The organism is Flavobacterium ovatum, from assembly GCF_040703125.1.
In the GTDB taxonomy this organism is placed as follows: domain Bacteria; phylum Bacteroidota; class Bacteroidia; order Flavobacteriales; family Flavobacteriaceae; genus Flavobacterium; species Flavobacterium ovatum.
Map to the genome: position 1 here is coordinate 346,029 of NZ_CP160035.1, position 57,671 is coordinate 403,699.

General features: G+C 35.2%; 50 protein-coding genes and 1 riboswitch (2 of these 51 cut by a window edge). Of the genes, 6 read left to right on the top strand and 44 right to left on the bottom strand.

Going from position 1 to position 57,671, the window contains the following annotated elements; translation table 11 throughout:
* The 4 genes in view from ABZP37_RS01540 to ABZP37_RS01555 are tightly spaced (at most 43 nt apart) and all read right to left on the bottom strand, a layout consistent with a single transcriptional unit that may run on beyond the window.
* A protein-coding gene (locus tag ABZP37_RS01540; protein ID WP_366185033.1) for an energy transducer TonB crosses the window boundary here: on the bottom strand, nucleotides 1-76 show its beginning. 731 nt of this gene lie to the left of the window's left edge; 76 of the gene's 807 nt are visible here — the first part of the coding sequence; it begins with the start codon at nucleotides 74-76; its stop codon lies beyond the left edge, outside the window.
* A 34-nt stretch (nucleotides 77-110) separates the two neighbouring features.
* The gene (locus ABZP37_RS01545) at nucleotides 111-671 is read right to left on the bottom strand and encodes a biopolymer transporter ExbD (RefSeq protein WP_366185035.1); all 561 of its coding nucleotides are present in this window, start codon (nucleotides 669-671) and stop codon (nucleotides 111-113) included.
* Between the two features lie 18 nt (nucleotides 672-689).
* Nucleotides 690-1,316 carry a biopolymer transporter ExbD gene (locus ABZP37_RS01550; RefSeq protein WP_366185036.1) on the bottom strand — a complete coding sequence of 209 codons (627 nt, stop codon included), beginning with the start codon at nucleotides 1,314-1,316 and terminating at the stop codon, nucleotides 690-692.
* A gap of 43 nt (nucleotides 1,317-1,359) precedes the next feature.
* Entirely contained in the window at nucleotides 1,360-2,187 is an 828-nt protein-coding gene (locus ABZP37_RS01555; RefSeq protein ID WP_366185038.1) for a MotA/TolQ/ExbB proton channel family protein, read from the bottom strand.
* Nucleotides 2,188-2,559: 372 nt separating this feature from the next.
* On the opposite strand from ABZP37_RS01555, the gene ABZP37_RS01560 reads away from it, so the two are divergent.
* Complete coding sequence (locus ABZP37_RS01560; RefSeq protein WP_366185039.1) at nucleotides 2,560-4,092, top strand: helicase HerA-like domain-containing protein; 1,533 nt, start codon at nucleotides 2,560-2,562, stop codon at nucleotides 4,090-4,092.
* A gap of 78 nt (nucleotides 4,093-4,170) precedes the next feature.
* Here ABZP37_RS01560 and ABZP37_RS01565 read toward each other — a convergent pair whose 3' ends face one another.
* The 13 genes from ABZP37_RS01565 to ABZP37_RS01625 form a co-directional block, all read right to left on the bottom strand.
* Nucleotides 4,171-5,508, bottom strand: coding sequence for an NAD(P)/FAD-dependent oxidoreductase (locus ABZP37_RS01565; RefSeq protein WP_366187455.1), 1,338 nt, complete (start codon nucleotides 5,506-5,508; stop codon nucleotides 4,171-4,173).
* Between the two features lie 141 nt (nucleotides 5,509-5,649).
* Nucleotides 5,650-6,066 (bottom strand): glycine zipper family protein, encoded by a 417-nt coding sequence (locus ABZP37_RS01570; RefSeq protein ID WP_366185041.1) that lies wholly within the window; start codon nucleotides 6,064-6,066, stop codon nucleotides 5,650-5,652.
* 105 nt (nucleotides 6,067-6,171) lie between these two features.
* Complete coding sequence (gene kynU, locus ABZP37_RS01575; RefSeq protein WP_366185043.1) at nucleotides 6,172-7,446, bottom strand: kynureninase; 1,275 nt, start codon at nucleotides 7,444-7,446, stop codon at nucleotides 6,172-6,174.
* Between the two features lie 321 nt (nucleotides 7,447-7,767).
* A complete protein-coding gene (queA, locus tag ABZP37_RS01580) occupies nucleotides 7,768-8,817 on the bottom strand; it encodes a tRNA preQ1(34) S-adenosylmethionine ribosyltransferase-isomerase QueA (RefSeq protein ID WP_366185045.1) in 1,050 nt (349 codons plus the stop codon).
* A 180-nt stretch (nucleotides 8,818-8,997) separates the two neighbouring features.
* The gene (gene aroA / locus ABZP37_RS01585) at nucleotides 8,998-10,221 is read right to left on the bottom strand and encodes a 3-phosphoshikimate 1-carboxyvinyltransferase (RefSeq protein WP_366185047.1); all 1,224 of its coding nucleotides are present in this window, start codon (nucleotides 10,219-10,221) and stop codon (nucleotides 8,998-9,000) included.
* A 118-nt stretch (nucleotides 10,222-10,339) separates the two neighbouring features.
* Entirely contained in the window at nucleotides 10,340-10,666 is a 327-nt protein-coding gene (locus ABZP37_RS01590) for a nucleotide pyrophosphohydrolase (protein ID WP_366185049.1), read from the bottom strand.
* A gap of 1 nt (nucleotide 10,667) precedes the next feature.
* The gene (dtd, locus tag ABZP37_RS01595; protein WP_366185051.1) at nucleotides 10,668-11,120 is read right to left on the bottom strand and encodes a D-aminoacyl-tRNA deacylase; all 453 of its coding nucleotides are present in this window, start codon (nucleotides 11,118-11,120) and stop codon (nucleotides 10,668-10,670) included.
* A complete protein-coding gene (rsgA, locus tag ABZP37_RS01600) occupies nucleotides 11,120-12,097 on the bottom strand; it encodes a ribosome small subunit-dependent GTPase A (protein WP_366185052.1) in 978 nt (325 codons plus the stop codon). Before rsgA ends, dtd begins: the two co-directional genes overlap by 1 nt.
* A gap of 172 nt (nucleotides 12,098-12,269) precedes the next feature.
* Nucleotides 12,270-13,349, bottom strand: a complete 1,080-nt coding sequence (locus ABZP37_RS01605) for a bifunctional 3-deoxy-7-phosphoheptulonate synthase/chorismate mutase type II (RefSeq protein WP_366185054.1) — start codon at nucleotides 13,347-13,349, stop codon at nucleotides 12,270-12,272.
* A gap of 89 nt (nucleotides 13,350-13,438) precedes the next feature.
* On the bottom strand, nucleotides 13,439-14,290 hold the full coding sequence (locus ABZP37_RS01610; protein WP_366185056.1) for a prephenate dehydrogenase: 852 nt from the start codon (nucleotides 14,288-14,290) through the stop codon (nucleotides 13,439-13,441).
* A 192-nt stretch (nucleotides 14,291-14,482) separates the two neighbouring features.
* Nucleotides 14,483-15,628 (bottom strand): aminotransferase class I/II-fold pyridoxal phosphate-dependent enzyme, encoded by a 1,146-nt coding sequence (locus ABZP37_RS01615; protein ID WP_366185058.1) that lies wholly within the window; start codon nucleotides 15,626-15,628, stop codon nucleotides 14,483-14,485.
* Nucleotides 15,629-15,685: 57 nt separating this feature from the next.
* Nucleotides 15,686-16,516, bottom strand: a complete 831-nt coding sequence (locus tag ABZP37_RS01620) for a prephenate dehydratase (RefSeq protein WP_366185060.1) — start codon at nucleotides 16,514-16,516, stop codon at nucleotides 15,686-15,688.
* Nucleotides 16,517-16,847: 331 nt separating this feature from the next.
* On the bottom strand, nucleotides 16,848-19,256 hold the full coding sequence (locus ABZP37_RS01625) for a glycoside hydrolase family 2 TIM barrel-domain containing protein (RefSeq protein WP_366185062.1): 2,409 nt from the start codon (nucleotides 19,254-19,256) through the stop codon (nucleotides 16,848-16,850).
* A gap of 360 nt (nucleotides 19,257-19,616) precedes the next feature.
* Between ABZP37_RS01625 and gldA the strand changes: the two genes are divergently transcribed.
* Nucleotides 19,617-20,513 (top strand): gliding motility-associated ABC transporter ATP-binding subunit GldA, encoded by an 897-nt coding sequence (gldA, locus tag ABZP37_RS01630; RefSeq protein WP_366185064.1) that lies wholly within the window; start codon nucleotides 19,617-19,619, stop codon nucleotides 20,511-20,513.
* An 84-nt stretch (nucleotides 20,514-20,597) separates the two neighbouring features.
* On the opposite strand, the gene ABZP37_RS01635 is transcribed toward gldA, so the two are convergent.
* The 13 genes from ABZP37_RS01635 to ABZP37_RS01695 form a co-directional block, all read right to left on the bottom strand.
* Complete coding sequence (locus tag ABZP37_RS01635) at nucleotides 20,598-21,227, bottom strand: hypothetical protein (protein WP_366185066.1); 630 nt, start codon at nucleotides 21,225-21,227, stop codon at nucleotides 20,598-20,600.
* Between the two features lie 164 nt (nucleotides 21,228-21,391).
* Nucleotides 21,392-22,345 (bottom strand): methylenetetrahydrofolate reductase [NAD(P)H], encoded by a 954-nt coding sequence (metF, locus tag ABZP37_RS01640; RefSeq protein WP_366185067.1) that lies wholly within the window; start codon nucleotides 22,343-22,345, stop codon nucleotides 21,392-21,394.
* 79 nt (nucleotides 22,346-22,424) lie between these two features.
* On the bottom strand, nucleotides 22,425-25,106 hold the full coding sequence (metH, locus tag ABZP37_RS01645) for a methionine synthase (RefSeq protein ID WP_366185069.1): 2,682 nt from the start codon (nucleotides 25,104-25,106) through the stop codon (nucleotides 22,425-22,427).
* 389 nt (nucleotides 25,107-25,495) lie between these two features.
* Nucleotides 25,496-25,837 carry a KilA-N domain-containing protein gene (locus ABZP37_RS01650; protein ID WP_366185071.1) on the bottom strand — a complete coding sequence of 114 codons (342 nt, stop codon included), beginning with the start codon at nucleotides 25,835-25,837 and terminating at the stop codon, nucleotides 25,496-25,498.
* A gap of 258 nt (nucleotides 25,838-26,095) precedes the next feature.
* Nucleotides 26,096-26,545, bottom strand: coding sequence for a hypothetical protein (locus ABZP37_RS01655; protein WP_366185073.1), 450 nt, complete (start codon nucleotides 26,543-26,545; stop codon nucleotides 26,096-26,098).
* A gap of 45 nt (nucleotides 26,546-26,590) precedes the next feature.
* A complete protein-coding gene (locus ABZP37_RS01660) occupies nucleotides 26,591-27,592 on the bottom strand; it encodes a homocysteine S-methyltransferase family protein (protein ID WP_366185074.1) in 1,002 nt (333 codons plus the stop codon).
* 456 nt (nucleotides 27,593-28,048) lie between these two features.
* Nucleotides 28,049-29,101, bottom strand: a complete 1,053-nt coding sequence (locus ABZP37_RS01665) for an NAD(P)/FAD-dependent oxidoreductase (protein WP_366185076.1) — start codon at nucleotides 29,099-29,101, stop codon at nucleotides 28,049-28,051.
* Between the two features lie 233 nt (nucleotides 29,102-29,334).
* A complete protein-coding gene (locus tag ABZP37_RS01670; RefSeq protein ID WP_366185078.1) occupies nucleotides 29,335-29,949 on the bottom strand; it encodes a bifunctional precorrin-2 dehydrogenase/sirohydrochlorin ferrochelatase in 615 nt (204 codons plus the stop codon).
* Nucleotides 29,950-29,972: 23 nt separating this feature from the next.
* A complete protein-coding gene (locus ABZP37_RS01675; protein ID WP_366185079.1) occupies nucleotides 29,973-32,063 on the bottom strand; it encodes a HEPN domain-containing protein in 2,091 nt (696 codons plus the stop codon).
* A 105-nt stretch (nucleotides 32,064-32,168) separates the two neighbouring features.
* On the bottom strand, nucleotides 32,169-33,413 hold the full coding sequence (locus ABZP37_RS01680; protein WP_366185081.1) for a GTP-binding protein: 1,245 nt from the start codon (nucleotides 33,411-33,413) through the stop codon (nucleotides 32,169-32,171).
* 76 nt (nucleotides 33,414-33,489) lie between these two features.
* Nucleotides 33,490-34,278 (bottom strand): DUF2490 domain-containing protein, encoded by a 789-nt coding sequence (locus ABZP37_RS01685; RefSeq protein WP_366185083.1) that lies wholly within the window; start codon nucleotides 34,276-34,278, stop codon nucleotides 33,490-33,492.
* A complete protein-coding gene (gene cysD / locus ABZP37_RS01690; RefSeq protein WP_366185084.1) occupies nucleotides 34,223-35,122 on the bottom strand; it encodes a sulfate adenylyltransferase subunit CysD in 900 nt (299 codons plus the stop codon). Before cysD ends, ABZP37_RS01685 begins: the two co-directional genes overlap by 56 nt.
* Before the next feature lie 116 nt (nucleotides 35,123-35,238).
* A complete protein-coding gene (locus ABZP37_RS01695; RefSeq protein WP_366185085.1) occupies nucleotides 35,239-35,940 on the bottom strand; it encodes a phosphoadenylyl-sulfate reductase in 702 nt (233 codons plus the stop codon).
* Between the two features lie 285 nt (nucleotides 35,941-36,225).
* Here ABZP37_RS01695 and ABZP37_RS01700 point away from each other — a divergent pair, with 285 nt between their 5' ends.
* The gene (locus ABZP37_RS01700; protein WP_366185087.1) at nucleotides 36,226-37,008 is read left to right on the top strand and encodes a sulfite exporter TauE/SafE family protein; all 783 of its coding nucleotides are present in this window, start codon (nucleotides 36,226-36,228) and stop codon (nucleotides 37,006-37,008) included.
* 3 nt (nucleotides 37,009-37,011) lie between these two features.
* Here the strand turns inward: ABZP37_RS01700 and ABZP37_RS01705 are convergent, their stop codons facing one another.
* The 9 genes from ABZP37_RS01705 to ABZP37_RS01745 all read right to left on the bottom strand — a co-directional run bounded on the left by ABZP37_RS01705 (nucleotide 37,012) and on the right by ABZP37_RS01745 (nucleotide 49,052).
* On the bottom strand, nucleotides 37,012-37,422 hold the full coding sequence (locus ABZP37_RS01705; RefSeq protein ID WP_366185088.1) for an Rrf2 family transcriptional regulator: 411 nt from the start codon (nucleotides 37,420-37,422) through the stop codon (nucleotides 37,012-37,014).
* 104 nt (nucleotides 37,423-37,526) lie between these two features.
* Nucleotides 37,527-38,345, bottom strand: a complete 819-nt coding sequence (locus tag ABZP37_RS01710; RefSeq protein ID WP_366185090.1) for a BRO family protein — start codon at nucleotides 38,343-38,345, stop codon at nucleotides 37,527-37,529.
* A gap of 180 nt (nucleotides 38,346-38,525) precedes the next feature.
* Entirely contained in the window at nucleotides 38,526-39,698 is a 1,173-nt protein-coding gene (locus ABZP37_RS01715; RefSeq protein ID WP_366185091.1) for an aminotransferase class I/II-fold pyridoxal phosphate-dependent enzyme, read from the bottom strand.
* A 127-nt stretch (nucleotides 39,699-39,825) separates the two neighbouring features.
* Nucleotides 39,826-40,257, bottom strand: coding sequence for an OsmC family protein (locus tag ABZP37_RS01720; protein WP_366185093.1), 432 nt, complete (start codon nucleotides 40,255-40,257; stop codon nucleotides 39,826-39,828).
* Nucleotides 40,258-40,393: 136 nt separating this feature from the next.
* On the bottom strand, nucleotides 40,394-43,780 hold the full coding sequence (gene thrA, locus ABZP37_RS01725; protein ID WP_366185095.1) for a bifunctional aspartate kinase/homoserine dehydrogenase I: 3,387 nt from the start codon (nucleotides 43,778-43,780) through the stop codon (nucleotides 40,394-40,396).
* 76 nt (nucleotides 43,781-43,856) lie between these two features.
* Nucleotides 43,857-43,979, bottom strand: a riboswitch (SAM riboswitch).
* 174 nt (nucleotides 43,980-44,153) lie between these two features.
* On the bottom strand, nucleotides 44,154-44,354 hold the full coding sequence (locus ABZP37_RS01730; RefSeq protein WP_366185097.1) for a hypothetical protein: 201 nt from the start codon (nucleotides 44,352-44,354) through the stop codon (nucleotides 44,154-44,156).
* A gap of 659 nt (nucleotides 44,355-45,013) precedes the next feature.
* Complete coding sequence (locus tag ABZP37_RS01735; protein WP_366185099.1) at nucleotides 45,014-46,288, bottom strand: O-acetylhomoserine aminocarboxypropyltransferase/cysteine synthase family protein; 1,275 nt, start codon at nucleotides 46,286-46,288, stop codon at nucleotides 45,014-45,016.
* 1,003 nt (nucleotides 46,289-47,291) lie between these two features.
* On the bottom strand, nucleotides 47,292-48,392 hold the full coding sequence (locus ABZP37_RS01740) for an alkene reductase (protein WP_366185101.1): 1,101 nt from the start codon (nucleotides 48,390-48,392) through the stop codon (nucleotides 47,292-47,294).
* 57 nt (nucleotides 48,393-48,449) lie between these two features.
* Nucleotides 48,450-49,052 (bottom strand): Crp/Fnr family transcriptional regulator, encoded by a 603-nt coding sequence (locus tag ABZP37_RS01745; RefSeq protein ID WP_366185103.1) that lies wholly within the window; start codon nucleotides 49,050-49,052, stop codon nucleotides 48,450-48,452.
* Nucleotides 49,053-49,917: 865 nt separating this feature from the next.
* On the opposite strand from ABZP37_RS01745, the gene metK reads away from it, so the two are divergent.
* Nucleotides 49,918-51,168, top strand: a complete 1,251-nt coding sequence (metK, locus tag ABZP37_RS01750) for a methionine adenosyltransferase (RefSeq protein ID WP_366185105.1) — start codon at nucleotides 49,918-49,920, stop codon at nucleotides 51,166-51,168.
* Nucleotides 51,169-51,299: 131 nt separating this feature from the next.
* On the opposite strand, the gene ABZP37_RS01755 is transcribed toward metK, so the two are convergent.
* The 4 genes from ABZP37_RS01755 to ABZP37_RS01770 all read right to left on the bottom strand — a co-directional run bounded on the left by ABZP37_RS01755 (nucleotide 51,300) and on the right by ABZP37_RS01770 (nucleotide 55,513).
* Nucleotides 51,300-51,458 carry a hypothetical protein gene (locus ABZP37_RS01755; protein ID WP_366185107.1) on the bottom strand — a complete coding sequence of 53 codons (159 nt, stop codon included), beginning with the start codon at nucleotides 51,456-51,458 and terminating at the stop codon, nucleotides 51,300-51,302.
* Entirely contained in the window at nucleotides 51,436-51,573 is a 138-nt protein-coding gene (locus ABZP37_RS01760) for a hypothetical protein (protein WP_366185109.1), read from the bottom strand. Before ABZP37_RS01760 ends, ABZP37_RS01755 begins: the two co-directional genes overlap by 23 nt.
* A 306-nt stretch (nucleotides 51,574-51,879) precedes the next feature.
* Nucleotides 51,880-54,567 carry a carboxypeptidase regulatory-like domain-containing protein gene (locus tag ABZP37_RS01765; protein ID WP_366185111.1) on the bottom strand — a complete coding sequence of 896 codons (2,688 nt, stop codon included), beginning with the start codon at nucleotides 54,565-54,567 and terminating at the stop codon, nucleotides 51,880-51,882.
* A gap of 31 nt (nucleotides 54,568-54,598) precedes the next feature.
* Nucleotides 54,599-55,513, bottom strand: coding sequence for a GLPGLI family protein (locus tag ABZP37_RS01770; RefSeq protein ID WP_366185113.1), 915 nt, complete (start codon nucleotides 55,511-55,513; stop codon nucleotides 54,599-54,601).
* A gap of 238 nt (nucleotides 55,514-55,751) precedes the next feature.
* Here ABZP37_RS01770 and ABZP37_RS01775 point away from each other — a divergent pair, with 238 nt between their 5' ends.
* Both ABZP37_RS01775 and ABZP37_RS01780 read left to right on the top strand, forming a co-directional pair.
* Nucleotides 55,752-56,540 carry a hypothetical protein gene (locus ABZP37_RS01775; protein WP_366185115.1) on the top strand — a complete coding sequence of 263 codons (789 nt, stop codon included), beginning with the start codon at nucleotides 55,752-55,754 and terminating at the stop codon, nucleotides 56,538-56,540.
* On the top strand, nucleotides 56,540-57,154 hold the full coding sequence (locus ABZP37_RS01780; RefSeq protein WP_366185116.1) for a deoxynucleoside kinase: 615 nt from the start codon (nucleotides 56,540-56,542) through the stop codon (nucleotides 57,152-57,154). The genes ABZP37_RS01775 and ABZP37_RS01780 overlap by 1 nt, the downstream gene beginning before the upstream one ends.
* A gap of 73 nt (nucleotides 57,155-57,227) precedes the next feature.
* On the opposite strand, the gene ABZP37_RS01785 is transcribed toward ABZP37_RS01780, so the two are convergent.
* Nucleotides 57,228-57,671, bottom strand: the 3' portion of a protein-coding gene (locus tag ABZP37_RS01785; protein ID WP_366185118.1) for a polysaccharide lyase family 7 protein. 318 nt of this gene lie beyond the right edge of the window; the window shows 444 of its 762 coding nt (coding positions 319-762); the start codon falls outside the window, past its right edge — the gene reads right to left on this strand; its stop codon occupies nucleotides 57,228-57,230.

Genomic DNA, 57,671 nt, shown 5'->3' on the forward strand with positions numbered 1-57,671 from the left:
CATAAGCCCCGTAACTTTTATTTCGTCCTTCGAAAACAATTTCCAACCAATTGTTTTTTAATATATCTAATTTCATTTTTCTTAATTATTAGGTTATTAAGAGAACAAGATTACTCTTGTTTTCCTTCTAACAATTTTGTTTCCTCAGGCGAAAAATCATTAACGATTGTATAGGTAGGAACGCTAGAAATAGCCATTTCATCTAAAATATCAATTACATTTTTGTAATTAGATTTTTTACTAGGTTTAATAATTACAATCATCCCTTGATCAGGCTTTCCCTTTGCAGTTGAATACGCTAGGACTTCTTTCTTTCTTTTTAGTAATTCTTTACGAATTCCATCTTTTCCATAAGCTATATCCGTAGGTCCTGCAATAGGATTATTCAATAATCCCATATAAAAAACCAATTTATCATCAGCTCCCATCATTACGGTCATAGTACGATTTTCATCAACTTTCATATCGACATTATCGTCTTTTGGATCTTTATCTGGCAACCCCAAACTCATCGATTGAGGTTTTGACAACGTGGTAGTCAACATAAAGAATGTGATTAGCAAGAAAGCCAAATCTACCATAGCAGTTAAATCTACTTTTGAGTTTTGTTTTTTACTTCTTACCTTACCACCTTTACCGCCTCCACCGTCGCCGGTATTTAATTCAGCCATTTTAGTGTGTTTTTTTAATTAAAAATCTTTACCTCTTAAACCAGTAACTAAACTAAAGCTATTGATTTTTTGATCTTGTAGCATATCCATTACTTTTCTGATAATTGGATACTGCTCTTTAGCATCACCTTTAATTGCGATTTGTAATTCTTGTTTACTACCAATAGCATTATTAAATTCATTATTCGCTATACGAGCATTATAAACCCATTCTTTCAATTGATTATTCAAAGAATCCATAGGAATACCAGGTTGACCTGCTTTACCTCTCTCAGATGATGTCATGTTAATAATTTGTTTCAAGTTTAGTATTGGAACTCCAAAACCATCCATTAAAGCAAATTTAGCTTTTTCATCTTCAGAAAACTCCACTTCATACTTTTCTCCCATTAGCTCTAAAGTTCTCACGCGAACTTCTCTACCTTTCAAATCAAAAAATACTTTTTTATTCCCACCAATTGTCAAAGTAGCCAAGTCAGTGTCAGGTAATTTTGTTTGAACAGTCGAAGCTGGAGTATCAACAGGCAAAGCCTCAGGAACTTTAGCAGTGGCAGTCAAAATAAAGAATGTAAGCAAAAGGAATGCAACATCACACATGGCAGTCATGTCGATTGATGTTGATTTTTTTGACATTTTTTTAGCCATAATTTCTTTTAGTTTGTTTAATGTATTACTACATCAAAAATTATTATTGTTTTAAGCTTCCTCTAAAGTGTCTGTAGGTATTTACAATTGTAGTACCTGCCTCATCAATAGAGTAAGTTAAATCATCAATTTTAGAAGTAAAGAAATTATAAGAGATAATTGCTAAAACAGAAGTAGAGATACCTGTTGCAGTATTAATAAGTGCTTCAGAAATACCATTTGCAAGAGCGGCTTGGTCAGGAGTACCAGCAGAAGCCAAAGCTCCAAACGCTTTAATCATCCCTGTTACTGTTCCTAATAAACCAGCTAATGTTCCTAAAGATACTAATGAAGAGATGATAGTCATATTTTTCTCCAACATTGGCATTTCAAGAGAGGTAGCCTCTTCGATTTCTTTGTGAATGGTTTCAGCAGCTTCTTCACTGTTGAATCCTTCTTTTTTCACATCTTGATATTTAACTAACGCAGATTTAATAGCATTTGCTACTGAACCTTGTTGTTTGTCACAGCTAGCGATAGCATCATCAATATTTCCAGATTTGATACTTACTTGAACAGCATCCATAAATTTATCTAAATTTCCTTTTCCAGCAGCTTTAGAGATAACAAAATATCTTTCAAAAGAGAAAACAATTGTCATTAACAATAGCCCCATCAAAACTGGTACAATTGGACCTCCTTTATAAACCATTGCCAAGTAATTACCTGGAATTGGATGACCAGTATTAACTCCACCTTCAAAATTCGCTCCATTACCCATAATAAAGTTCCAAATTAACCATCCAACAAACACACATGCTACAATGATAATTCCTGAAACCATTCCTCCACCTTTTGAAGAGCTTTCCTTTTTAACTTTAACGTTTGCCATTTTTTTTAAATTTTAATGTTTTAAATAATTTATTTTAGTTGTAATTAACTTGTCGTGAAGCAAATTTATATGTTTCGTTCTAATAAAAAAATTTTTTTTTCTTTAAATCTATTTTTTCAACCCTAAAAAAAAAAGTATTTATTTTTTTTTTCCTTATTTTTGCCATTATTCTCATATTCATGATAAAAAAACAAGACATACCACGCATATTTATTGATTTTTTAGAATATTCCATAAAAAATACTTGCCTTATTTTTTAACCCTAAATTTTTATTATTATCAATAAAAAAGAGGAAAAATTGCAGTAAACACTAAAATTAACTATTTTTAGGAACCATAAAGCCAAGGTTAAAACAACATTAAATTAAAGTTATGAATAAAAAAGAGAGTTTCTCAAATCACATTAATGAAGGATATTTTTGCAAAGGAGACAGCATTATCATAGGAGGAGCGATCCTCGACAATGAGCCTATAGCAGACACACACGTTAAAATTCCTTTAAAAACTTTAAATCGACATGGCTTAATTGCAGGGGCAACGGGGACTGGTAAAACAAAAACAATCCAAGTACTCTCCGAACAATTATCTGAAGCAGGAATTCCAGTCCTAATGATGGACATCAAAGGCGATTTTAGTGGTATAGCAAAAGAAGGTGAGGAGAAAAGCTTCATTACTGAGAGACATGCTAAAATTAACCTACCTTATACCATCTCAAAATTTCCAGTTGAGTTACTCACTCTTTCTGAACAAAACGGCGTTAGACTTCGTGCTACTATCTCCGAATTTGGGCCCGTATTATTTTCTAGAATATTAGACTTAAACGATACCCAATCAGGAGTAATCTCAATAATTTTTAAATATTGTGATGACAATAAAATGCCTCTACTTGATTTAAAGGATATTAAAAAAGTCATCAACTACATCACCGAAGAAGGAAAAGATGAAATCAGCAAATTGTATGGCAAAATTTCCACCTCAACTACCGGAACCATATTAAGAAAAATCATCGAACTCGAACAGCAAGGTGCCGATCGCTTTTTTGGAGAAATGTCTTTTGACATAGATGATTTAATGAGAATTGATGAGAATGGAAAAGGTTACATTAATATCATCCGATTAACAGACATTCAAGATAAACCCAAATTATTCTCAACATTCATGTTAAGCTTAATGGCTGAGATATATCAACAAATGCCAGAGCAAGGCGACACAGGACGTCCTGAATTGATCATCTTTATTGATGAAGCGCATCTTATTTTTAAAGAAGCAAGCAAAGCATTATTAGAGCAAATAGAAACAATTGTAAAACTAATTCGCTCAAAAGGAATTGGCGTTTACTTTATCACTCAAAATCCGATGGATGTTCCAAGTGGTATACTCGCGCAACTCGGATTAAAAATACAACATGCTTTGCGAGCTTTTACAGCAAACGACAGGAAATCAATCAAACAAACCGCAGACAACTACCCTAGCTCTGAATATTACAATACAAGCGAAGTTTTGACAAGCCTTGGAATCGGAGAAGCCCTTGTTACGGCTCTTAATGAAAAAGGAATTCCAACCCCACTAGTCGCAACCATGCTACGAGCACCTATGAGTAGAATGGATGTTTTGACAGAAACTGAGATCCAAGAAATTAACAATAAATCTAAATTGGTGAAAAAATACAGCGAACTTATTGATAGAGAAAGTGCTTATGAAATGCTGAATAAAAAAATCACAGCCATCGAAAAAGAAGAGAGTATAATTACTCAAAGAAAGGCCGAAGTTGACAGTCAGAAAAAGGAAACCTCTAGAAAATCTAGTACAACTGAGGCAGTTGGAAAATCCGTTTTAAAAGTATTAACAAGCGCCACTTTTATCAGGGGGTTTTTCGGTATCCTTTCTAAAGTTTTAAAAAAATAAATTTATTTAAAAACAAAGAAAACCCAATCTTTCATAAATAATGAGATTGGGTTTTATACTACTTTTAATTGATACCGTTTATTCCAACAAATCTAATATCTTAGATTCTATTAATTCACTATCCCAGCAATTCTCGATATCTTTTATACTTAAGATTTGTTTCATTATTTCGTCTTGTTTATCTCCAATTGCTAATGCCTCTGAATAAGGCCTATCGCTAAAAGTAACCCTACTATACAGTGGAACCCATTTATCAGGATATTTATCTGAGAATTTTTTTTCGATTTTTTTTTGTAAAAGAAATTTTTCATCTGCTGTTTTTGTCCCCATCTCTATAAAATTACGATAGGACAGTTCAGCTATTGCATCAGCATCTGGCTTTCTAACATTTTGATATTCTGAAAATATTTTCCCCCAGTTATCCCCATATTCCTCCATAATTTCAAACAAAACAGAAATATCTTCAAAACCAGCATTCATACCTTGTCCATAAAAAGGCACAATTGCATGACAAGCATCACCTATCAAGGCTACTTTATCTTCATAAGTCCAAGGGAAACATTTCATTGTCACCAATGTACTAGTTGGGTTTTTAAAAAAATCCTCTGCTAGCTTAGGTATTACATCTATAGAATCTGGAAAATTAGCTGTAAAAAATACCTCAACATCTTCTTTACTTTTTAAAAGATCAAAAGAATTCTCACCTTCAAAAGGCATAAACAATGTGCAGGTAAAACTACCATCCAAATTAGGTAAAGCGATTAACATATAATCTCCTCGAGGCCAAATATGAAATGATTTACTATCTAATTTATGAGAGCCATCAACGTTTGCAGGTATATTTAACTCTTTATATCCTAAATTTAAAAACTCCTGTGAATAATTAAACATACTCTGACGTTGCATGCGATGACGAATTCTTGAAAAAGCACCATCAGCTCCAAAAACCATATCGTATTGCAACTCGTCCCAAAGTCCTCTTTCTGTTTCTCCAACATGCAAAGTGGCTTCTTTCAAAGTTACATCCCAAATTTTTTGTTCAAAGAAAAACTCAGCACCTGCCTCTTCAGCAAGGTCAATCATCTTTCTATTTAAAATCCCTCTTGAAATAGAGTAAATAGCTTCTCCCTCTTGTCCGTAATTTTGAAAATTAAGTTTTCCTACCAGGTGAATTGCCCTTTTATCCATTGGCAAGGCTATTTCTCTAACAGCATCCCCAATACCTACTGCATCCAATGCTTTCCAACCGCGATTAGACATCGCAAGATTAATGGATCGTCCCGAGAACTCTATTTGCCTAATATCAGGGCTCCTATCATAGATATGCACAGAATGACCTGCTTTTCTTAAATATATAGCCAATAGTGAACCGACTAATCCTGAACCTACAATGGCTATTTTTTTAGGAGTTTGCATTAATTTTTTGTAAAAGTTATCCAAAATTACTAATTTAATTTTTAAACCTAAAAGAAAGCGTAAGATATTGACAATTACAAATTGCAACACTTACGCCTTTATATATAAAATATTAAAAAAACAGATTAGAAATATAATCTTTTATTTTTTACTTCCGTCGATTATAGCTCCAGTACCAGCTCCTATACCAGCTCCTGCTAATCCACCAATAATAGCACCTTCCCCTTTTTTCTTACTAATAATCGCACCCGTAGCAGCTCCAACACCCGCACCAATCACTGCTCCTTTAGCTGTAGAACTCCAACCTTTTTTTTGAGTGGTAGTTTGTGTAGGCGAGGAAGTTGTTGTTGAATGAGTAACAATAACTTCTCTTTCAGGCTTTTGATTTGCCATTTCAATTTTCATAGAATCAATTACTCTTTGTTTTTCCATAACTACTTTCATGGAATCCACCGTTTGTTGGGACACCTCTTCAGCGCTAGTCTCTCCCATACTATTCGTTTGTTGCTTACAAGATAAAAACACTAACGACATTGCAAATACATATATGATCTTCATGATTACTTATTTTAAAGTTAATGTACAAAGTAACGATATTAGTCTATCTTAATTGTTATATAATATTACGAATAAATTATATAATTTACATTGAAGAATAAAAAACTATTTCAACATTCCCTTCTTTAATATCTGACCAAAATTAAAAACATCTTCATAAGAAGTATAAAACGGAACGGGCGCAAGACGGATTACATTCGGTTCACGCCAGTCTATAATCACTCCTTGTTTCATAAGGTATCCAAACAAATTTTTTCCTTCGCCGTGCACCAAAACAGAAAGTTGACAACCTCTTTCCGATGAATTTGATGGAGTAATAATTTCAAAACTACTTGTAACCTCATTGTCTATTTCTGTGAGTATAAATTCCAAGTATGCAGTTAACCTCTTTCTTTTTTCAATAAGAACTTGCATCCCTACTTCATCAAACATCTCTACTGATGCTAAATAAGGTGCTAATGAAAGTACTGGAAGATTACTTATTTGCCAACCATCAACTCCTTCAACAGGATCAAATTCAGATTCCATTTTAAAACGTTTTTCTTTATTGTGTCCCCACCACCCAGCAAAACGTGGCAAATCTTTATTGGAATGATGTTTTTCATGTACAAAACAACCTGCGGCATTTCCAGGTCCTGAATTCATATATTTATAACTACACCAAGCGGCAAAATCTACCTCCCAATCATGAAGTTCTAATTTAACGTTCCCAGCAGCATGTGCCAAATCCCAGCCTACTTTAGCACCTACTTGGTGTCCAGCAGCAGTGATAGATCTGATATCAAAAACTTGACCTGTGTAATAGTTAACCCCTCCGATAAGTACTAAGGCTACTTCCTCTCCTACTTCATTAATTTTAGCAATTACATCTTCGGTTCGAATGTTATGTTCACCATCACGTCGTTTTATCTCAACTATAGCATCTTCTGGATTATACCCATGAAAACGAACTTGACTTTGAAACATGTATTGATCTGACGGGAAGGCTTTTTCCTCACAAATGATTTTAAAACGCGTTTTAGTGGGACGGTAAAAAGAAACCATTAATAAATGAAGGTTGACCGTTAGTGTATTCATCACTGTAACTTCGGATGGTAAACTGCCTACAATTTTACTTAAAGGTTCAGCAAAACGTTCTTGATAATCCCACCATGGTTTTTGTGCAAAAAAATGACCTTCGACACCTAATTCAGCCCAATCATTCATGATTTCATCAACATACGACTTTGTACGCTTGGGCTGTAATCCTAAAGAATTCCCCGTAAAATAAATTACATTTTTGCCATTAACTTTCGGAAAAATAAATTCGCCTTTATATTTTTGAAGAACATCCTGATCGTCTAACTGTCTTGCAAAGTCTTTTGTGTTTTCAAAAATCATGAGGGTTCCTTTTTTACCTAAATATAAGGAAAAACAACCGCAGCTCATGACTAATCCTAATATAATTCCATTTAAAATAATTTTTAACATTCTTTCCTTTATCACGTTATGGACTCCGTTCTGCGTTAGGGATGAAAATGGAAAGCTTTATGGTGTCATAACTTAGTAATACCGCAAGGAGGAAGCGACCAACGGAAGCTCCCGGACTGCGAGTATTTCTTGTTAAACACCATAAACTTGAAATGTACAGCCCGTATAACGCCCATAAAAAAATCTCGCCATTGCTGACGAGATTTAGTGAATTAACCTTTATGTTTTAGACTAGATGATTAACATCGCATCTCCATAAGAGTAAAATTTATATCCTTCTTTGATTGCTTCATCATACGCTAAACGCATTAAATCGTGTCCGCAGAATGCTGAAACCATCATTAATAATGTTGATTTTGGAGTATGGAAATTTGTAATCATACAAGTTGCCAAACTAAATTCGTGTGGAGGAAAAACAAACTTGTTCGTCCAACCTTCAAAGGGATTTAATGTCGCTTGAGAGGAAACTGAACTTTCAATAGCGCGCATTGAAGTAGTCCCTACTGCGCAAATACGTTTCTTTTTAACTTTAGCATTATTTACAATATCACAAGCTTCTTGAGTAATTTTTAATTCCTCAGAATCCATTTTGTGTTTTGATAAATCTTCTACCTCAACTGGATTAAAAGTACCTAAACCAACGTGTAATGTCACTTCGGCAAAATTCACCCCTTTGATTTCTAATTTCTTTAATAAATGCTTAGAAAAGTGTAAACCTGCAGTTGGAGCCGCAACGGAACCTTCCTCTTTTGCATAAATCGTTTGGTAACGTTCCGCATCTTCTGGAGTTACGTCTCTGCTAATGTATTTAGGAATTGGAGTCTCTCCAAGTTCTGTCAATTTATTTCTGAATTCTTCGTAAGAACCATCGTAAAGGAAACGTAAGGTTCTACCACGAGAAGTGGTGTTGTCAATAACTTCAGCAACTAATGAATCATCATCACCAAAATATAATTTATTACCAATACGGATTTTACGTGCTGGATCAACCAAAACATCCCAAAGGCGTTGTTCTGCATTTAATTCACGAAGTAAGAATACTTCAATTCTTGCACCTGTTTTTTCTTTATTCCCGTATAAACGAGCAGGAAAAACTTTGGTATTATTTAGGATCATTACATCACCATCATCAAAATAATCGATAACATCTTTGAACATCTTGTGTTCTATGGTTTGCTTTTTACGATCAATAACCATTAAACGAGCTTCGTCTCTATTTTCTGACGGGAATTCAGCTAGAAGTTCTTTAGGTAAATCAAATTGGAAATGTGATAATTTCATTTTAAAAAGTTATGAGTTATGAATTATAATTTACAAGTTTTGATCCTTAGTATTATAATCGTGTGCAAATATACAATCGTGAGATAGGCGTTGTCAAGTGTTTTGGTGTTTATTTTTGTTAAAAGACAGTTAATCAAAAGTAACCGTCTATAAATCGTAACAAAACCAACACTTATTACTTTAAACTTCGGTCTCGTTGAATCCTAATTTTTTCATATCTTCCCAAAAATCAGGGTAAGATTTAGAAACTACTTCGGCATTTTCGATAATAATAGGTACTTTCAAGGCTAAAGGCGCAAAAGCCATTGCCATACGGTGGTCATTATAAGTCGCTATTTTTACATTATGATTGATTTCTGAAGAAGCAACCAATGTCAAAGTTTCGTTGGTCACTGAAATATTGGCACCTAATTTTGTCAACTCAATTCGCAACGCTTCTAAACGGTCTGTTTCTTTAATTTTTAAAGTGTGAAGTCCTGTTAAATGGCAGCCTATTCCTAAACCTAAACAGGTTACTACAATTGTTTGTGCAATATCTGGTGTATTGTTAAGGTCCAAGTTTAAAGTCTCAAGTTTAAAGTTAGGTACTTTAGTCAAGATTAACGCATTGTTTTCAAAATGAGATTTCACGCCCATTTGCTTATAAATTTCGACCAAAGCCGAATCTCCTTGTAAACTATTTTCTTTATAACTAGAAATTGTAATCGAAGCTGTTTCTGCCAAAGCTACTAAACTAAAGAAGTAAGAAGCCGAACTCCAATCTGATTCTACAACCATTTCTTTGGAAGCTACTTCGGTAACTGGATATACTCTAATAGTATTTCCTTCAAAACTTGTTTTTATATCTAGATCATTTAGCAAAGCCAAAGTCATTTTGATATAAGGCACAGAAGTAATCTCGCCCACTAGGTTCAATTCTATTCCGTTCTCCAATTTTGAAGCCACTAATGACAAAGCAGAAATATACTGGCTGCTTACATTGGCAGGAATATCTACCTTTGAAGCGGTAATTTTTTGTCCTTTGATTCGAATAGGTGGATAACCTTCTTCTTTTTCATAAGTAATTACTGCTCCCAATTGTTTCAAAGCATCGACCAAAACCTTGATTGGTCTTTCTTGCATACGCTGAGAACCCGTCAAAACTACTTCACGACCTTCGTTTACAGCAAAAAAAGCAGTCAAAAATCGCATTGCGGTTCCTGCATGGTGGATATCAACAATTTCATCGTTTCCTTTTAAGGCTTTTTCCATTACTTCGCTATCATCAGAGTTTGAAGTATTGGATAATGTAATATTTGGAAACAAAGCTTTCAACAATAACAGACGATTGGTTTCACTTTTTGACCCCGTTACAGCGATAGTTGCCTGTAAATTGGAATGTGTAGTTTGTAACAGTAAATTCATTTTTGTAAATATGAGTTATGAATAATGAGTTATGAATGCGTAATTATGAACTCAAAATTTAGGCGCAATTTACTATTCCTTTGTTAAAATTCATAATTTATAATTCACAACTACTAACTTATTTTAGTTTGTCATTGTTCTTGTGACGGTCTTTGTCTCGGATGGATTTTAAATCCATTTTTTTATCAAATGCAGATTGTAAATCAATTCCTGTTTGATTGGCTAAACATAAAACTACAAATACTACATCGGCCAATTCTTCGCCTAAGTCTTTGTTTTTATCACTTTCTTTTTCTGATTGTTCCCCGTAACGACGGGCTATGATGCGGGCTACTTCACCAACTTCTTCGGTAAGTTGTGCCATATTGGTCAATTCGTTAAAGTAACGAACACCGTGTTCTTTTATCCAAGTATCAACATCTAATTGTGCGTTTTTTAAGTCCATTTTATTCTCTATTTTTTGAATCAATAACTATAGTAACCGGTCCATCATTAACCAATGCCACTTTCATATCAGCACCAAAAACACCCGTTTGGATTTTTTTCCCTAATTCTATTTCCATTTTTCGAACAAAATTCTCGTATAATGGAATAGCAATCTCGGGTTTTGAAGCTTTAATGTACGAAGGACGGTTTCCTTTTTTGGTGGCTGCATGCAAAGTGAACTGACTCACAACAATCATTTCGCCACCAACGTCTTGAATGGAGCAATTCATGACTTCATTTCCGTCCTCAAAAATACGGATTTTGGCAATTTTATTCACTAACCAATCAATGTCTTCTTGGGTATCGGCATCTTCAATTCCGATTAAAACTAATAAGCCTTTTTCGATAGAGGCTATTACTTTAGTATTAACGGTAACGGAGGCTGATGAAACTCTTTGCAGAACAACCTTCATTACGCTCTTCCTTTATCACTATTTTGACGCTCTTCATCATAAATATCAGTACGATATTGCTCTTCATCCCCTTCTAAAATCTTAAGATAACTATTGTACCTTGACCACGCGATTTCATCCTTCTCCAATGCGTCTTTTACAGCACATTTTGGCTCGTCTTTGTGCAAACAATTATTAAACTTACATTGGTCTTTTAATTTAAAAAATTCAGGGAAATAACCGCCAATTTCAGCTGGCTCCATATCAACCATTCCAAATCCTTTGATTCCTGGTGTGTCAATAATACTGGCGCCAAATGACAAATCATACATCTCTGCAAATGTGGTTGTATGTTGCCCTTGTTTACTAGCGTCTGATATCGTTTTGGTTTTCAAATGTAAGGAAGGTTCCATAGCATTCACCAAAGTTGATTTCCCCACACCTGAATGTCCTGAAAACATACTCACTTTGCCAATCATCATTTCTTGTAGGACTTCGACACCTTTCATTTCGGTAGACGAAACTCTCAAGCATTTGTATCCAATTTCCTGATATACATGTTGCATATACAATTGTTCATCAAGTGTAGCCTCGTCAAAAGTATCAATCTTATTAAAAACTAAAATAGTTTCGATTCCATAAGCTTCGGCAGTGACTAGAAAACGATCTATAAAATTAAAAGTCGTAGGAGGATTATTTATGGTAATCAATAAAAAAACACGGTCAATATTGGATGCAATAATATGCATCTGGTGGGATAAGTTAACCGATTTACGCACAATGTAGTTCTTCCTATCGTGAATATGGTGTATCACTCCAGTAACCTGCGCGTTGTTTTCTTCTATCTCAAAGTCCACATGGTCGCCCACAGCTATAGGATTGGTACTTTTAATTCCCTTCATCCTAAACTTTCCCTTTATTCTACATTCTACAAACTGGCCTTGGTCCGATTTCACATTGTACCAGCTCCCTGTTGATTTATAAACGATTCCTGTCATGGTACAAAGATAAAATATTGTTTATGGTTTATCCCGAACTGTCGGGATAAATGTTTAAAATTTTTAACTAATTGATGAAATAAAAAAAGCCCCAAAGCAAAACGCCTTGGGACCTTATTAGTATTATCGAGATTTAGAATAACGAAATCCCTAACCCTTAATAATGAGTCAACTATCCGTTGATTACTTTTTCTTGGTGTTCGATACTTTCTTGGTGAATTGCTTTGAACAATTTCACAGTGAATTCATCTGACAAACCATTTTTAGCACCTGCTGCAATTACTTTCTCTTGGATTTCATTCCAACGAGTATTTTGCAAAACAGCTACGTTATTATCTTTTTTTACTTGACCAATTTCTTGAGCCACAACCATACGTTTTCCAATCAACTCCAAAAGGTTTTGATCTAATATATCAATATTAGCTCTCAATTTTGTCATTTTGTTTTCAAAATTACTATCACCACTCACTTTTCTCACTTTCAAATCTTTGAAGATTTGTTTCAAAACAGTAGGAGTAACTTGTTGTGCAGCATCAGACCAAGCGTTATCTGGATCGATATGCGTTTCAATGATCATACCATCATAGTTCAAGTCCAAAGCTTCTTGAGTAACTTCAAGAATCATTTCACGGTTTCCAGTGATATGAGATGGGTCAATGATTAATGGTAAATCAGGGAATTTATTTTGCAATTCGATAGCAATCTGCCATTCTGGAATGTTTCTGTATTTTGTTTTTTGGTAAGTAGAAAAACCTCTATGGATAACTCCTAGGTTTTTGATACCTGCCATATACAAACGCTCTACACCACCTAACCATAAAGCCATATCTGGATTTACTGGGTTTTTGATCAAAACGATTTTATCAGTACCTTTCAAAGTGTCAGCAATTTCTTGAACTGCAAAAGGGTTTGCAGTTGTACGAGCACCAACCCATAAAACATCAATATCATGCTCCAAAGCCAATTTACAGTGTGCAGCTGTAGCAACCTCAGTTCCCATCAACAATCCTGTTTCAGCTTTAGCTTTTTGTAACCATTTCAATCCAATTTCACCAACACCTTCAAATCCTCCTGGACGAGTTCTTGGTTTCCAGATACCTGCTCTAAAAACACTTACATCAGAATCTTTCAATTCATGAGCAATTTTCAATACTTGCTCTTCAGTCTCCGCACTACATGGTCCAGCGATTACAAACGGATGATCCAATTTGAATGCTTCTAACCAATTTCTCATTTCTTTACTATTCTCCATCTTTACTAGTTTTTATCTTTTTTAATTAATTATCTGGTTTCTATACTCTATTATCTTTATTCTTTTCTCTTGCTTCTTTTTTCTTTAACCTATTTCTTCAATCCGTTAAGGATTGTTTTTATTTTATTCACACTTTGCATTTCGTCATAAATCCCATCGTAATCTTCCTTTTCCAACAACTCTTTAAACTGCGTCAAATTCGAAATATACTCTTCCAAGGTTTCAATTACCTGATCTTTATTCTGTTTAAAAATTGGCGTCCACATTGCTGGCGAACTTTTTGCCAATCTTACTGTGCTTTCAAAACCAGAACCCGCCATATCAAAAATATCTTGCTCGTGTTTTTCTTTCTCCATGACCGTTTTTCCGAGCATAAACGAACTAATATGCGACAAATGCGAAACATAAGCTATGTGTTTATCATGTGACTTTGGCTCCATATACCGAATGCGCATTCCAATTGCTCTAAACAAATCCAACGCTTTCTCTTGTAACTTAAACGTTGTTTTCTCAACCTCACAAATAATATTTGTCTTGCCCTCAAACAAACCTTTAATAGCTGCCGATGGCCCCGAAAACTCTGTACCCGCAATTGGGTGAGCTGCAATAAAATTACGTCTCTTAGGATGATCTGCAACTGCTTTACAAATCGGATTCTTGGTCGAACCTACATCAAAAACAATCGTTTCGTCACCTGCAAAATCCAATACTTGCGGTAAAACCACCATTGCTACATCTACAGGAACAGATACAATCACAAAATCAGCATCAGCAACCTCTTCCAATTTTGCAGCTTGGTCAATTACCCCCAATTTCAACGCTTCGGCAACGTGAGCTTCATTCGTATCCACGCCATAAACCGTCGCCTCTGGGTACAATCCTTTGATGTCCAAAACCATCGAACCACCAATCAATCCTATTCCAACTACATATACTTTCATTATTCTTTTTATTTGTAGCTAATCCTGCTATCCGCTATATCTTTTTCTAGCAAAAAAAGCTAGAAAAAGGATGCCGCTTCTATCAGGGCTAGGGCATTTCGTTTATTAACCAATTTACTTTCAAATAAGTTCAATATTTTCACCCAAACCAATAAATCTAAAATCGTTAATCGTTAATCAACAATCTAAAATCTAAAACCTTTCTATCGCTTCTCGTATTTTCTCTTCTTTCACACACAATGCAAATCGAATATATCCTTCTCCATTACTACCAAAAATAGTTCCTGGTGTGATAAAAATATATTTTTCATGCAAAATCTGATCGATAAACGCTTCCGAAGAGCTGATTCCTTCTGGCAATTTTGCCCAAACAAACAATCCAACGCCTTCTTTATACACTTTACAATTTAGCTTTTCGGCCAATTGTTCTGTCAATACTCTTCTTTTGGCATAAATAGCGTTCATGGAATCAAACCAACTCTTGTTACTATTCAAGGCTGCAATTGCCCCTTTCTGAATTCCAAAAAACATTCCGCTATCCATATTACTTTTCACTTTCAAAACAGCGTCAATGCAAGCTGCATTTCCTAATACCATTCCTACTCGCCATCCTGCCATATTGAAAGTTTTACTCAAGGAATTCAATTCCATCGCTACTTCTTTCGCACCTTCTACTTGCAGCAAACTCATTGGTTTATCATTCAAAACAAAACTATACGGATTATCATTAACCAATAATATGTTGTGTTTTTTAGCAAAAGCAATCAATTTTTCAAATAACGCTACGCTTCCTCTTGCACCCGTAGGCATGTGAGGATACCCAATCCACATTATTTTTACTTTCGATAAATCCAATTGTTCCAAAGCTTCAAAATCAGGCTCCCAATTAGTCGCTTCTTTCAAATCGTAATACACTGGAACCGCACCTACCAAATTCGTCACCGACGTATAAGTTGGATATCCTGGATTCGGAATCAATACATGATCTCCTTCGTTCAAAAACGCTAGCGAAATATGCATAATTCCTTCCTTAGACCCCATCAAAGGCAAAATCTCGGTCATCGGATTCAAGACCACGCCATAATTATTTTGGTAAAAATCAGCGATACTTGAACGTAACTCTGGTAACCCTTGATAACTTTGGTACTGATGCGCATTTTCATCCTTCATCCCTTCAATCACCGCATCAATCACGTCTTGCGACGGACTTAAATCAGGACTTCCAATTCCCATATTGATAATTGGATTCCCTTCAGCAGCTAATTGCCTTACCTCTCTCAATTTTGAGGAGAAGTAATATTCTTCAACTGTATTTAACCTATTGGCTAGTGTAATCATATTATTACATATTACTCTTTTCAGAGTTGATTTCATTTATACTTTCAGTCTAAGGACTTATAATGGCTTCGTATTCTTATATTCTCCCAAAATCTTGAAATATTCTGCCATGATTGCAATCAATGACTTCGCTTTGGCAAAATCAGCATAATTTTCAAACGTCACATCCACAAAAAACGAATATTTCCACGGTGTTTCTATTTTTGGCAAAGATTGAATTTTGGTCAAATTGATCTTACAATCACTCATTACATTCAGTACTGCTGCCAAACTTCCTCTTTTGTGATCCAACTCAAATTTAATCGAAGCACGATTGATTTCATTTTGAGGCACAAACAAATTCTCTTTATTGATAATAACAAAACGTGTCATGTTATTTTTTATCGTTTGAATCTCTGGAGCTAAAATCTCCAAACCATACATTTCCGAAGCTACTCTACTTCCTATCGCTGCAATTCCAGTCAATTGTTTGGCTTGAATTCTGCGAGCTGTTTCAGCGGTATCTTTATCCTCAACAATTTTTATGTGTGGATAGGTTTTCAAAAACTCCATACACTGCAACAATGCCATCGGGTGTGAATATACTTCTAGAATATCTTCTATCTTCTGACCTGGCAAAGCCATCAAATTTTGATGAATATTCAAATAATGTTCACCAATAATATGCAAATTATTCTTGTCTATCAAAGCATAATTCGGAATAATTGGCCCTGCAATAGAATTCTCAATTGCCATCACCGCCTGAGTTGATTTACCCGAAAGTAAACTATCCACCAATTCCTCAAAAGACAAACATTCGTCTATACCAACATTTTGACTATAATACTCCTTCACCACCTGATGATGGAAAGAACCTTTTATCCCTTGTATTGCAATTTTTGCCTCCATAAACTCAAAAAAAAATCCTGATTTTCATCAGGATTGTATATTATTTTTATTTGTTTTTTTTTAATCTTTCAAATAACCATAGCACAACCCTACTTCCCGTTAAAGAAGAAATAAGTATTGCTAAAATAAAATCGGTTATTAGACATGCTGCATGCTTTGTTATTATTTTCAGTTGCAAATGTAAAACTTATTTTAAAATCATACAAAAAAAAATGAAATATTTTAAAAAATAAATGAAAATTAATTTTTTAAAATATTTCATTTGGTAAATAATTAGATATTTCCCTTATAATTCAACTGTTAAAAATCACAATTTTATATAATTCAAACCTCATTTAACTACAACATTTGTTGAAGTCGTCGCTATTCCTTCTCCTGAAACTACTAAACTCATTTGTCCTGCACTATTTCCTGCTTTCATAATACAAAGTACTTTACCTTGATGTGTTTTCTTAGTTTCAATTAATCGAAAGCTATCCAAACATTGTATATCACCATTTGACAAACCCAAAATTAGTCCTTGTCCATTAAGTTTAAACTTCAATTCTTTATCATCACTTACCACGCGATTGCCTTTGCTATCGACCAAATCAATTTCAACCTGAACGACTCCCCCAGTTGTTACTTCTTTTTTATCTACTGTCAAAATGCTGCGAACAGGTTTTCCAGTAGTCTTAATCACTGACTCGCATACTGCTTTACCATTAATAATTCCGACTGCTTTTAACGTACCTTCTTGGTAATTGACCTTACGCCATTTCATAATCCAATTCGGAATATCTGCTAGTTTTTGATTTCCAATTTTTATATTATTCAAATACAAATCCACAGATTCGCAATTGGTGTAGGTTACCAAATCTACTACTTTTCCTTTTTCCAAATTCCAATTTTCATCCATTGGTGGCGATGACCAACGTCCGGAGGTAGAAAAATCATCTGCATCCCCTTTATAAATGGCAACATACACCATTGGTTTTTCTGACCAAAAAGCTTCGTATAAATAGGAAATGCTTTTTCTGAATCCTGCCATATCTAAAATCCCACTTGTGGAACCCAAACTAGGTAATTTCTTAGATTCTCCCAAATAATCTATTCCTGCCCAAAGAAACAATCCCATATTATTGTTGTTATCCAAAACATCTAGCCAAGGAGAACGCTCAATATTGGCAAATCTTTTTTCGAGTTCAGAGTTGAAATAGATGTAACTTTCTGTGCTCACAAAAGGTTTCCCTGGTTTTTTATCGTGAATTAGTTTGCACCATTGTTCTCCGTAATTGAGTGCTATTAAGTCCATAAACTGACCCGTTTCTATAATATCATTTACTTTTTCGTTCACGGGTTTGTCTTTTCCTCTTTCCATTCCTGAAATCACGGGACGTGTTGGATCTAATGTGCGAATAAAAGCACCATAATTTTTCATACCATTATTTTCATCATCTTCTCCTGGAGAATGATTTTCATTTCCTACACTCCAAATTATAACGGAAGGATGATTACGATCTCGGCGAATGGTTTCGCCATAGTTCTTTTTCCATTCTTCAAAAAAGAAAGGATCGGTATATGGATCGTCAAAAAATGGATTATTCGTTTTTTTATCTACGACCACACCATCGTCCCATTTATCGACAAATTCTTCCATAACTAAAAACCCTAATTCATCACATAAATCCAAAAAATCTACTGATGGCGGATTGTGTGCGGTTCTGATAGCATTACAGCCAATAGCTCTCAATTGTAATAAACGACGTTTCCAAACTTCGGTAGGCACTGCTGCACCTAGTACTCCTGCGTCATGATGCAAGCAAACCCCTTTCATTTTCATGTTTTTACCATTGATAAAAAAACCTTTGTCGGCATCGAATTTTAAATCTCTAATACCAAAACGGCTTTGGTATTGGTCAATTATAACACCATTTTCTTTTAATTGTGTTTTGGCGGTATATAATTGTGGTGTTTGCGGTGACCACAGTTTGGGTTGTGTTATTTTCAGGTTTTGGTTAACGACTCCTTTTCTATAATTCCCGATGGAATAACTGGCCGATGTTCTACCTACTTCTTTTTGATTGCTATCTAAAACTACCGTTTCTAAAACAAGATTTTTTGACGACGACATGTTCTCGATAGTCGTTTCTACAACTACGATTGCTTGAGTCGCACTTACTTCGGGAGTTGTGATATAGGTTCCCCAAGTTTCAATGTGAGCAGAATTAACAACTGTCAACCAAACATCACGATAAATCCCTGAACCAGAATACCAACGGCAATTGGGCTGAATGGAATTATCAACTTTCACAGAAATAGTATTTGACTTACCTGCATGCAACAACTCAGTAATATCAAAATAAAAACTTGTATAACCATCATGCTGTGCACCTACAGGATAACCATTCACCCAAATTTTGGAATCTTTATAAATGCCATCAAACTGAATTTCGATATGTTTGCCTTTGTAATCATTTGGGATTTCAAAAGTTTTTCGGTACCAAGCAATTCCTCCTGGCAAGAATGCATTCCGTCCTGTATTTTTATCACTAAAATCAAATTCCACACTCCAATCATGAGGCAAATTGATATTGTGCCAATCTTTGTCTTGGTATTTTTCGGCGGCGTATAAGATATTATTAGACAAACTGAATTTCCAGTCGGCATTAAAATTGATTCGGTTGCGAGTGTTTTGTGCCGAAGTTCCTTGAGCAAAAGTCAAGAAAAGTGACCAAAAGAGAATTTGGATTGTTTTCATTTTGGTTAATTATATTTTTTGTTGCTGTTTCATAATCAAATTCAAAAATTCAACTTTTAATTTGATTAGTTGTGTTTGAGCGTAAAAAAATTGTACTTACTAGTAATTTACGCCTATTTTATGAGATTTTATTTGTGTGCAGGGTTTGCGTGAGTGATAGCAGCGGCATCCTTTGTGGTTGCGAAAGCAAACCATAAAGATATAGCGAATAGCACGACAGCATGCCAAAAAAGGGCTTTTTAACTACAAACAGCGTTGCCCTTTTTTGGGATGGTGGCACGCCCAAATGATTGTTATAATTTGGAGTTGAAATACGAAACTCAATGATTTTCTGTTTACTTTTGCAACAAATTACATGTTATGTCACTAGCGATTACAAATATTTCTAAAAGTTACGGTGCGCAAAAAGCGTTGGATTGTATTTCTTTTTCGGTAAACAAAGGAGAGATTGTTGGTTTCCTTGGACCAAATGGCGCTGGAAAATCTACTTTGATGAAAATCTTGACGACTTACATTGCCGCCGATGAAGGTACAGCACTAGTAAATGGTCATGATATTGTTGCGAATGCCAAGGCAGTGCAATTGTCAATTGGGTATTTACCTGAGCACAATCCGTTGTATTTGGATTTGTATGTACGTGAATATTTGAATTTTAATGCTGATGTATATAAAGTAGCAAAATCTCGAATTGAAGAGGTGATTGTATTAACCGGTTTGAGTGCTGAAAGTCATAAAAAAATTGGTCAACTATCCAAAGGGTACCGTCAGCGTGTAGGTTTGGCTAATGCATTGTTGCATAATCCTGATGTTTTGATTTTGGACGAACCGACTACGGGACTCGACCCAAACCAATTGATGGAGATTCGTAACGTGATTAAAAATGTGGGAAAAGACAAAACAGTTTTTCTTTCTACGCACATTATGCAAGAGGTGGAAGCCATATGTGATCGCGTCATCATTATCAACAACGGAAAAATTGTTGCCGACAAAAAACTAGATCATCTTATCTCCGAAGAAAAAGAACAGGTTCTAGAAGTAGAATTTGATTATAAAATAGAAGAGCAAGTAATTGCTAAAATTGAAAACCTAGTTTCTTACAAAAACACCCACGACATGATTTGGGAACTCACTTTTAAAGCTGATAAAGACATGCGTCCGGCTGTTTTTGATTTTGCGACTGAGAATGGACTCAGAACACTACAACTCAATCAGAAAAACAAAAATCTGGAAGCAATTTTTAGGGAAATAACTAAATAGGTATTCTGTTTACATAAAAAAAAGCATCGTCTCATATGAGACGATGCTTTTTTTTATGCTCTAATTTAAAAAGTATACTTATGATTATTTATTTAATGGTGCTCCAACTGCAATTCCACATACATGTCCGTCTTTACCATGAGGAGGATTCATACCTTCAGGAGTTATCACCTCTGAAGTATTTGGTGTTAACAAAGCAGGCATAACTGGATTTACCGTTTCAGACTTTGAAACTGAAGTCGTAGTAGTTGCAGGTTTAGAATTTAATGGCGCTCCGTCTGCAATGTCACATCGATGTCCTGGTTCTCCATGTGGAGGATTCATTCCCTTTGGCGTTGGCACTCTTTTATTTTCTTCTTTCGAAATTACTGCTGTGTTTTGCAAACTTGTCTGTGCATTTATCGTAGACGTAACATTTTTTGCTGAACTATTCAAAGAAGCTCCCTCCGCTATATCACAACGATGATTTGGTTGTCCGTGTGGAGGATTAACCGCTAATAAGACTGAAGAAGCAGTTGTGGAATTCTTTTCTGGAAATAAATTTTGATTACCACCAACTGCAGTATTTTTCTGCAGTTGTATTTGCTCAGTTGCTACTCGTTGCGTAAACGGATTAACAACTTCAGATACAGGCTGATTAACTTCTGCTTCGTTATTTTTACAAGCAGTAAAACAAATTGAAGCTGCTAAAAATGTATAATAAAAATATTTCATCTCGAAAAGTAATTTTGTTACAACCAAATATAGTCTTTTAATAATAGACATACAAAGTATTGCTTTCCAAGATAATAGACAAAAAAAAAGTTGTAAAACAAAAAACCCAACAGTTTTTTAATTCTATTGGGCTTGATATTAGTTTTTAAGAATTTAATTATAAGCTAGAAAACTTGACTAGCGATATTATAGATATTATCAGATTTTCCCATCGAGTAATAATGTACGCAAGGTGCACCAAATTCAATTAACTCTTTCGATTGTTGCACGGCAAATTCTACTCCTATTTGACGAACTGCTGGATTGTCTTTGGCATTTTCGATATCACTTATCAAACTCTCTGGCATATCTAACCAAAAAACTTGTGGCAATAATTGCAAATGGCGTTTTACGGCTACCGGTTTGATTCCTGGAATAATCGGCACTGTAATACCTATAGCTCTAGCCGCTTCAACAAACTTGAAATAACGTTGGTTGTCAAAAAACATTTGCGTTACAACATAATCGGCTCCTGCATCTACTTTTTCTTTCAAGCGTTTCAAATCGGCTTCTAGGCTTGGTGCTTCGATATGTTTTTCAGGATAACCTGCTACACCAATACAAAAATCGGGTGCACTTTTCATCGGCATAGTATCATGCAAAAACTGACCCGCATTCATCGCTTTAATCTGTTTTACTAGTTCAGATGCATATGCATGACCTCCTTTTGCAGGTTCAAAATATTTCTCCCCTTTCATTGGATCTCCACGCAAAGCCACCAAGTTGTCAATATTCAAATAATGGCAATCTACCAATAAATATTCTGTTTCTTCCTTTGTAAACCCACCACACAATACGTGCGGAATAGCATCTACACCATATTTATGTTGAATAGAAGCGCAAATCCCAACCGTTCCCGGGCGCATACGTGTAATGCGACGATCAAACAAACCGTCTTTCTCGATGTAAACAAACTCTTCTCTCGAAGTTGTTACATCAATAAATGGTGGTTTGAATTCCATCAACGGATCTATATTTTCATATAAATCATTTATATTACTTCCTTTCTGGGGCGGTACAATTTCGAAGGAGAACAATGGTTTTCCTTTGGCGTTTTCTAAATGTTGTGTTACTTTCATTCTGAAATATAAGTTATAAATTATGAGTTATGAGTTGAAATCTGCAATCGAAAATCGTTAATCAACAATCATAAATCATTTAGTCTGCTATATTAGGACTCAACCATTTTGTGGCTTTGTCTGTTGAGATACTTCTACGTTTTGCGTAATCAATTACTTGGTCTTCTTTTATCTTACCCAATCCAAAATACCTTGCTTTAGGATTTCCAAAATAATAACCAGATACTGATGATGCTGGCCACATCGCCATACTCTCGGTCAAAGTTACTCCTATTTCTTTTTCTACGTTCAGTAATTTCCAGATTGTTGGTTTTTCCAAGTGGTCTGGACAAGCAGGATATCCTGGTGCAGGACGAATTCCGGCATAGGTTTCTTTAATCAATTCTGCGTTGGTCAAGGTTTCATCTGCTGCGTAACCCCAAATTTCTTTACGTACTTTTTCGTGTAGGTATTCTGCAAAAGCTTCTGCAAAACGGTCAGCTAATGCTTTCACCATAATCGAATTGTAATCGTCAAAATCTTTTTCGAATTCGGCTGCCCATTCGTCAACTCCAAAACCAGTAGTCACACAAAATGCTCCCATATAATCGATTACTCCATTGTCTTTTGGCGCAATAAAATCGGCTAAAGCAATATTTGGAGCACCTTTTGTTTTTTGAGATTGTTGGCGTAAAGTCAAGAAAGTCTGTAAAGGTTTTCCGTTTTCGTCCGTCAATTCAATATCGTCATCGTTGACTTGGTTCGCAGGAAAAACTCCGTAAATACCTTTGGCTTGTAATTTCTTTTCTGCTAGAATCACTTTCAGCATCTCTTGCGCATCTGCAAAAACGGCCGTTGCTTGCTCTCCTACTACTTCGTCTGTCATGATTGCAGGATATTTTCCAAACAATTCCCATGTCTGAAAAAACGGAGTCCAGTCAATATACGGAACCAAAACATCCAAATCTACTTCAATAATTTGCTCCCCAATCACTTTTGGTTTTACGGGTGTGAACTCGTTCCAGTCCAATTGCATTTTATTTTTACGGGCATCTTCGATCGTCAAGAAATTTTTATCTCTCGAACGGTTTAAAAATGACTCTCTAAAAGCATCGTAATCTTCACGAATACCTGCCGTATAAGTGTCTTTATTTTGGTCTAATAAATTCCCCGCTACCGTAACCGCTCTCGATGCATCATTCACGTGTACTACGGTTGACTTGTATTGTGGTGCAATTTTCACGGCTGTATGTGCGCGCGACGTTGTAGCTCCACCTATCATAATCGGAATTTTACTTCCTTTTTTATCTAATTCTTTTGCCAAAAACACCATTTCGTCTAACGAAGGCGTGATTAATCCGCTCAATCCTATTATATCTACATTGTGCTCAATGGCTGCAGCGATAATTTTTTCTGGCGCTACCATTACTCCAAGGTCAATGATTTCGTAATTGTTACACGCCAATACTACCGAAACAATATTTTTTCCAATATCATGAACATCTCCTTTTACGGTAGCCATCAATATTTTTCCGTTTCCTTCTTTATCACCAGCTTCTTTGGACTCCTCAATATAAGGCAACAAATAAGCCACGGCTCTTTTCATTACACGTGCCGATTTTACTACTTGTGGCAAAAACATTTTTCCGCTTCCAAACAAGTCGCCAACCACGTTCATTCCTGCCATCAAATTGATCTCGATAACTTCGATTGGTTTTGTAGCAGCCAAACGTGCTTCTTCTACATCGGCAACAATAAATTCGTCTACTCCTTTTACCAAAGCGTGTGTGATACGTTCTTGAAAAGTTCCCGAACGCCATTCTTGAATCGCTTTTTCGTTGCTCTTCACATCGCCTCTTACGTTTTCGGCAAGGTCTAGTAAACGTTCTGTAGCATCGTCGCGACGGTTCAAAATCACGTCTTCTACATGCTCCAATAAATCCTTCGGAATATCATCATAAATCGTTAACATCTCTGGGTTTACAATTCCCATTGTCATTCCGGCTTTAATTGCATGGTACAAGAAAACCGAGTGCATCGCTTCACGAACGGTATCATTTCCTCTAAACGAAAACGACACATTACTAACCCCACCACTTATGTGTGCGTGCGGCAAATTGGCTCTCACCCATTCGGTTCCTCTAAAGAAATCCAAAGCATTTAAGCGGTGCTCCTCCATCCCTGTTGCAACTGGAAAAATATTTAAATCGAAAATTATATCCTGCGGTGGAAAACCTACTTTGTTCACTAAAATATCATACGAACGCTGACAAATCTCTACTCTACGGTCATAATTATCCGCTTGACCTGTTTCGTCAAAAGCCATGATAATCGCCGCAGCTCCATAACGTTTAATCAATTGTGCGTGATGAATAAAAGCTTCTTCTCCTTCTTTCAAAGAAATCGAGTTCACCACACATTTCCCCTGCGCTACTTTTAGCCCAGCTTCAATAATGTGCCATTTCGAACTGTCAATCATAATTGGCACACGGGCAATATCGGGTTCAGCGGCAATTAAGTTCAAGAATTTCACCATCGCATATTCGCCATCTAGCATTCCTTCATCCATGTTAATATCGATGATTTGTGCTCCACCTTCTACTTGCTCCTTCGCAATACTCAAGGCTTCATCGTACTTCTCCTCTTTTATCAATCGAAGAAATTTCCTAGAACCCGTTACATTCGTTCGCTCCCCAATGTTTACAAAAACACTCTCGGGCGTAATAATCAAAGGCTCTAATCCCGATAAAACTAAGTTTCTTCTTGCTGCTTTTTCTGCCATTTTTTCTTAAGTTACTGAGTTACTAAGCTAATTAGTCTCTAAGTTTATATTGTTTGCTTTTTTCAAAGCTGTTTCTTTTTATTATTTGGGCGTGTTCGCCGCGGCGAATCGGACTATCCGTTCCCTCTCTTTTTCTTGAATTGCCTTGGGTTTAAACCCGAGGCAATTCAAGAAAAAGGAGCTCCACTTCTATCCCTCACGCAGTTTTCTGCTTCGATTGTCATTGCGAGGAACGAAGCAATCACGTCCAGCATTTAAGACAATCTAACTCCTCATTTTTGTCATTCCGACGAAGGAGGAATCTCATTATCTGCTCTCGTTATGCGATTCCTCCTTCGTCGGAATGACAAAACTAAAACTTTATTTTTTATACTCTTTGTGGGCACGGATTAAAAATCAACGCTATCTGATTTAGATACAATGCCAATTGCATCTGTCGAACTTATCCATTTTTGCGGAGATAAAGTAAAAGCATTTGTTCCCGATTCATTTTTAAACCTATCGAATTCGATAGGTTTAAAATTAGGATTATTTAATTGTTCCCACAGGCCAATAAAAAGGATTGTATCCTTGCTCCTAAGCCAATTGTTAACTACAATAAAAGCATCATCTGGATTTTTAAACTTAGCAATATCAGTCAAGGAAAGATAATCGTTATCATCCCCAAAATGCAAAACAGCAATTTCTGCACCATTCGCATTCAAAATTACTTTTTGTTTAATTTTATCCATAGAGTATTATTCTATATTATTTAACAATAAAAAATCCCTTTCAATTTGTATTTTGTAGCGAGGTATTAAAATACGTATCACAAAATGGGTCGTTCCTATGGAACTTTTATTTTGTCATTTCTCTTCACCACAATTGTCATTGCGAGCAGCGGGCGCCATCACGTACCGTATATAACACAATTATTATTTCACAAACTTTTCACTTTGCGGGCAAGAGCGGGACTCTTGCGCTAGCTGGTGAGTAACAAAACGATGTCTCTATTTTTTTATATAATAAGTGCTAATCTCATTTTCAAGTGCTTTTTTCTTTGCATAACTATCTATCAACCCTCCTCTATCATCTATCTGAAGTATAAAACTTCCATCTTTATCATAAACAATATTCCAAATTAATCTAGTTTCATTATTTATTTTCCTCAATCGTAATTTCCAAACTTCACCGTTTTCAAATTTAATTTCATAAGTTCCACCAAAACTATTTTTAATAATGATGTTTTTTTCATCCAAGGATTTAACTTTCCCAGACTCTATCTTAAAAAAATGGACTTTATTATTTTCAAACTTTACGTATTCAGCAAAGTCAATTAATGTATTATTATCCACAAGGGATTTTAATTTCCAATTCCCCTCAAAATATTTTTGAAAATCATTTTGAGAATAAATATTAATAACATTTAAAAACACCATTACAATTAAATACTTTTTCATAAATAGATGATTTTTTTTTACAACAAAAATATTCAAATTACTTTTTTACATCACCGCCGTCGAAACCCTAGGCTTATACTCACTAGCTGCCTCCGCAATCAATCGAATGTGGTCTGGTGTTGTACCACAACAACCTCCGATGATATTTACCAAATTATCTTCGAGATAACCACGTATTTGTGCTTGCATTTCTGCTGGTGTTTCGTCGTATTCTCCAAAGGCGTTTGGTAATCCTGCGTTTGGATGTGCGGATATATTGAAAGAGGTATTGTGAGACAAAGTCTGTAAATACGGTTTCAGCAAATCGGCTCCTAAGGCACAATTGAATCCTACGCTCAATAACGGGATGTGCGATACCGAAATCAAGAACGCTTCTACCGTTTGTCCAGAAAGTGTTCTTCCTGATGCATCGGTAATGGTTCCTGAAACCATGATTGGAATATCAATTCCTCTTTCGGTTTTTACTTCTTCGATGGCGAAAAGTGCTGCTTTGGCGTTTAAAGTGTCAAAAATAGTTTCTACCAATAATAAATCACTTCCTCCGTCGATTAAAGCTTCTACTTGTTGTTTGTAAGCAATGCGCAAATCATCAAAAGTTACGGCTCTATATCCTGGGTCGTTTACGTCTGGTGACATACTTGCCGTTCTGTTTGTTGGTCCGATTGAACCGGCTACAAAACGAGGTTTGGCTGGATTTTTGGCTGTGAATTCGTCGGCTACTTTGCGGGCAATTTTTGCCGACTCGTAGTTCAACTCATAGACCAAATCTTCCATGTGGTAATCTGCCATTCCGATGGTGGTTCCAGAGAAGGTATTGGTTTCTACAATATCTGCTCCTGCTTCGTAATAGGCTGCGTGCACCTCCGCAATAGCTACAGGTTGTGTCAACGACAATAAATCGTTGTTTCCTTTTAAAGAATGTGGAAAATCCTTGAAGCGCTCGCCTCTAAAATCTTCTTCGGAGAAGTTGTAGCGTTGCAACATGGTTCCCATAGCTCCATCGAGAACTAGGATTCTTTCTTTGATTGCTTGTTGTATTGTTGACATAACTTTATTTTTTACCGCAAAGGTTTTTTTGCCACGAAGGCTCGAAGACACTAAGCTTTATTTTTACTACCGCAAAGGCGCTAGGGCGCTATGCTTTTTTTGTTGACTTATATTTAGACGCGATGAATCGCGTCTCTACGGAATTTCCTAAAATGCAAAAATCTTTCTCTTTAGCCCCGATAGAGCCGATATCCTTTTTGGTTTTTTCTTTAAAAAACAAAAAGATAAAGGCGAAAGCGGGAAACCAACTTCCTGAAAATGCCGAAATTACTGCTCCATATTCTTTAAAATTTTGGAACTGCAAAGTAACGCAATACCCTTACCACTTGCAAGTGTATTTTTAAGTTTCTAAGTGACTAAGTTGCTAAGATTCTAAGTTCTCTAATAAACTAAAAAGGTTCTGAGTTACTAAAAAACTTAGTAACTCAGAACCTTAGTAACTCAGCAACTTTATTTTTAATTAATCGCTTTTACTACTGCTTTTGGTGCTTCTTTACGAGTACCGTCAAATCCGTCTACACCTGATACAGTTGTGTATTTTAATACATAACGTTTTCCTGGATTGATGATTTGGTATGCCGCTTGACACATCAAAGTTGCTTCGTGGAAACCACAAAGAATCAACTTTAATTTCCCTGGATAGGTATTAATATCTCCAATGGCGAATATCCCCGGAATGTTAGTTTGGTAATCCAAAGCGTTGTTTACTTTGATAGCGTTTTTCTCAATTTCTAATCCCCAATCTCCGATTGGTCCTAACTTAGGCGTCAATCCAAAAAGTGGAATAAAGAAATCCGTTTCGATTTTACGATGTGCTCCGTTTTCGTCCAAATCAATAGACTCTACGTGCTCAGCTCCGTTGATTCCAACTACCTCGGCAGGTGTAATCATGCGGATTTTTCCAGCATCTTTTAATTCTTGTACTTTCTCTACAGAATCCAAAGCTCCTCTAAACTCGTTACGACGGTGAATCAAAGTTACCTCTGAAGCCACATCGGTCAAGAAGATGCTCCAGTCCAAAGCTGAATCACCACCACCGGCGATAACTACACGTTTGTTTCTGAAATCTTCTGGGTTTTTGATGAAGTATTTTACACCTTTATTTTCGTAGAAATTGATTCCTTCGATTAATGGTTTTCTTGGTTCAAAACTTCCTAAACCACCAGCAATTGCAATTACTTTTGCGTGGAATTCTGTTCCTTCGTTTGACGTTACGATAAAAGTACCGTCTTCTTGCTTAACAATCGTTTCTGCACGTTCTCCTAAGGTAAAACCTGGCTCGAATTGCTTGATTTGCTCCATCAAATTATCTACTAAATCCCCAGCCAATACTTCTGGAAAACCTGGAATATCATAGATAGGTTTCTTAGGATATAATTCTGATAATTGTCCACCTGGCTGCGGTAAAGCATCTAGGATATGACATTTTAATTTTAATAAACCTGCTTCAAAAACGGTAAATAAGCCAGTTGGACCGGCTCCTATGATAAGGATATCTGTTTCAATCATTTTTACTTCCTTTGGGCTCTTGGCTGTTGGCTTAGAGTCTGTTATATGTTACTTTTTTTAATCTTATTTTCTTTGACAAATGAACCACTACTAATTTGAATTGGCAATGATATTTATCAGTCCATCGGGTTAAAATCCGACGCTATTCAATGAATTACTCCTTATTCTTCAAGGTCTCTGTAATCTCATTCATTTTTTGTCCATCGGGTTAAAACCCGACGCTATTCAATGAATTACTCTTTATTCTTCAAGGTCTCTGTAATCTCATTCATTTTTTGAACTTTCAATTCGAAATCCCCTTTCAAGGTCTTTCGATAATCGTTCAAGTTTTCGACCATTTGATTGATGTCTTCCGGTATAACTTCTTCAAAAAACTCCCTCAAACGTTTTGCCGTTGTTGGTGATTTTCCATTGGTCGAAATCGCAATTTTGACATTCCCTTTCGTTACGATTCCACCGAGGTAATAATCGCATAAATCGGGTGTGTCGGCAATGTTGCAAATCAAATATCTTTTTCGAGACAAATCATATACTCGTTTGTTGATTTTTAAATCATCCGTACAAGCAATGACCATATTTCGTTTTTTCAACATTTTCTTTCTGAACCTTCTTTTGGTCAATTTTACAGAAGGATGATTTCCTGCTAAAGTGACAAGTTCCGGTAGAAATTTTGGTGCAACCACCTCAACATTGGCATTGGGACTTGATTTCAGTAAAAAAGACAGCTTTTCTAATCCTACATTTCCACCACCTACAATAAGTACACTTAGGTTATGTAACTTTAAGAATATTGGATACAATTCGTTTTGGCTATTGGCTATTTGCTCTTGGCTATTGTCTGTGTCCATGTTTATCTTTTTTTATTTCTAAATTATGCTTTCGCTAAATCTGCTGCTCTGTAGGCTTCTAATTTCCCGAAAAACGAAATCGCTTCTTGAATATACTCTTTTGCAAAAGCTTCCGTTGGCTCGTTTTTGTTGATTCGGTATACTAATTCACTGAAAGTAGTTCCTAATTCAATTTTGTTTTCGGCTACAAAAACAGTATCAAATGCTTCGATGATTCCAGCGTGCGTATTTGTTTTTTGCTTTTCGGCTAATAATAAAGCTTTTGCTCCATTTGCAAATCCAGCATACGCTAAGTAAATAGCATCTGACCATTTTTTCTCTTCGAAAAGTTCTTGAGCAGCTGTAATTTTATCTTTAGCTTCGAATAATAAAGTCTGTACTAAGTCGATTACAACACCTGCACATTCTCCAACTCCAACTGCTTTCACATAGTTGTCAGCGTTACCCCAATCCACGAAATCAGCGTCGGTAAGATTGGTAACATCTGCTAATGGTTTCAAGAATTCGTAAAAATACTTTTCACCTTTTGCATCATAATAATCCAAGAATTTAGTTCCGTTTGCATTTGCTTCGAAATCATTTAAGATATAACGCAATGCTTCCGGCCCCCTACGACTTGGGATTTTGATTACTTTGTCAGAAAAACGACCACTTCCATTTCCTAAAATTCCACCACCTAATAATACTTGTAATGCTGGAGCAACTAATTTACCCGCATTGATTGACATTCCTTGGAATCCAATTTCAGACATATTGTGTTGACCACAAGCATTCATACAACCACTAATTTTGATAGTCAATTCTTTATTGCTGGCAAACTGTGGGTATTCTGCTTTTAAAACTCTTTCCAATTCGTCAGCGATACCTGTACTAGATGCGATTCCTAAGTTACAAGTGTCTGTACCAGGACAAGCTGTGATATCTCCGATAGTATCGTATCCTAAAGCAACCATGTCTAATTTGGCTAACTCTTGGTAGAAGAAAGGTAAATTTTCTTCTTTGATGTTACGAATAACAATGTTTTGACGTAATGAAAAACGCAATTCATTTGCTCCGTAGTTTTTAATCAAATCAGCTAATAATCTAGCTTTATCAGTATAAAAATCTCCTAAAAGTACTTTTACTCCAATGGCAGCATATCCTGCTTGTTTTTGTGCAATTACATTGGATGCTTTCCAAGCTTCATAAGCTGCTGCATCATCAATAGTAACTGTTGGCACTTCTAATAAAGGCTCCGAAATGGCTCCTTCAAAAGCAGTAGTATCTATTTCGTAAGAATGAAAAGGCAATGCTTTTTTCTCCTCGTCTACCAAACGTAAAAATTCATCACGACCTAAATCTTTGATTAAGAATTTTAAACGTGCTTTCAAACGTTTTGCTCTTTCACCATAACGGTCAAAAACTCTGATTACTCCTTCGGCAGTTGGGATAATTTGGTTTACAGGAACAAATTCAGACAACAATTCAGCATGAGCTGGTTGTGAGCCTAATCCACCACCTAACATGATTTTGAATCCTTTTTGTCCATCTACAATTTTAGGAATAAATCCTAAATCGTGTAAATAACTCAAAGCAGTATCTTTATCTGAAGATGAGAATGAAATTTTGAATTTACGTCCCATTTCTTGACAGATTGGGTTACGCAAAAGATATTGAAACAAAGCGTGAGCATACGGAGTTACATCAAATGGCTCATCTGCATCTACACCTGCTAATTCACTTCCTGTAATATTACGAACGGTGTTTCCACAAGCTTCTCTCAAAGTAATATCATCTTTGGCCAAATCTGCCCAAAGTTCTGGTGTTTTATCCAAGCTCACATAGTGAATTTGAATATCCTGACGGGTTGTAATATGTAAACGTCCAGTAGAATATTTATCTGAAACCTCAGTGATTCTTCTCAATTGTTCGCTGCTCACTTTACCATAAGGCAATTTGATACGAATCATTTGCACTCCTTCTTGACGTTGACCGTAAATTCCACGTGCTAAACGAAGCGAACGAAAACGTTCATCATCGATTTGTCCCCCTTGGAAGGCATGTATCTTTTTCTCTAAATCGATAATCTCTTTTTGGACAATCGGATTTTCTATTTCTGTTCTAAAACTTTCCATTTTTTAAAAGGCTTTTGGCGGTTGGCTATTGGCGGTTGGCGCTTAGCTTCTGGCTGTTTTTTTTTATTATTTCCTGCTAAAGGCCAAAAGCCAATAGCTAAAAGCTTATTTAATAAACCCTACTCCTGCTGTTGTATTCGTTGAAGCGTCAATTAAAATAAAAGCTCCATTTGATTTATTATCGTTATAAGCATCAAAATATAATGGTTTGCTTAATTTGATTACAACTTCACCAATCTCATTAATTGCTAATTGAGATGCTTCTTTTGTTCCTGTATAATCAGTTGCGATTACGTTATTTACACTATCAATTTTAGCTAAAACTCTATTAGAGTTGTGCTGAATTAAATATTTAGTTCCAGCAACTAGTTTTTTGCTGTCCATCCAACAAACTGTTGTAGTGATATCTTTTTCTACTTTCGGCAATTCATTCGATTTTACAATCATATCCCCTCTAGTTACATTGATGTCATTTTCTAACTCAAGAGTAACAGATGAACCTGCTGTAGCTTCGTCAAATTGTTGGTCAAAAAAGTGAATCTTGGTCACTTTAGATTCGGTTAAAGAAGGAAGAACTGTTACTGCATCTCCTACTTTGATGTTGTTTCCATATAATTTACCCGCATACCCTCTAAAATCATGATATTGTTCAGTTTTTGGACGAATAACTGTTTGAACTGGGAAACGAGCCAATCCGTTATCGTATATATCTTTTGATTCTAATTCTTCTAAATGCTGTAGAATAGTTTGTCCTGTATACCAAGGCATTTTCCCTAACGATTCCACAACGTTATCTCCAGTTAAGGCACTCAACGGAATGTAACTTACGTTTTGTTCTTTGTAAGCACTTTTTTCATTTAAAGCTTGAAAATCTGCTTTTATTTTGTTGTAAACTTCTTCAGAATAATCAACTAAATCCATCTTGTTTACAGCAACGATCACATCTTTTACTCTCAATAAATTATTGATAAAAAAGTGACGGTAGGTTTGCTCAATTACTCCTTTACGAGCATCAATCAAAATGATAGATACTTGTGAAGTTGAAGCACCAGTTACCATGTTACGAGTATATTCTACGTGACCTGGAGTATCGGCAATGATGTAACTTTTCTTAGCTGTAGAAAAGTAGATATGTGCTACATCGATAGTAATTCCTTGTTCTCTCTCTGCAACTAATCCGTCGGTTGCTAATGAGAAATCTAAATAATCATACCCTTTTGCTTTGCTACTTTTTTCAATTGCTTCCAATTTATCAGTAGTCAAGGATTGTGTATCATACAACAATCTTCCGATTAAGGTACTCTTTCCGTCATCAACACTTCCTGCCGTTGCTATTTTTAAAACTTCCATTCTTATTTTTTGTTTAAGGTTTTAAGGTTTAAGGTTCTACTTAATCCTTAAAACTTTTAATTTTTTATATTTTATTTTAAATTTTCAACTTATGAAAAAAGCTGAATCTTATAATATCTCTATTGTAATAATCTACACCGTTGGATTTTTCCTGATAACTGTTTAGATATCCCAATTCTAATGCTACTGCTGGACTTAATCCATATTGCAAAGCGGCATATATTCTATTCTGATCAAATGTATTCTTGATAATTTTGTTTCCTCCATTGATCAGTATTTCATCATAAACTATTCCTTTTAAATACTGCTTCTCTTTTTTCAGAATTGCATATTCAGCCTGAAACTTATATCTCAATCTTAGATAAAAAGAAGTTCCCCCTTCCAACCTATATTGAGATGCATTTCGAATCCAACGCTCTTCAACCTGATATCGATGACTCAAATTGATTTTACCCAAACGTTGTTTTAGGGTAATATCTTGCTGACCTCTATATTCTTCTCCATGAAATGGCTTAATAACTTCAGGATCTTGTGTGGCTACTTGTGAATAAACGCCTCCAATCCCCCATTCTATTTTATCATTCCATTTCTGTCTTAACTGCACTCGAGCAAGAAATAGATTTTGTTCAACAGGCTTCGTAAATATTCTATTATCTAAATCAGTTTGAATAGACCATTTCTCATTTAGCTCCAACTGATTATTGTATCTCGTCCATAACAGACTTTGATGATCTACATTTTTTTCAGTTTGCGCATTTGCAAATAGACCCAAAAGAAACAAGACAATTACTATCTTAGAAAACTGCATCCTAAAAGTACCCTTGTTGTTTTCTTTTCTCCATTGCTGCTTCAGAACGTTTATCATCAATTCTAGCACCTCTTTCTGAAATAGTCGATAATCTAATTTCTCCAACAACTTCTGAGATTGTAGCTGCATAAGAATCAACTGCTGCTGTACAACTCATGTCTCCTACCGTTCTAAAACGAACAATTCTTTCTTGAATTTCTTCGTCTTCCTCTTGGTAAACGTGAGGAGAATGTGACCAGATCATTCCGTCTCTTAAAAATACTTTACGTTTGTGTGAAAAGTAAATTGATGGAATTTCGATTTGCTCTTGTTCGATATAACTCCAAACATCTAATTCTGTCCAGTTTGAAATAGGGAACACACGTACGTTTTGTCCGTTTTCGATTTTACCATTCAATAAATCGAATAATTCAGGTCGTTGGTTTTTCTCATCCCATTGACCGAAATCATCACGTACAGAAAAAATACGTTCTTTTGCTCTTGCTTTCTCTTCGTCACGACGTGCTCCACCAATACAAGCATCAAATTTAAATTCGTCGATAGCATCTAATAAAGTAGTTGTTTGCAAACTGTTTCTACTAGAGTACTTTCCAGATTCTTCAACAACTTTTCCAGAATCAATAGCATCTTGTACATTACGTACAATTAGCTCTAATCCTAATTCTTTTACCAATCTATCTCTAAATTCGATAGTCTCAGGAAAATTATGTCCTGTATCAACATGTAACAATGGAAAAGGAATTTTAGCCGGGAAAAAAGCTTTTTGTGCTAATCTCACCAACGTAATTGAATCTTTTCCTCCAGAGAAAAGCAACACAGGCTTGTCAAATTGAGAAATTACTTCTCTAAATATGTAAATCGCTTCACTTTCTAAAGCATTTGTTTTTAAAACTGAACTCATTATTTTTTGTTTAAAAGTTTAAGGTTTAAAGTTTAAGGTTGTTGGAACTTGAACTAAAATCTTTCAACTATTATTATATTTCTATTCTCTCTATTCTATTTTCTCTTCTCTTTTTTCTATTTCGAATGCAATCCACATTCTTTATGGCTTTGTTCCCAGTACCATCTTCCTGCTCTTATGTCTTCACCTTCGGCGATGGCTCTTGTACAAGGTGCGCAACCAATGCTTACGAAACCTTTTTTGTGCAAACTATTTTGTGGCACATTATTACTGTCAATGTATTTTTGAACTTCTTCCAATGACCATTTCAATAACGGATTGAATTTTATGATTTTAAAATTATCATCGTATTCGAACAAATGCAAATCACTTCTGTTTTCAGATTGTTCTGCACGCAATCCCGTAATCCAAACATCATTTCCAGCTAAGGCTTTCTTTAATGGCACTACTTTTCGAATAAAACAACATTCTTTTCTGTTTTCAACGGATTCAAAAAAGCTGTTTGGCCCTTTTTTCTCTAATAATTCCTCAACTGCTTTCGCTTCTGGAAAATACACTTTGATAGGCATTTTATATTTCTTTTGAGTTCTATGAAAAACATCATAAGTCTCTTGAAACATTCGACCTGTATCTAATGTAAAGATTTTTATAGCTGCTTCACTTTTTTCAATCAAATCAGTTATTACCTGGTCTTCTTGTCCAAAAGAAGTTGAAAAAACGACTTTGTCTTTATATTCAGCCGACAAAAATACAAAGGTTTCTTCAATAGAAAAATCTTTTGTCTTATCTAATAGCGTATTTATTATTGTTGCACTCATTTCTTGTCTTATTTTAAAAAAACCTATTACCCTATCGGTTTAGTAGATTACTGCGCAAAATTAATACTTATTTTCAAATTACAAAACAATATTTACTTTTTTTTATCGATACACCTAATTCTAAATTACTCAAGACTAAAAAACACAAAGCCTTGACTACATTATACTTACCTACCCACCAAATACCAGAAACATTAAATTTATCCTAAAAAGCACATAAACCCTACTTCGCCTATAGGATAATTATAAAATAGTTGCTACTTTTGACGCAAATATTTTTAAAAGATGGATTTTCATATAGGTTTTATTATCGCCGGATTAGTAGTTGGCTTCGTAGTTGGTCTAACAGGCGTAGGTGGTGGTTCTTTGATGACACCAATTTTATTATGGTTTGGTATCCCTCCAACAACAGCTGTAGGAACCGATTTATTATATGCTGCTTTTACCAAAATGGGTGGAATTTTTGTTCACCACAAGAAAAGCAACATCAATTGGAAAATCACGGGTTGGCTATCTTTGGGTAGTGTTCCTGCCGCATTGCTAACTTTGTGGATCTTGCATAGCATAAAAACAGATATCACTCACATTAATGCCGTAATAAAATACAGTTTAGGTTGGGCTTTACTTTTTACTTCGATTGCTGTCGTATTCAAAAATAAAATCATGAAATTCTCCCAAAAACATTCAGGAGATAAATTTCATAGCGAAAGTACTACTCAAAACATGCTGACCATTGCCATTGGTGTTTTACTAGGCGCAACTGTCACCTTAACCTCTATTGGAGCTGGTGCTTTAGGAACGGTTACTTTATTCTTTCTTTACCCATTATTACCTACTCCAAAATTGGTAGGAACTGAGATTGCTCACGCGGTACCACTAACGTTGGTAGCAGGTTTAGGACACGCATCAATGGGAAATTTAGACTTAGGTTTACTTGGTCAATTATTAATAGGTTCGCTACCAGGTATATTTTTAGGAAGTATGTTAAGCGGAAAAGTACCCGATTTGATTCTAAGAAACGCTATCGCTGGAATGTTATTTTTTGTAGGTTACAAATTGATATTCTAAGCTTTAAAAAGCGATATCAGCCAGTGAATTATTTTCTAAAATTTTTAAGGTATTATCACGAACCTCAGCCATTAACTTTCGCACAGCACAATTGACTTCATCTGTACAATCATCGCATTTTTCATAAAAGTTATGACTTGCACAAGGTAATAAAGCAATTGGCCCTTCGAGAATGCGATAAACGGTAGCCATATTGATTTCTTTTGGTTCTTTAATCAAATAATAACCACCACCTTTTCCTTTTTTGGCACCCAAAAAACCAGAATGACGCAAAAGTAACAAGATACTCTCTAGAAATTTAATCGAAATATTCTCGCTCTTTGCAATATCAGCAATAGCAACTGGCGTTTGATCTTCTTGGCGAGCCAAAAAAGTCAACGCTTTGATTCCGTATTTTGTTTTTTTAGAAAGCATTATGATTTATGATTGCAGATTAACGATTTTTGATATTTGATTTTGAGGGTAATAATACAATAGTACAAAATAAGAATTCAATTTGACTAAAATCAACCTGAGATTTATTTATTTTTATCATCTAAAAAACTTTTCGCATTCAAACCCGTTACCACCTTTTTACCTGTTTTTGATTCTAATTCTTTTCGGGCGTTGCCAGCAATTTCACCGCCTTGCTTGGCTACAATTTTGCTTTCATCAAAATTTTCAGGATTGACAGCTTGCGAAATATCTTTGGTGGAAGCTTCTGCCAACATATTCAAAATTAATTCGGTGTTGGTCATGTTATCTCGAAGATTTTCTTTTTTCAACCCTTTTAATACTTTATATTCTTTAGTCGTCTGACCTGACCAAGTTTTGGTGATTATATCGGTTAAACTTGCAAACTGTTGCCCTTCTTTCAATCCTAACCTTTTCCATTCATCGGTCAATTCTTTGCGGATTTCAATACTTTTTAAGCGTTGATTAATCCAGTTTTCACTGTAACCAAGATTTAAGTATTGCTCTAAAGCTCTATCAATAGTAAGTTCTGGGTCTTGCATTTCGTCCAAACGCTCGGCAGCTACTTGTGCCAACCACAACTTAAAAGGCTCTGCTTTGGGCGAAGGAATGGATTGTATGAGACGGAAAACATCCTGTATTTCAAGACAGTCAGTAGCATACTTCTTACCATCAGAGGCTTTAAATTTCAGTTGTACGATTTTATCGTACAACTCACTTCCTTCCTTAGAAAGCTTCTTTTTCAAGTCCGTCCAATACCTTTTGGGAACACTACTTTCTGTTAAAGTCCCAATGATATCTATCACTGAGAAATACCATTGCTCCTCCTCTTCACTCCAAGACGTCCGAACATGCTTAGCTTCAAATAACTTTATATCATCCATAATCAAAGAATTATTTTTTAAAATCAATTTTTAACTGCTTTCAATCCACTGTACTAATGTAGTAATTTTAGCAAAAAAACCAATCGTTTAAACTGTAATATTTGGCATGAAAACATAAAAAAACGATTTTTAATATACAGAATTTGCAATCAAAAATCGTTAATCTACAATCTTAAATATTTATGACAATGCTTGCTCTAAATCAGCAATTACATCCGCTACAGTTTCTAAACCTACAGAAACACGTACTAAACCATCTGTGATACTTACTTTCAAACGTTCGTCTACAGATAACTTACTATGCGTTGTAGACGCTGGATGTGTTACAATAGTTCTTGTATCTCCCAAATTTGGCGAAAGCGAACATAATTTTATTTTATCTAAAAATGCTCTTCCTGCTTCAAGTCCACCTTTAATTTCAAAAGCTACAATATTACCACCTGCTTTCATTTGTTTTTGGGCAATTGCATATTGTGGATGCGATTTCAAGAACGGGTATTTTACTTTATTAACATTAGGATGCTGTTCCAAAAACTCCGCTACTTTTAAGGCATTTTCACAATGTCTATCTAAACGAATCGACAATGTTTCTAAGCTTTTAGATAAAACCCAAGCATTAAAAGGCGACAATGACGGTCCTGTAAGACGAGAAAACAAATAGATTTTCTGAATCAATTCAGCACTTCCTACTGTTACTCCACCTAAAACTCTTCCTTGTCCGTCCATCAATTTAGTAGCAGAATGAACTACTAAATGCGTTCCCCACTTGATAGGTTGCTGTAAATAAGGCGTTGCAAAACAGTTATCAATAATCAAAATTAAATTGTGCTTTTTGGCAATCGCTCCAAGCAATTCCAAATCGATAATATCTACCGCTGGATTGGTTGGTGATTCTGCAAAAAGAATTTTGGTATTGGGTTTAATACAACTTTCAATCGTCTCCGGCTTATCGATATCAAAATAGGTCGTTTCTATACCCCATTTTGGAAAATAATTTATAAACAACGAATGCGTTGCTCCAAAAACACTTCCTGCCGACACAATATGATCTCCAGATTGCAATAAAGCAGCCAAAGTGGAATACACCGCAGCCATACCTGATGCAAAAGCAAAACCAGATTCTGCACCTTCCATTTTACAAACCTTTTCTACAAACTCGTTGTTGTTAGGGTTACTATAACGGCTGTATATATTTCTATCTTTTTCATCTGCAAATGAAGCACGCATGTCTTCGGCATCTTCAAATACAAAACTAGAAGTTAAGTATAACGGTACTGAATGCTCTAAGTATTGTGTTCTATCTAACTGGGTACGTATTGCTTCGGTTTCAAAACCAAATTCTTGTTCGTTCATTTTATTTTAAGCTTTTGGCTATTAGCTTTTAGCTTTTGGCTAAATACTAATGGCTAGTTAAGAATTTATTTTGCTTTAAACCACAGCATAAATTCCTTGTATAATCTTATTATTTTATTCAAAAATATTATTTCTCAAGAGCTACACCATTCAAAATCACTTGATAATGTACCGTAGCAGTCGGCTCTAAAGTTTTAGAAACCGAGCAATATTTTTCGAATGATAACTGTGCAGCTTTCGCAGCTTTATCTTCTTTTATGGTTCCTTCTAAAGAAAAAACCACATAAATATCCTTAAACGGATTAGCATCTCCTACTTTTTCTCTCTTTCCTTCAACCTCAGCTTTGAAAGAAGTGATTTCTTGACGTTGTTTTTTCAAAATCGAAATCATATCGATTCCACTACATCCGGCAACTCCCATCAATACCAACTCCATTGGGCTTGGCCCCATATCGTTACCCCCAAAATCAGGTCTTGCATCAATATTTACTAGGTGTCCACGGTCGTTTTTTAATTCGAAATGGAAGTTTTCGTTAACTCTGTTTAATGTAATTTTCATTTTATATTTTTTTAGTACGCAGATGAAACAGATCTTCAAACGCGAATTTTACTTTATTTACTAAAAACTGAAAGTTTTATATTCAATCAATTTTAAATCTGAAATCGTTAATCCCTAATCAGCAATCTTAAATCTCCTAGCCTTTATCAGAAATTCTCAAAATATCTCCAAAAACACCTCTTGCAGTAACAGCCGAACCTGCTCCTGCTCCTTGAATTACAATTGGTCGGTCTCCATACGATTCCGTGTATATCTCGAAAAAAGAATCCGATCCTTTCAATCCACCTAGCGCCGTATCCATTGGTACCGAAACTAATTTTACTTCTAGATTCCCTTTGTCGTTTTGTAAATCTCCAGACAATTCGCCTATGTAACGCAATACATGATTTGGTTTTTGTTCTGATTTTATTTTATCGTAAATTGGGTCAAATTCTTTTAATTTCGTCAAGAAATCGGCTGCACTTCCTTCACGCAAATGTTCCGGAATTAAATTCTGAATTTGAACTTCGGCAAACTCGTTTTGCAAATCTAATTCTCTAGCCAAAATTAATAATTTTCTACCTACATCATTTCCTCCTAAATCCTCTCTTGGATCTGGCTCTGTAAATCCGCTGTCAATTGCTTCTTTTAAAATATCACTAAAAGGCACATCTTTGGCAGAAAAATGATTAAATAAATAACTCAACGTTCCTGAGAATACCCCTTTAATCTTCGTGATATTTTCACCCGAAAGATGCAATAATTTAATCGTATCAATCAATGGTAATCCCGCACCTACGTTAGTTTCGTACAAATAACTTTTTTGGTGTTTTTCCAAAGTCGCACGAAGCTCTTTATAAAAATCGTATCCTAAAGTATTGGCTACTTTGTTGGACGAAATCAAATCGAAACCGTTTTCTGCTAGTGGAATATAATTTTCGACAAAAGCACCACTTGCAGTGTTATCTACTGCAATAAGGTTGGCTAGATGGTTTTCTTTAGCGTAAGCGATGATATCATCGATAGTATAAATAGCACCACTATTTTGAATTTCACTTTTCCAATTTGGCGAAATACCGTTGTTATTCAACAACACACTTTTGGAATTGGCAATGGCAAAAATATTCAATTTCACTCCTTTTCTTTTCTCGATAGCATCAGCAGATTCAAGGATTTGATTAATCAAAGTCCCCCCCACCAATCCATGTCCGAAAATAGCAATATTGATTTTTTTGGCTACTCCAAAAATTTCTCCGTGAATTACGTTCAACGCTTTTTTAAGTTCTGATTTTTGCACTACCAAACTCACGTTTTTACCTGTTACCGTATTGTTGAACAAAATTGGCACAATATTATTGCGAATCAAAGCGGTATATGGCTTGTGAAACGTGCTCAAATCTTGACCAATTATCGAAATTACAGATACATTATCGGTAACCGAAATTTTATTGACATCCTTAGAATAAAAATCATTTTCGAATTCTTTTTCTAATTCAATCATCGCTTTGGTAGCTTCATTAGCGTTTACAACCAAACCAATTCCTCTTTCTGAAGAACCTTGCGAAATGATACTTACACTGATGTTATTATCTCCCATTACTCTAAAAATACGAGCATCAACACCTGTCTTTCCAAGTAATCCACGACCTTCAAGGTTTACCAAAGCTACATTTTCTAAAACAGAAAGTGTTTTGATTCCTTCTTTGGCAGACTTAGCCGTAATGAGCGTACCTACATTTTCATTATTAAACGTATTCAAAATACGCAAAGGAATATTTTTTTCTAATAATGGAATAATGGTTTTGGCATGCAAAACATTAGCTCCAAAATTTGCCATTTCATTGGCTTCATTATACGATAAATGTTCGATTTTCTTGGCATCCAACACCATTTCAGGGTTGGCAGTATATATACCGTCAACGTGTGTATAGTTTTGTAATTCCTCGGCATTGATGTAATTTGCAATCAATGAAGCGGTATAATTACTTCCGTTTCTACCTAGCGTAGTGGTTTCTTTTTTAGCATTCGAACCAATAAAACCAGTAATTACTAAAACCGAATCTTTATTTTCTTTAAAAATATGAATCACATTTTTTCTAGAAACAGCATCCAAAGGTTGTGCGTCACCAAAATTAGAATCGGTTACTATCAATTCTCTAGTATCGGCTAGTTTTGCTGGAATTCCTTTTTCGTTCAACAAAAACACTAATAATTTGGCAGCAAGTATTTCGCCTTGTGCCAATATTTGGTCTTGAATTTTAGCACTAAAATCACCAATCAAACTAACTCCTTCAAAAAGTTTGTCCAATTTATCAAATTCCTGTGAAAAATCAACAGCGTCAAAACCATCTTTTTGATAGGTTTTAAAACTTTCTAGTAAAGGCTTATAATTTCCGTTTTTGGCAGCAATCGTCAAAATATCATCCAACTCATCTGTCGCATTGCCTCTTGCTGAAACTACAATAGCAATTTTCTCTTCTTGCTTTATTTTACCAACAATAATATCCAAAACTTTATTGATACCTTCACCGTTGGCCAAAGATTTACCGCCAAATTTTACTATTTTCATCTGTTTTTTATTTTTGAAAACAACTTCTAATAAATTGTCTAGTTGTTCATATTCCATCAAAAAAGCATCGTGCCCATGATGGGAATCAATCTCGCTGTAGAATACATTATTTTTAAATTTTTTAATCTCGTTGAATGTTTCTCTATTCTCTTTTGCTGTGAAAAACAAATCCGAATTGATTCCTACAATGTATATATTGGCATCCACTTTTGAAATAACCGACTCTAATGACTCACGGTTGCGCGTAATATCAATGGTTTTCAAAAGTTGGTTCATCATCTTATAGGCCGAAAGCTGAAAACGTTTTCCTAATTTCTCTCCGTGGTAGTTCAACCAACTTTCTACCTGAAACGTTTCTAGTTTCTCAGTAGTATGCCTATTGAATTTCTCTTTGAAAGATTCTGGGGTTCGGTAACACAACATGGCGTGAATACGAGCGTCCTCAATTGGTTTTTTAGAATTGTTAAGGATTTGTTCTTGCAAAAAACAATTGGCAATCAACCAATCCGTCGATTTCCAATCCGTAGCAATAGGAATAAAGTTTTGAGCCAATTTAGGTTCTAATGCCAAAATTTCCCAAGCAATTCCTCCTCCAACAGAACCTCCAATGAGTGCAAACAAATTATCTATTTCTAGAAACCGAAGGCCTTCGATAAAAATTCGAGCTATATCTCTTGCTATAAAATCGTGATACTCCTCAATGATTGGAGAGTTGAATCCGTTTCCTGGCACATCAAAAGAAACAATGGTGTACTTTCGAATATCAATCGTTTTATCTATTCCTACCAAATCATTCCACCAACCTGTTTCACCAATCACTTGTGAGTTACCCGTAAGAGCATGATTGATTAAAATTATGGGAGCAGAATGCAAAGGCGCACCAAAAATCTGATACGAAAGGTCCAGAGCTGGGTATTTTGCACCGTTTTCGGTAACAAAATTAGATATAGTAAGATTTAATGGTTTTTTTTCCAACTTCAAATCGTGTTAGTAATGATTTTTGTATGGAAATTTTATAAAGAAAGTGTAGCATAAACTAGAAGATTTTGCGTTGTTATCTTTCCGAGAAACCGAAATAAATTCAGCACAAGGTAGAATGCAGCACCTTCTTCGATGAATCGAAGGGTTGCTAAGGCGTCATCGGGTCTAATCCCTCGTCCTTTCTTTATAACATTTCAATACGTTTATGAACATTTAATATACAAAGAAACTACTAATTTTTTAAACAAACAAATTTTGCCGACTCAGATTTCAAACCCAAGTTGTGAGCAAATAAAAACGCAAGTACTAACTGAACAAAATCATTCAGAGATTACTTGCGTTACAATCTAGTTTTTCAAAATACTTTCTATATAAATAGTGTTTCATTTTCCTTAGAGTACATTAATAACAATGTGTTGACAACATTTTTTTGGTTTTTCAATTTGGCATTTAGTGTGATACCAAATCTAGTATTTGTTAACTCTTCAGTTGTTCCAGCTTCTATACGACTGCCTCTCCTGCCCCTTAATAAATTGATTGCTCTGGTAATGATTCTTCTTGTGTTCATGATTTTTTTTTTTTACTTGTTTGACTTAATTTTTGTTTGTTTCTATTTTTGTTTGTTATTCTTTTACTCTTCCCAATTTACGAAAAAAAAACCCTTTTGGATTTGATACCAAAAGGGTTTACTATACTTATAAACGTTTCTTTTGGGTATCAACAGACCAGCTTCTGTGCACAAAACACAGTAACGGATGATTTTTTATTATTTTTAGTACTAATTGTAATCATTGTATTTAATTTGAATTACTATTATTCGATTTCTAACAAAAAAGCCTCCTGATTTCTCAGGAGGCTTTTGCTATATTTTAATCTTATTTGAATATAAAAATTAAGCATTCGCACTCCTGCGGATTTCCTTAGATTGAACCATTGATTTTTTACAAATAATAAAATTCATTTTTCTTTTCTTTTGTTCTGCAAAGATATAAAACAATCTTTATTAGCAGCTATTATTTTTAAGAAAATTTGACCCAACTACACTAATTAACAGTTAATTGTGTTTTTTAACATCAAATTTCGATTCTCACTTTAAAAAACAAATCAATTAGGAGCTTTTTCTTCAAGTTCCTTTTAAAACTTCTCTATTCCACTCCTTTGATTTGACATTCCAAATGTACAACCAAAATCCATATTGGATGTTAAGGATGTTTTAAATTACCGTTATTATAAGGTATCAAACACCGCTTTCAAGTCCGCTTTCAAGTCTTCTATATCTTCTAGACCTACTGAAAGACGGATTAAGTCTTTAGTAATCCCCGCGCCCAATTGTTGCTCTTCTGACAATTGCTGATGTGTTGTGCTTGATGGATGGATTATTAATGACTTCGTATCTCCAATATTTGCTAACAAAGAGAACAATTTAGTATCATCAGCCACTTTTTTAGCCGCTTCAAATCCACCTTTTAGTCCAAAGGTTACTAAACCATTTTGACCTTTTGGCAAATATTCTTTAGCTAAATCATAATATTTACTAGATTTCAATCCTGGATAGTTTACCCAAGCCACTTGGTCTTGCGATTCTAGCCATTCAGCCAATGCCAAACCATTTTCACTATGTCTTTGTACACGAACAGCCAATGTTTCCAATCCTTGAATAATTTGGAACGCATTCAACGGACTCAAAGCTGCACCATAATCACGCAAACCTTCAATTCTCACTTTGGCAATAAAAGCCGCAGCTCCTAGTGCATCGTGGTACACTAAACCGTGGTATCCTGCATTTGGCTCAGTAAACTCCGGAAAACGACCACTGCTCCAGTCAAAAGTTCCTGCATCAATAACAGCACCTCCTAGTGAAGTTCCGTTACCACATATATATTTTGTTAACGAGTGAATCACAATATTTGCTCCGTGCGCAATTGGATTCAATAAGTATGGTGAAGCCACCGTATTATCTACAACAAATGGTACTTTCAACTTTTTTGCTACCACAGCAATAGATTTCAAATCCAATACATCCAATTTTGGATTCCCTAAACTTTCTACAAAAATTACTTTGGTATTCTCATTAGCTGCTTTTTCAAAATTAGCAGCATCCGATGGATCAACGAAAGTCGTTGTGATTCCCAAACGTGGTAAAGTCGAGTTCAATAAATTAAAAGTTCCACCGTACAAACTACTAGACGCAATAATATGGTCACCCGTTTTCAACATCGTCAATAGTGAAGTTGCAATCGCTGCGGTACCAGAAGCGGTAACTACTGCTGCAATTCCGCCTTCGAGCGCTGCCAAACGTTGCTCCAAAATATCATTGGTAGGGTTGTTCAAACGCGTATAAATGTACCCTGACTCTGCCAAACCGAATAAATTAGCTGCATGCTCCGAATTGTTAAAAACATACGAAGACGTTTGGTAAATAGGCACCGCTCTTGTTCCTGCGTGTTGCGTTACATCGTGTCCTGCGTGAAGTGCATTGGTTTCAAATTTTAAAGTGCTCATGTTTATTGTTTTATTTATTAAAATTGTGGTTAAAAAAAAAGCCTTCCAATTTCTCGGGAGGCTTTGCTATATAAGTGAATCTCAGTTTAAGCAATAGTGTACCCGCAGAAAAATTTCCGTTTGGTCATGCACATGTTAAACTTGTTTGATTTCATTTTTTTATTTTCGAACTCAAATTTCCTAAACTATTTTCAATTATCCAAATGATTTTGGATTTATTAACAATTTCCCTGATTTTATTCAGGAGCAGAAGTATTTCGTTTTAATCAACATCCCTCCTGCTCCCGACACTTCGGGATGCGGTATCCTCTTGCCTTGGCTATCGCCAGGCAAGATGATACCGCTACGATCAGGGCTATTTTTGATGACTTGGGTTTTAATTACATTTTGTAGGAAAGCATTAATATATTTGAGGGAAAGTATTTAGACTAATTTATGTAACGCATACAAAAATAAATTACCTAACCTATCCTCATTATATCAGACATAATACTAATCAATAAAAACATTGCTTTAAAGTCCCAGAAATATTATCCTAGAAAACAAATTTTTAAATATTTTAAAATCATCTAAACTTAATCTGACTAATCTTTATATATCACCAGAATCTGGCACAGCAATAGATAAATCTATAACCGAAATTAAACCTAAAGATTTTTTAAGATTTGCTAAACAAAACTTTAAAGAAGGTAGTAAAAAAGGTTTAATTAATAGTCTAACAAATTCTAAAAGAGCAATTGACTGTCAGGTAGATAACACCTTAGATATTTTAGGAATAAAATCTGATAATTTCAACATTGAATTCAAAGATTACGCAAAACTATTTGAAATCGAAGAGGACATCCCGATTAAACTTAGCATCCCTCTTACACACATAAAGAATTTCCATAATATAATTCACAACAACCTATTTTAGTCAAAAAAAAATGCTGATAAATTTGGAGGAATCCGTTAAAGATCTTTTCCAAACTCACCAGCATTTACAAGGCGTAGTTGTTTTTATTTATTTCGAAATTGCTGGATAATCTGTATACCCTTTTTCTCCTGCAGTGTAAAACGTATCTGCATCCCATTCTACCAACTCTAAATTCTGCGCAAAACGTGCTACTAATCCTGGATTCGAAATAAACGGTTTTCCAAAAGCTACTAAATCGGCATCACCCTCTTCAATTACTTTATTTGCTTTTTCTTGATCAAATGCAGCATTAATTATTAATGTCCCATTGTATAAAGGCCGGAAATGCTTCGCAATTTCAGTGACTGCAAAAGGCACTTCAGAAACATCGGTAAAAGGTTCCGATAAATGAACGTATGCTAAATTGTAATCGTTTAGTTTTTTGACAATGTATTCGAATGTTGGAATAGTTTCTTCATCAACTTCCATTCCGAACATACCATGGCAAGACGGATTAAAACGCGCGCCTATTTTTTGCTGTGGGATCACTTCTTTCATTGCGTCTAGAACTTCAAAGAAGAAACGGGCTCTATTTTCGATACTTCCACCATATTCATCCGTTCTAGTATTAGAACATCCGTTGAAGAATTGTTGAAATAAATACCCGTTGGAAGAATGAATTTCAACGCCGTCAAAACCAGCTTTGATTGCATTTTCTCCTGCTTTTTGAAAATCTTTGACTGTTCTTTTAATATCTTCAATGGACATTTCCTTTGGCGTCACGGTATCTTTAAAACCATTATAAGTAAATGATTTTGCCTCAGGATTGATTGCTGAAGCAGATACTGGCAAAGCACCATTATGGAAATCTGGATGTGACATACGGCCAACATGCCATAATTGAATAAATATTTTACCTCCTTGATCGTGCACACGTTTGGTTACTTTTCCCCAACCTTCCACTTGTGCATCAGTATAAATTCCGGGAGTATTAATATATCCTATAGCTTCTGCTGAAACTTGAGATCCTTCCGTAATAATTAAACCCGCTGAAGCGCGTTGCTCATAATACAATCCTTGTAATTCATCTGTTGCTACATTGCCACCATTAGCAGCTCTACTGCGCGTCATGGGCGCCATAACCACTCTGTTTTTTAAGCTAAGATTATTATTATTATTATATGGTGTCAATACATTTTGTGTACTCATGTTGTCTTATTTATTTATTACTATTAAAAACAAAATTAAATAATCCAAAAGCGAATTCTATTGACCTTTATCAATTAAGAGCGATTTAACTTTTAGTTTTTTCCTAACTCGACTTAAATTTTCGGGAGAAACGCCCAAATAATTGGCAATATCATAATTAGCAACTCTATTTTCTATATTGGGATACGAGTTACAGAATTCAATATATCGTTGTTGTGTATTTTTTTCCTGAGCAGATAAAATGCGCTTGCGCTGAGAAATAAAAGCTTCGGTTACTAAAATCCTGAAGTAGCGTTCGAAAATGGGTGCATTTTTGAAAACTTCGTTGAGACTATCACTATTTATGGATAACAATTGAGCATCTTCGATGGCTTCAATATAAATACTAGAAGACCCTTCATTGTAAAACGCATCAAAATCACCAACCCACCAATTTTCTATGGCAAACTGAATGATGTGCTTATTGCCTTTTATATCCATATAATAGGCTTTTAAACATCCTTTGACCACAAAATATTCTTCTTTAACAGGAGTGTCTGGTTGCAGCAAAAACGATCCTTTTACAATTGTTATTTCTTTCAACATTCCATTAAACAATGCTATATCATTCTCTGTAGGATTGATGTGGTTATTTACGTGATTGATTATAGATTGATGCATTTTACAAATATGATAAAATGATTCGCTTTTTACAATACCATAGGTATGATTTCTTATTTTAGGACGTTTTTAAGCGTAATAAAAAAAAGGAATGCAGTTGAAACGGATGCGCTAGCGAAAGACGCTGAAAAAAATCATTTCTTTATTTTCTATTATTGCGATTAAAAAAAAGACTAACGCTAAATGCCTCCTAATAAACACCCAGCTTTTGGATCAAGTAATAATAATAGAATTAGGCTTTAGCTCGATTTATTGTGGTGCAAATCTATTATGGTTTACTCCAGATATTTGTTTGTTTTTTTTAGCTAAAGCCACCTCATAATTAAACTTTGTAGACATCGGGATAAATCCCGACGCAATTCAAATTATTACCACCAAAAATCCTTGAGACCACTAATCAACTTCAAAAAATATCTTTTAGATATAAAATAGGAAATCTGTACCAATCTGCGTGAGTGATAGTAGTGAAAAGCCCGCAAGCCAGTGGAGCGATAGCGGAACTAGTTGAGGACTTGTAACGAATAGCACGACAGCAGTCCCAAAATGAGCCTCTCTGCGCAAACAGAATGGCTCATTTTGGGAATGGTGACACGCCCAAAGAATGGTAAAGACTCTTTATAATGTGATTGTTGTTTTTAATTTAAAAAATAAGTTAAGATTAATTTCCAATTCAAAATGGTTTCATACCTTTGCACCTCAAAATACAAGAGGAAAAATTTGAACTGATTGCAACCTCTTCATAATGAACCTAGTTGATTATGAGTACCAAAGATTATTTGGTAGAAAAAATGCTAAAGCAGATACTCTCCTTTAGTCCTTTTTTGCAATTATTTTTCCTCGCTTAATTTATAAAAAATTATATATTATGGCTTATTTATTTACGTCAGAATCTGTGAGCGAAGGACATCCAGATAAGATTGCAGACCAAATTTCAGACGCATTAATTGACAACTTTTTGGCTTTTGATGCTGATTCAAAAGTAGCTTGTGAGACTCTTGTAACTACTGGTCAGGTGATTCTTGCTGGTGAAGTGAAGTCAAACACTTACCTTGATGTGCAACAAATTACGCGTGATGTAATTAGAAGAATTGGTTACACGAAGAGCGAATACATGTTTGAAGCGAATTCTTGTGGTATCCTATCAGCTATTCACGAGCAATCTGCAGAAATCAACCAAGGTGTTGACCGTTCTAGCCCTGAAGAGCAAGGTGCGGGTGACCAAGGGATGATGTTTGGGTATGCTACTAACGAAACGGATAACTTCATGCCATTGGCTTTGGATTTATCTCATAAATTATTGCTTGAACTAGCTTTACTTAGACGTGAGAACAAGGAAATTCCTTATTTACGTCCTGATGCTAAATCACAAGTGACTTTAGAATACAGTGATGACAATGTGCCTGTGCGTATTGAAGCGATTGTAATCTCGACTCAACATGACGATTTTGATGAAGAAGCGACTATGCTTGCTAAAATCAAAAAAGATATTGTGGAGATCTTGATTCCTAGAATCATTGCAAAAAACCCAAAACATGCTCATTTATTTAATGATAAAATCCAATACCACATTAACCCAACTGGAAAATTTGTGATTGGAGGTCCTCATGGTGATACTGGCTTGACTGGTAGAAAAATCATTGTGGATACTTATGGTGGTAAAGGTGCTCACGGTGGTGGTGCTTTCTCTGGAAAAGATCCAAGTAAAGTAGACAGAAGTGCAGCTTATGCTACACGTCATATTGCTAAAAACTTAGTAGCTGCAGGTGTAGCTGATGAGATTTTGGTTCAAGTTTCATACGCTATTGGTGTAGCACAACCTATGGGGATCTTTATTGAGACTTATGGTAAAGCTAAAGTAAACTTAACAGACGGTGAAATTGCCAAAAAAGTAGAAGCTATTTTTGATATGCGTCCTTACTTTATTGAGCAACGTTTGAAATTAAGAAACCCAATCTACAGCGAAACTGCTGCTTACGGACACATGGGACGTACACCTGAAACGGTTACTAAAACTTTCTCTGCTCCTGGTGGACTTACGAAAACAGTAGAAGTAGAATTGTTTACTTGGGAAAAATTGGATTTTGTTGATCAAGTAAAAGCAGCTTTCGGATTGTAAAATTCGAAGCTAACACATATCACAAAGGCTGTCTTAATTGTAAGACAGCCTTTTTTTTGTAGATACAATCGCAAAAAAAAGAGTCGTTTCTAGATAGAAACGACTCTTTTACTATTTTTGAAATATGGTAATTACAATTTGTATGTAATTCCGATTTTACCACCGCTAGTAACATTACCACCACCGAATTGTAAATTAATTCCAAATCTGTCTGTAAAGAAATAACGACCACCAATTTGCAATCCTAATCCTAAATTTTCAGCACCATTATAAATCTTGTTTAACACCATTATATTTTGATGACCAGTTGTAATAATTCAAGTTTGCACCTGCATAAAAATCCCATTCACTAGGAATGTTAAGCACTTCGTTAAAATGATAATTACCATTGGCTTGAATCCCCAAGATAGAGCTTTTAAAACCACCTGTAGTGTAAGACTGATAAGACAACTCACCTTCAACTGTGAAATTAGGAGCAACTCCAAAATCAAGACCTACATAAACAGGTGTTCCCCAACCTGAACTACCAAATCCAGCGTTTAATTGTACCCACCTTGTTCCAAAGGGGCTTGTGCATTTGCAAAACCAAAAGCAAGTACAGCTAATAAAAGAGCAATTTTTTTCATAATTAAAAATTTAAAATAGTTTAAATAAATTTACCCGGAAAAAGTAGTATTTTTCTTTTGTAATATTACCTTTTAATCAAAAAAATTACAAATTATACTTCATCGAAAAGATGATATACCTTGGTTGTACTGTATACTGTGCTGTTCTAGTAGAAAACTGTGAAAAACTATCATCATTCAACGATTGTGTATTCAAGATATTGGTCGCCGAAATCTTGTACTCCATCTTTGAATTTTTCTTTTGATATATTAAACTAGCACTCAAAAAATCGTACTCGTTATGTACTGTATTAGTTTTATTTTTATAATTGTAAAACTCATATTCCGACACAAAAGAGAAAGCATTCAAGAAATAGTAATCCAATTTCAAAAAGGGTTTGTCTGTATAAAAAGTAGCGCCACTATACTCATTGATCGTATAACTATAACCTGCTTCCAAATTCGGCAGATTTTTATAATTTGTTGATGCCTTGAAAGTATAGCTTTGGGTCAAACTCTCGGTTGTAGCCAATACATTATTTTGAATATTATTGAATTTAGACCAATTGATACTAGTGCTAAAGCTTGCTTTGTAATTCTTCAAAAACGAACGACCATAACTTCCCATTCCAGATAATGTTTCATCTGCCAAATCAGAATTATAAGGTGACGATGTTTGATTAATTCCCGTAAAAACAGAACGAGTCTTTACCGCATCCATCTTTTTAGAATAAGAAGCATTCGCAAAAATATTTTCGAAATTAAACATATTGTATTTGAAATAGCGCAATGAATGCACTTGTGAAGTTGCATTTTCTAATGCTCTGTTTCCTGTTGACAAGCTATTATAATTATTAAAAACGTTTCCTGCTACCAACTTATTAATATCGGTAAAACTGTTGGTCAATGAATAATTATAGGTAAGTGTTTGTGATTTTTTAATTTGAAACAAGGCATAGAAATCAGGCAATACTCGAGCGAAATCTTGCTGATAATCTGATCCTAGTTGTGTATTGGTCATGTCATAATAATGCAAACTAACTCCAGGACTGAAAGTGAATTTACCGGTCAGAATTTTATAATGTAATCCTAAATAAACATCATTAAAATTGTAGTTCACCTGATTATTTAAAGAACTAGCATTCAAATCATTCACCGATTGATTATCTAATATTTGAAAAATATGAGAGTTGAAATTTTGATTCGAATAGGTATCACCCAAAGTCACATTGATGTTACTGGTTTTGGTTAACATATAATAGTAATCCAGTTTCGCATCAATTTTATTGGTTTTTACAAAGCGATTTTGATTCAAATCATTTCGCTGTTGACCGGAAACGTAATCTATTAAATTGAAAGGTTGAGTTTGCAAATTGGCATTATAAAAAGGATTCTCTTCTTGAAATAAATGTTGCGCCTCAAAAGCAAAAATATTTTTCTCGTTCTTAGTATAATACAAGTTTAGATTTTGATTAAAAGAAACTGGAGTTTGCTTTTTATTAGTAAAAATATCCTCCGTTGTACTAACTGAATTCTCAATTGACTCTCTATTGAGTGATGATAATTCATCCTGATCAGAAATCTTAGTCAACACATCATAATCAAACTGTAATTTAGTGTTTGGCTTATAACTCGAACTCAATTTAAAAAGTCCGAAGTTACTTTTTTGAGCCGATACTTCTTGACTATTTTGCTGATCACCAGAACCCAAAATCGTAGTTTGTGATTTGGTTTCCATATCAGTATTAGACGAAGATAGAATTCCAAAACCACTTACATTCCATGCTTTATTGATGCTGTATGAAAAATTGGTTGCTCCAAATTTGGTCTCAATATCCTTGGCTCTATTATTTCGCAAACCCGAAATCCCCAAATCATTTGACGAAACGTCAAAACTACTACCTCCTTTTCGAGAAACACCTCTAAAACCTCCTGTAAATTTGTAATAATCCTGAGTCGTCAATGGCAATTCGCCAATATTATTAAAATTGGTAATCAAATTGATACTGTATTTTGGACTGTAATAAAACAATTTTGGGTTTATAAGATAACGGCTTTCTTCATGCCCTACGCCAATTCCAGCCGTAACATCCCCAAACCAGAAATTTTTCTTTCCCGATTTAAGTTTGATATTCATGGCCACATTTTCTTCGTTGTTCTCTACACCTTTCAGCGCTCCAACTTCACTAAAGTTCCGCAACACCTGAATCTTATCAATCGCATCAGCGGGAATATTTTTCACTCCCAACTTAGTATCACCATCAAAAAAGTCTTTTCCTTCAACCATCAATTTGGTTACTTTCTTCCCCTCAACTTCTACTTCTCCATCAGCATTTACCTCTACTCCTGGAAGTTTTTTCAAAACATCTTCCAGTTTTCGTTCTGTACCTGACTTAAAAGAATCTGCGTTATAAACGATGGTGTCTCCTTTTATAGAAACAGGCATTTCTCGAATAATCTCGACGCCATCAAGTTCAATTCCTCCTTCTTCGAGTGTTATGTTTCTACTTATATTTTCTTGAGCAGTAATGATCTCTACTGTCTTACTTTTCATTCCCAAATAACTCACATTAATACTATAATGTATACCCGACTTCAAGGACAGGCTGTACTTCCCTTTATCATTGGTAATCGCATAAGAATCCATTGCTTTGGTATCAAGATTGACCGCCATCACATTGGCCATTTCAATCGCTTTACCTTTTTCGTCAACAATATTTCCTTCCATTTTCAAAGATTGTCCTACTGTGATTAACGAGAACAAGAACAAGGCAACTATATAAATTTTTTTCATGTAGTAATTTTAAAATACAATTAATAACAAATTAACGTCCACCTCTATTTCCACCTCCTCCAGGACCACCTTGAGGCCTAGAGTTTGCATCGCGATATTCTTTTATCTTCTTTTCGACCGTTTCGTCATACTCCTTTTGGCCAATCACTTTTCCAGAAGTAGCAGGTTTAATTACAGCCTTTTCTTTTGGATTCAAAACCACTTTAGAACACAACATCACAGTTTTCCCGTCATTGATTTCCAAAATCAAACCAGGCAACCCCCAATATTTATCAGGCCCTTGATTCACTGGGATTTCTGGAGTGTACCAAGCCGTCACCACACGCTCTGTTGGTGCTTTTATATTATCCAGCAAGTTTGTTTTCTTGTCTTTCTCTTTTTCTTTTTCTGCGGCATCCTCTTTTCTCTTTTCCTCGTCCGATCTTGGCCTAAAGCTTCCTATATCGGTTTCTTTTATGTCAACAACAGCAGTGGCTTTAAAACAATTATAACCGCCAATCACTCTCGTTTCTCCCTCCATTTTCCAATTCAATTTAGTCAAAGAATCTTTTACCAAAAAGGCCTTCCCCATAAACTCCTTATCAACAGTATAGGTTTTATCCTTTACATTTTTGTAAAAAGTCCCGCCAGTACCCATCATCGAACCCATCATTCTCATCCTACCATCACCACCTTGTCCTGGTGCTTCCAGCTTTTCTTCTTCTTTATAGATCGAACCGGTTTTATCAAAGTTGAGGATAAAAGTCTTCTCAAACATCGATTTCATACGCTCCTCTATTTGCTTTTGACGATCGGGCGTCATGTTTTTATCGTTTTTAAAACGATCGGTCATATCCGCCGAACTCGTTTTCGACTGATAAATCGCCATTCCTTGAAACTCCTGAGCCTGTGAATTCAAACCCAATGCGAGTCCTAAAACCACTAAAAAACCTTTTCTATTCCTCATTATATATACTTTTAAATTATTTTCAATTATTCAATACTAGTCCATAATTTTGGGCGTGACCTGCAAAAAAACAGGGTCGGGCTCCCGAAGCTTCTGGACGTTGGAAGTACTCGACAAGTTCCGCTATCGCTACACTTGTCTGTGGGCTTTTTTCCCGCAGCTTCGGGACTATCCCTCGCGCAAAACGCTACTCATTTCCATAATTACGATTCCGTTTTTTTTCGTAATTTGCAGCACTATGAAAAACGTTTTTGCATTCTTACTTTTCAGTTTTCTTTCGATTCAAGCGCAAAACATCAAAATTGTAGCTTCCAAAATTAATTCTCTCCCTTTCGAAGATAAAAATTTTGTGGGACGTGATTTCTACGGTTACAATTATTTTGATGATCAAGCTGTTTTTTCAAAAACTAAAAGAAAAGAACATTGGGAATATAAAAATGTTTCTCTTGGTCACTTAACCAAAATCGACCTCAACAATCCCTTAAAAATTGTTCTTTTTTACCAAGATTTCAATGCCGTTGTCCTTTTAGACAATCAACTCAGCGAAACTCAAAAAATTCTTTTTTTTCAATCTGAACTACCTATTAGCGTAAAAGCAACTGGAATTGCGGCACAAAATCAATTATGGGTTTACAATAATCTAAACCAACAAATAGGACTTTATAATTACCTCAACAATACGTACAAGACCATTTCAATCCCATTTCCAGATAACATCCAGTTTTACCAAACGGATTTCAATCACTTCTATTGGATAGACGATAAAAACATAGCGTTCGTGTGCAATCTTTTTGGAAAAATCACAACTTTATTCCAAATCCCAAAATATGATTGGATTGAGTTCATCAACGAACAACAATATATCTATTCAAAAGACCATCAGTTTTACTTACTGGATAATAGTCAAAATAAAAAATACGAAATTGAGATTGTGGAAAAAACGTTTCAAAAATGCTATTACAAAGACCAAATTTTATCTATTTTTACCACAGAAGGAATTACAAATTATAAAATCATAACACCGTAATGCACATAGCAGTAGCAGGAAATATAGGTTCAGGAAAAACGACATTAACGGAATTACTCTCCAAACATTTCAAATGGGAACCTCATTATGAAGAGGTAGTGGACAATCCTTATTTGGATGATTTCTATCACCAAATGGAGCGTTGGTCCTTCAATTTGCAAATTTATTTCTTGAACAGTCGCTTCCGTCAAGTAAATCAAATTCGCGAAAGCGGGAAAAAAGTGATTCAAGATCGTACTATTTATGAGGATGCACATATTTTTGCTCCCAACTTATTTGCTATGGGTTTAATGACTCATCGCGATTATGACAATTATTCTTCCCTCTTTGAATTGATGGAATCCACAGTAAAAGCACCCGATTTATTAATCTACCTAAGAAGTTCTATACCTAATCTAGTAGGACAAATTCATAAAAGAGGACGTGAATACGAGTCTACAATTTCGATCGACTATCTAAGCCGACTGAACGAACGTTATGAAGCTTGGGTTCATACCTACGACCGCGGAAAACTAATGATTATTGATGTAGACAACATCAACTTTGTAGACAACCCCGAAGATTTAGGAAATATCATCAATCGTATTGATGCTGAATTGAACGGATTGTTTTAAAGATAAAAAATAGCATTAAAAAAGGCTGATTAAGAAAATTTCTTAATCAGCCTTTTCATTTATAAAATCTGGATTAGTTGTCCCAAACTAAACTATTATAAGTCATAGTAGCGGTTCCTGTAGATTGACAATACACCCCTGTTTTAAAATAATAGGCATTATCAAAACCAGCCCCCCAAGCATCTTCAATATAAAAGGTGCGCTTTTCAACATTTACGGTAGCACTGATGTATTTATCGCCTTTAAGTTCCAACACAATGCTCAATGATTTATCAGCAGGTAAACTGGTTGTAAAAGCACCATTACTGGTCAAATTAGTTCCTTTTACTGGTTCCTTATTTACTTTATAATAAATTGTATTTCCACTAACAGAAACTCGTAAAATAGGCAATTCAGCATTTTGATTGTGCAATTGTGCCACCGTAACTTCTCCTGAAGGCTGACTCACTAAATTGGCGCTAATCGTCATTTTCCTAACAGAGGTTTTATCAAAATTATCTGTTCGTCTAAGCTCTGT

Bases quoted from the DNA above. Each gene is read 5' to 3' on its own strand.
- ABZP37_RS01545 (WP_366185035.1), bottom strand. From the start codon at position 671: ATGGCTGAATTAAATACCGGCGACGGTGGAGGCGGTAAAGGTGGTAAG.
- ABZP37_RS01550 (WP_366185036.1), bottom strand. From the start codon at position 1,316: ATGGCTAAAAAAATGTCAAAAAAATCAACATCAATCGACATGACTGCC.
- ABZP37_RS01555 (WP_366185038.1), bottom strand. From the start codon at position 2,187: ATGGCAAACGTTAAAGTTAAAAAGGAAAGCTCTTCAAAAGGTGGAGGA.
- ABZP37_RS01560 (WP_366185039.1), top strand. From the start codon at position 2,560: ATGAATAAAAAAGAGAGTTTCTCAAATCACATTAATGAAGGATATTTT.
- ABZP37_RS01565 (WP_366187455.1), bottom strand. From the start codon at position 5,508: ATGCAAACTCCTAAAAAAATAGCCATTGTAGGTTCAGGATTAGTCGGT.
- ABZP37_RS01570 (WP_366185041.1), bottom strand. From the start codon at position 6,066: ATGAAGATCATATATGTATTTGCAATGTCGTTAGTGTTTTTATCTTGT.
- kynU (WP_366185043.1), bottom strand. From the start codon at position 7,446: ATGATTTTTGAAAACACAAAAGACTTTGCAAGACAGTTAGACGATCAG.
- queA (WP_366185045.1), bottom strand. From the start codon at position 8,817: ATGAAATTATCACATTTCCAATTTGATTTACCTAAAGAACTTCTAGCT.
- aroA (WP_366185047.1), bottom strand. From the start codon at position 10,221: ATGAATTTACTGTTACAAACTACACATTCCAATTTACAGGCAACTATC.
- ABZP37_RS01590 (WP_366185049.1), bottom strand. From the start codon at position 10,666: ATGGACTTAAAAAACGCACAATTAGATGTTGATACTTGGATAAAAGAA.
- dtd (WP_366185051.1), bottom strand. From the start codon at position 11,120: ATGAAGGTTGTTCTGCAAAGAGTTTCATCAGCCTCCGTTACCGTTAAT.
- rsgA (WP_366185052.1), bottom strand. From the start codon at position 12,097: ATGACAGGAATCGTTTATAAATCAACAGGGAGCTGGTACAATGTGAAA.
- ABZP37_RS01605 (WP_366185054.1), bottom strand. From the start codon at position 13,349: ATGGAGAATAGTAAAGAAATGAGAAATTGGTTAGAAGCATTCAAATTG.
- ABZP37_RS01610 (WP_366185056.1), bottom strand. From the start codon at position 14,290: ATGAAAGTATATGTAGTTGGAATAGGATTGATTGGTGGTTCGATGGTT.
- ABZP37_RS01615 (WP_366185058.1), bottom strand. From the start codon at position 15,628: ATGATTACACTAGCCAATAGGTTAAATACAGTTGAAGAATATTACTTC.
- ABZP37_RS01620 (WP_366185060.1), bottom strand. From the start codon at position 16,516: ATGGAGGCAAAAATTGCAATACAAGGGATAAAAGGTTCTTTCCATCAT.
- ABZP37_RS01625 (WP_366185062.1), bottom strand. From the start codon at position 19,256: ATGAAAACAATCCAAATTCTCTTTTGGTCACTTTTCTTGACTTTTGCT.
- gldA (WP_366185064.1), top strand. From the start codon at position 19,617: ATGTCACTAGCGATTACAAATATTTCTAAAAGTTACGGTGCGCAAAAA.
- ABZP37_RS01635 (WP_366185066.1), bottom strand. From the start codon at position 21,227: ATGAAATATTTTTATTATACATTTTTAGCAGCTTCAATTTGTTTTACT.
- metF (WP_366185067.1), bottom strand. From the start codon at position 22,345: ATGAAAGTAACACAACATTTAGAAAACGCCAAAGGAAAACCATTGTTC.
- metH (WP_366185069.1), bottom strand. From the start codon at position 25,106: ATGGCAGAAAAAGCAGCAAGAAGAAACTTAGTTTTATCGGGATTAGAG.
- ABZP37_RS01650 (WP_366185071.1), bottom strand. From the start codon at position 25,837: ATGGATAAAATTAAACAAAAAGTAATTTTGAATGCGAATGGTGCAGAA.
- ABZP37_RS01655 (WP_366185073.1), bottom strand. From the start codon at position 26,545: ATGAAAAAGTATTTAATTGTAATGGTGTTTTTAAATGTTATTAATATT.
- ABZP37_RS01660 (WP_366185074.1), bottom strand. From the start codon at position 27,592: ATGTCAACAATACAACAAGCAATCAAAGAAAGAATCCTAGTTCTCGAT.
- ABZP37_RS01665 (WP_366185076.1), bottom strand. From the start codon at position 29,101: ATGATTGAAACAGATATCCTTATCATAGGAGCCGGTCCAACTGGCTTA.
- ABZP37_RS01670 (WP_366185078.1), bottom strand. From the start codon at position 29,949: ATGGACACAGACAATAGCCAAGAGCAAATAGCCAATAGCCAAAACGAA.
- ABZP37_RS01675 (WP_366185079.1), bottom strand. From the start codon at position 32,063: ATGGAAAGTTTTAGAACAGAAATAGAAAATCCGATTGTCCAAAAAGAG.
- ABZP37_RS01680 (WP_366185081.1), bottom strand. From the start codon at position 33,413: ATGGAAGTTTTAAAAATAGCAACGGCAGGAAGTGTTGATGACGGAAAG.
- ABZP37_RS01685 (WP_366185083.1), bottom strand. From the start codon at position 34,278: ATGATAAACGTTCTGAAGCAGCAATGGAGAAAAGAAAACAACAAGGGT.
- cysD (WP_366185084.1), bottom strand. From the start codon at position 35,122: ATGAGTTCAGTTTTAAAAACAAATGCTTTAGAAAGTGAAGCGATTTAC.
- ABZP37_RS01695 (WP_366185085.1), bottom strand. From the start codon at position 35,940: ATGAGTGCAACAATAATAAATACGCTATTAGATAAGACAAAAGATTTT.
- ABZP37_RS01700 (WP_366185087.1), top strand. From the start codon at position 36,226: ATGGATTTTCATATAGGTTTTATTATCGCCGGATTAGTAGTTGGCTTC.
- ABZP37_RS01705 (WP_366185088.1), bottom strand. From the start codon at position 37,422: ATGCTTTCTAAAAAAACAAAATACGGAATCAAAGCGTTGACTTTTTTG.
- ABZP37_RS01710 (WP_366185090.1), bottom strand. From the start codon at position 38,345: ATGGATGATATAAAGTTATTTGAAGCTAAGCATGTTCGGACGTCTTGG.
- ABZP37_RS01715 (WP_366185091.1), bottom strand. From the start codon at position 39,698: ATGAACGAACAAGAATTTGGTTTTGAAACCGAAGCAATACGTACCCAG.
- ABZP37_RS01720 (WP_366185093.1), bottom strand. From the start codon at position 40,257: ATGAAAATTACATTAAACAGAGTTAACGAAAACTTCCATTTCGAATTA.
- ABZP37_RS01730 (WP_366185097.1), bottom strand. From the start codon at position 44,354: ATGAACACAAGAAGAATCATTACCAGAGCAATCAATTTATTAAGGGGC.
- ABZP37_RS01735 (WP_366185099.1), bottom strand. From the start codon at position 46,288: ATGAGCACTTTAAAATTTGAAACCAATGCACTTCACGCAGGACACGAT.
- ABZP37_RS01740 (WP_366185101.1), bottom strand. From the start codon at position 48,392: ATGAGTACACAAAATGTATTGACACCATATAATAATAATAATAATCTT.
- ABZP37_RS01745 (WP_366185103.1), bottom strand. From the start codon at position 49,052: ATGCATCAATCTATAATCAATCACGTAAATAACCACATCAATCCTACA.
- metK (WP_366185105.1), top strand. From the start codon at position 49,918: ATGGCTTATTTATTTACGTCAGAATCTGTGAGCGAAGGACATCCAGAT.
- ABZP37_RS01755 (WP_366185107.1), bottom strand. From the start codon at position 51,458: ATGGTGTTAAACAAGATTTATAATGGTGCTGAAAATTTAGGATTAGGA.
- ABZP37_RS01765 (WP_366185111.1), bottom strand. From the start codon at position 54,567: ATGAAAAAAATTTATATAGTTGCCTTGTTCTTGTTCTCGTTAATCACA.
- ABZP37_RS01770 (WP_366185113.1), bottom strand. From the start codon at position 55,513: ATGAGGAATAGAAAAGGTTTTTTAGTGGTTTTAGGACTCGCATTGGGT.
- ABZP37_RS01775 (WP_366185115.1), top strand. From the start codon at position 55,752: ATGAAAAACGTTTTTGCATTCTTACTTTTCAGTTTTCTTTCGATTCAA.
- ABZP37_RS01780 (WP_366185116.1), top strand. From the start codon at position 56,540: ATGCACATAGCAGTAGCAGGAAATATAGGTTCAGGAAAAACGACATTA.